48 protein-coding genes and 1 tRNA gene (1 of these 49 running past the window's edge) are annotated in these 57,671 nt (G+C 47.5%); 10 read left to right on the forward strand and 39 right to left on the reverse strand.

Translation table 11 applies throughout. The features are described from left to right. Window positions 1-524: 524 nt before the first annotated feature. The 8 genes from EKM71_RS05385 to EKM71_RS05420 all read right to left on the reverse strand — a co-directional run bounded on the left by EKM71_RS05385 (window position 525) and on the right by EKM71_RS05420 (window position 8,854). A complete protein-coding gene (locus EKM71_RS05385; RefSeq protein ID WP_125573637.1) occupies window positions 525-2,588 on the reverse strand; it encodes an LTA synthase family protein in 2,064 nt (687 codons plus the stop codon). A 141-nt stretch (window positions 2,589-2,729) separates the two neighbouring features. Then, window positions 2,730-2,966, reverse strand: coding sequence for a YkuJ family protein (locus EKM71_RS05390; RefSeq protein WP_020089680.1), 237 nt, complete (start codon window positions 2,964-2,966; stop codon window positions 2,730-2,732). 87 nt (window positions 2,967-3,053) lie between these two features. Beyond that, window positions 3,054-4,079 (reverse strand): lysylphosphatidylglycerol synthase transmembrane domain-containing protein, encoded by a 1,026-nt coding sequence (locus EKM71_RS05395; protein ID WP_125573638.1) that lies wholly within the window; start codon window positions 4,077-4,079, stop codon window positions 3,054-3,056. A 1-nt stretch (window position 4,080) separates the two neighbouring features. Next, window positions 4,081-5,106 carry a glycosyltransferase family 4 protein gene (locus EKM71_RS05400; protein WP_125573639.1) on the reverse strand — a complete coding sequence of 342 codons (1,026 nt, stop codon included), beginning with the start codon at window positions 5,104-5,106 and terminating at the stop codon, window positions 4,081-4,083. A gap of 16 nt (window positions 5,107-5,122) precedes the next feature. Then, window positions 5,123-6,301, reverse strand: a complete 1,179-nt coding sequence (locus EKM71_RS05405) for a glycosyltransferase family 4 protein (RefSeq protein ID WP_125573640.1) — start codon at window positions 6,299-6,301, stop codon at window positions 5,123-5,125. A gap of 187 nt (window positions 6,302-6,488) precedes the next feature. After that, window positions 6,489-8,219: a phosphoenolpyruvate--protein phosphotransferase gene (gene ptsP / locus EKM71_RS05410; protein ID WP_125573641.1), complete on the reverse strand. Its 1,731-nt coding sequence runs from the start codon at window positions 8,217-8,219 to the stop codon at window positions 6,489-6,491. Then, a complete protein-coding gene (locus tag EKM71_RS05415) occupies window positions 8,219-8,485 on the reverse strand; it encodes a phosphocarrier protein HPr (RefSeq protein WP_057879076.1) in 267 nt (88 codons plus the stop codon). The genes ptsP and EKM71_RS05415 overlap by 1 nt, the downstream gene beginning before the upstream one ends. Before the next feature lie 168 nt (window positions 8,486-8,653). Continuing rightward, window positions 8,654-8,854: a hypothetical protein gene (locus EKM71_RS05420; RefSeq protein ID WP_125573642.1), complete on the reverse strand. Its 201-nt coding sequence runs from the start codon at window positions 8,852-8,854 to the stop codon at window positions 8,654-8,656. A gap of 292 nt (window positions 8,855-9,146) precedes the next feature. Here EKM71_RS05420 and EKM71_RS05425 point away from each other — a divergent pair, with 292 nt between their 5' ends. Next, window positions 9,147-11,390 carry an ATP-dependent Clp protease ATP-binding subunit gene (locus tag EKM71_RS05425; protein ID WP_125573643.1) on the forward strand — a complete coding sequence of 748 codons (2,244 nt, stop codon included), beginning with the start codon at window positions 9,147-9,149 and terminating at the stop codon, window positions 11,388-11,390. A gap of 144 nt (window positions 11,391-11,534) precedes the next feature. Further along, window positions 11,535-12,620, forward strand: a complete 1,086-nt coding sequence (locus EKM71_RS05430; protein WP_125573644.1) for a MucBP domain-containing protein — start codon at window positions 11,535-11,537, stop codon at window positions 12,618-12,620. Between the two features lie 131 nt (window positions 12,621-12,751). On the opposite strand, the gene EKM71_RS05435 is transcribed toward EKM71_RS05430, so the two are convergent. Then, window positions 12,752-14,185 (reverse strand): C69 family dipeptidase, encoded by a 1,434-nt coding sequence (locus tag EKM71_RS05435; protein WP_125573645.1) that lies wholly within the window; start codon window positions 14,183-14,185, stop codon window positions 12,752-12,754. 270 nt (window positions 14,186-14,455) lie between these two features. Here EKM71_RS05435 and EKM71_RS05440 point away from each other — a divergent pair, with 270 nt between their 5' ends. Beyond that, window positions 14,456-15,811 carry an FAD-dependent oxidoreductase gene (locus tag EKM71_RS05440; RefSeq protein WP_125573646.1) on the forward strand — a complete coding sequence of 452 codons (1,356 nt, stop codon included), beginning with the start codon at window positions 14,456-14,458 and terminating at the stop codon, window positions 15,809-15,811. 124 nt (window positions 15,812-15,935) lie between these two features. Here the strand turns inward: EKM71_RS05440 and EKM71_RS05445 are convergent, their stop codons facing one another. Beyond that, window positions 15,936-18,053 carry an L-type lectin family protein gene (locus tag EKM71_RS05445; protein WP_125573647.1) on the reverse strand — a complete coding sequence of 706 codons (2,118 nt, stop codon included), beginning with the start codon at window positions 18,051-18,053 and terminating at the stop codon, window positions 15,936-15,938. A 322-nt stretch (window positions 18,054-18,375) separates the two neighbouring features. Then, window positions 18,376-19,950, reverse strand: a complete 1,575-nt coding sequence (locus EKM71_RS05450) for a peptide chain release factor 3 (protein WP_125573648.1) — start codon at window positions 19,948-19,950, stop codon at window positions 18,376-18,378. 174 nt (window positions 19,951-20,124) lie between these two features. Between EKM71_RS05450 and EKM71_RS05455 the strand changes: the two genes are divergently transcribed. Then, window positions 20,125-20,679 carry a hypothetical protein gene (locus EKM71_RS05455; protein ID WP_125573649.1) on the forward strand — a complete coding sequence of 185 codons (555 nt, stop codon included), beginning with the start codon at window positions 20,125-20,127 and terminating at the stop codon, window positions 20,677-20,679. Between the two features lie 308 nt (window positions 20,680-20,987). On the opposite strand, the gene tagD is transcribed toward EKM71_RS05455, so the two are convergent. From tagD to recX, 5 genes are all read right to left on the reverse strand, one after another. Beyond that, a complete protein-coding gene (gene tagD / locus EKM71_RS05460; protein ID WP_125573650.1) occupies window positions 20,988-21,404 on the reverse strand; it encodes a glycerol-3-phosphate cytidylyltransferase in 417 nt (138 codons plus the stop codon). A gap of 149 nt (window positions 21,405-21,553) precedes the next feature. Beyond that, window positions 21,554-22,666 (reverse strand): AI-2E family transporter, encoded by a 1,113-nt coding sequence (locus EKM71_RS05465; RefSeq protein ID WP_125573651.1) that lies wholly within the window; start codon window positions 22,664-22,666, stop codon window positions 21,554-21,556. A 95-nt stretch (window positions 22,667-22,761) separates the two neighbouring features. Continuing rightward, on the reverse strand, window positions 22,762-23,313 hold the full coding sequence (gene ntdP / locus EKM71_RS05470; RefSeq protein ID WP_125547732.1) for a nucleoside tri-diphosphate phosphatase: 552 nt from the start codon (window positions 23,311-23,313) through the stop codon (window positions 22,762-22,764). A 345-nt stretch (window positions 23,314-23,658) separates the two neighbouring features. Next, the gene (locus EKM71_RS05475; RefSeq protein ID WP_125573652.1) at window positions 23,659-24,831 is read right to left on the reverse strand and encodes a serine hydrolase domain-containing protein; all 1,173 of its coding nucleotides are present in this window, start codon (window positions 24,829-24,831) and stop codon (window positions 23,659-23,661) included. Window positions 24,832-24,865: 34 nt separating this feature from the next. Beyond that, window positions 24,866-25,651 carry a recombination regulator RecX gene (gene recX, locus EKM71_RS05480; RefSeq protein WP_164504735.1) on the reverse strand — a complete coding sequence of 262 codons (786 nt, stop codon included), beginning with the start codon at window positions 25,649-25,651 and terminating at the stop codon, window positions 24,866-24,868. Window positions 25,652-25,860: 209 nt separating this feature from the next. Here recX and EKM71_RS05485 point away from each other — a divergent pair, with 209 nt between their 5' ends. After that, window positions 25,861-26,316 carry a flavodoxin gene (locus EKM71_RS05485; RefSeq protein WP_125573654.1) on the forward strand — a complete coding sequence of 152 codons (456 nt, stop codon included), beginning with the start codon at window positions 25,861-25,863 and terminating at the stop codon, window positions 26,314-26,316. A gap of 60 nt (window positions 26,317-26,376) precedes the next feature. Here the strand turns inward: EKM71_RS05485 and EKM71_RS05490 are convergent, their stop codons facing one another. The 3 genes from EKM71_RS05490 to wecB are packed head-to-tail and all read right to left on the reverse strand — an operon-like array spanning window position 26,377 to window position 29,260. Further along, entirely contained in the window at window positions 26,377-27,276 is a 900-nt protein-coding gene (locus EKM71_RS05490) for a YihY/virulence factor BrkB family protein (protein ID WP_125573655.1), read from the reverse strand. 27 nt (window positions 27,277-27,303) lie between these two features. After that, entirely contained in the window at window positions 27,304-28,155 is an 852-nt protein-coding gene (locus EKM71_RS05495) for a nuclease-related domain-containing protein (protein ID WP_125573656.1), read from the reverse strand. Next, a complete protein-coding gene (gene wecB, locus EKM71_RS05500; RefSeq protein WP_164504736.1) occupies window positions 28,148-29,260 on the reverse strand; it encodes a non-hydrolyzing UDP-N-acetylglucosamine 2-epimerase in 1,113 nt (370 codons plus the stop codon). The genes EKM71_RS05495 and wecB overlap by 8 nt, the downstream gene beginning before the upstream one ends. A gap of 264 nt (window positions 29,261-29,524) precedes the next feature. Here wecB and EKM71_RS05505 point away from each other — a divergent pair, with 264 nt between their 5' ends. After that, window positions 29,525-30,466 (forward strand): glycosyltransferase family 2 protein, encoded by a 942-nt coding sequence (locus tag EKM71_RS05505; protein ID WP_125573658.1) that lies wholly within the window; start codon window positions 29,525-29,527, stop codon window positions 30,464-30,466. 172 nt (window positions 30,467-30,638) lie between these two features. Here EKM71_RS05505 and EKM71_RS05510 read toward each other — a convergent pair whose 3' ends face one another. The 5 genes from EKM71_RS05510 to EKM71_RS05530 all read right to left on the reverse strand — a co-directional run bounded on the left by EKM71_RS05510 (window position 30,639) and on the right by EKM71_RS05530 (window position 35,230). Further along, on the reverse strand, window positions 30,639-31,994 hold the full coding sequence (locus EKM71_RS05510; RefSeq protein ID WP_125573659.1) for a gluconate:H+ symporter: 1,356 nt from the start codon (window positions 31,992-31,994) through the stop codon (window positions 30,639-30,641). Window positions 31,995-32,150: 156 nt separating this feature from the next. Further along, a complete protein-coding gene (locus EKM71_RS05515) occupies window positions 32,151-32,603 on the reverse strand; it encodes a universal stress protein (protein WP_125573660.1) in 453 nt (150 codons plus the stop codon). A 139-nt stretch (window positions 32,604-32,742) separates the two neighbouring features. Next, a tRNA-Arg gene (locus EKM71_RS05520) sits at window positions 32,743-32,815 on the reverse strand. Between the two features lie 55 nt (window positions 32,816-32,870). After that, on the reverse strand, window positions 32,871-34,211 hold the full coding sequence (locus EKM71_RS05525) for a DEAD/DEAH box helicase (RefSeq protein ID WP_125573661.1): 1,341 nt from the start codon (window positions 34,209-34,211) through the stop codon (window positions 32,871-32,873). Between the two features lie 17 nt (window positions 34,212-34,228). Then, a complete protein-coding gene (locus EKM71_RS05530; protein WP_125573662.1) occupies window positions 34,229-35,230 on the reverse strand; it encodes a Gfo/Idh/MocA family oxidoreductase in 1,002 nt (333 codons plus the stop codon). Window positions 35,231-35,396: 166 nt separating this feature from the next. Between EKM71_RS05530 and EKM71_RS05535 the strand changes: the two genes are divergently transcribed. Next, entirely contained in the window at window positions 35,397-35,768 is a 372-nt protein-coding gene (locus EKM71_RS05535; protein WP_125573663.1) for a DUF4828 domain-containing protein, read from the forward strand. 71 nt (window positions 35,769-35,839) lie between these two features. Here EKM71_RS05535 and EKM71_RS05540 read toward each other — a convergent pair whose 3' ends face one another. Together EKM71_RS05540 and EKM71_RS05545 are read right to left on the reverse strand one after the other, a co-directional pair. Continuing rightward, window positions 35,840-36,604, reverse strand: a complete 765-nt coding sequence (locus EKM71_RS05540) for a GH25 family lysozyme (protein WP_125573752.1) — start codon at window positions 36,602-36,604, stop codon at window positions 35,840-35,842. Between the two features lie 57 nt (window positions 36,605-36,661). Then, window positions 36,662-37,567 (reverse strand): MurR/RpiR family transcriptional regulator, encoded by a 906-nt coding sequence (locus EKM71_RS05545; protein WP_191986188.1) that lies wholly within the window; start codon window positions 37,565-37,567, stop codon window positions 36,662-36,664. Window positions 37,568-37,773: 206 nt separating this feature from the next. On the opposite strand from EKM71_RS05545, the gene gntK reads away from it, so the two are divergent. From gntK to EKM71_RS05560, 3 genes are all read left to right on the forward strand, one after another. Continuing rightward, entirely contained in the window at window positions 37,774-39,324 is a 1,551-nt protein-coding gene (gntK, locus tag EKM71_RS05550; protein WP_125573664.1) for a gluconokinase, read from the forward strand. A gap of 177 nt (window positions 39,325-39,501) precedes the next feature. After that, window positions 39,502-40,860 (forward strand): gluconate:H+ symporter, encoded by a 1,359-nt coding sequence (locus EKM71_RS05555; RefSeq protein WP_125573665.1) that lies wholly within the window; start codon window positions 39,502-39,504, stop codon window positions 40,858-40,860. A gap of 153 nt (window positions 40,861-41,013) precedes the next feature. Next, the gene (locus tag EKM71_RS05560) at window positions 41,014-42,336 is read left to right on the forward strand and encodes an APC family permease (protein ID WP_125573666.1); all 1,323 of its coding nucleotides are present in this window, start codon (window positions 41,014-41,016) and stop codon (window positions 42,334-42,336) included. 51 nt (window positions 42,337-42,387) lie between these two features. On the opposite strand, the gene EKM71_RS05565 is transcribed toward EKM71_RS05560, so the two are convergent. From EKM71_RS05565 to pcrA, 13 genes are all read right to left on the reverse strand, one after another. Continuing rightward, the gene (locus EKM71_RS05565) at window positions 42,388-43,344 is read right to left on the reverse strand and encodes a substrate-binding domain-containing protein (protein ID WP_125573667.1); all 957 of its coding nucleotides are present in this window, start codon (window positions 43,342-43,344) and stop codon (window positions 42,388-42,390) included. A 14-nt stretch (window positions 43,345-43,358) separates the two neighbouring features. Beyond that, a complete protein-coding gene (locus EKM71_RS05570; protein WP_125573668.1) occupies window positions 43,359-44,336 on the reverse strand; it encodes an ABC transporter permease subunit in 978 nt (325 codons plus the stop codon). Beyond that, on the reverse strand, window positions 44,333-45,817 hold the full coding sequence (locus EKM71_RS05575) for a sugar ABC transporter ATP-binding protein (protein WP_125573669.1): 1,485 nt from the start codon (window positions 45,815-45,817) through the stop codon (window positions 44,333-44,335). The genes EKM71_RS05570 and EKM71_RS05575 overlap by 4 nt, the downstream gene beginning before the upstream one ends. A 31-nt stretch (window positions 45,818-45,848) precedes the next feature. Further along, window positions 45,849-46,244: a D-ribose pyranase gene (rbsD, locus tag EKM71_RS05580; RefSeq protein ID WP_125573670.1), complete on the reverse strand. Its 396-nt coding sequence runs from the start codon at window positions 46,242-46,244 to the stop codon at window positions 45,849-45,851. A 232-nt stretch (window positions 46,245-46,476) separates the two neighbouring features. After that, on the reverse strand, window positions 46,477-47,997 hold the full coding sequence (locus tag EKM71_RS05585) for a gamma-glutamylcysteine synthetase (RefSeq protein WP_125573671.1): 1,521 nt from the start codon (window positions 47,995-47,997) through the stop codon (window positions 46,477-46,479). A gap of 179 nt (window positions 47,998-48,176) precedes the next feature. Further along, window positions 48,177-49,544, reverse strand: a complete 1,368-nt coding sequence (gene rlmD / locus EKM71_RS05590) for a 23S rRNA (uracil(1939)-C(5))-methyltransferase RlmD (RefSeq protein ID WP_125573672.1) — start codon at window positions 49,542-49,544, stop codon at window positions 48,177-48,179. Between the two features lie 63 nt (window positions 49,545-49,607). Then, on the reverse strand, window positions 49,608-50,624 hold the full coding sequence (locus EKM71_RS05595) for a diacylglycerol kinase (RefSeq protein ID WP_125573673.1): 1,017 nt from the start codon (window positions 50,622-50,624) through the stop codon (window positions 49,608-49,610). A gap of 18 nt (window positions 50,625-50,642) precedes the next feature. Further along, window positions 50,643-52,064: an Asp-tRNA(Asn)/Glu-tRNA(Gln) amidotransferase subunit GatB gene (gatB, locus tag EKM71_RS05600; RefSeq protein ID WP_125573674.1), complete on the reverse strand. Its 1,422-nt coding sequence runs from the start codon at window positions 52,062-52,064 to the stop codon at window positions 50,643-50,645. Then, window positions 52,064-53,533 carry an Asp-tRNA(Asn)/Glu-tRNA(Gln) amidotransferase subunit GatA gene (gatA, locus tag EKM71_RS05605; RefSeq protein ID WP_125573675.1) on the reverse strand — a complete coding sequence of 490 codons (1,470 nt, stop codon included), beginning with the start codon at window positions 53,531-53,533 and terminating at the stop codon, window positions 52,064-52,066. Before gatA ends, gatB begins: the two co-directional genes overlap by 1 nt. Next, on the reverse strand, window positions 53,534-53,845 hold the full coding sequence (gatC, locus tag EKM71_RS05610; protein WP_057879216.1) for an Asp-tRNA(Asn)/Glu-tRNA(Gln) amidotransferase subunit GatC: 312 nt from the start codon (window positions 53,843-53,845) through the stop codon (window positions 53,534-53,536). It abuts the gene before it with no gap. Between the two features lie 158 nt (window positions 53,846-54,003). Beyond that, window positions 54,004-55,176 (reverse strand): CamS family sex pheromone protein, encoded by a 1,173-nt coding sequence (locus EKM71_RS05615; RefSeq protein ID WP_164504731.1) that lies wholly within the window; start codon window positions 55,174-55,176, stop codon window positions 54,004-54,006. Next, window positions 55,173-57,206 carry an NAD-dependent DNA ligase LigA gene (gene ligA, locus EKM71_RS05620; protein WP_125573677.1) on the reverse strand — a complete coding sequence of 678 codons (2,034 nt, stop codon included), beginning with the start codon at window positions 57,204-57,206 and terminating at the stop codon, window positions 55,173-55,175. The genes EKM71_RS05615 and ligA overlap by 4 nt, the downstream gene beginning before the upstream one ends. Window positions 57,207-57,229: 23 nt before the next feature. Further along, a protein-coding gene (pcrA, locus tag EKM71_RS05625; protein WP_125573678.1) for a DNA helicase PcrA crosses the window boundary here: on the reverse strand, window positions 57,230-57,671 show its 3' end. It continues 1,814 nt past the right edge of the window; only the last 442 of its 2,256 coding nucleotides appear in the window; its start codon lies beyond the right edge, outside the window — the gene reads right to left on this strand; its stop codon occupies window positions 57,230-57,232.

The following is a 57,671-nucleotide window of genomic DNA, read 5'->3' on the forward strand; positions in this document are numbered from 1 at the left end:
TCGATTGTTGTTACTTTTATTATAAAAGCGAATTGACTTCGCAAATATTGTTTGGGTTTGATACCAAGTATCAAACCGCCCTACACATATTTGGTTTGTCGAAACAATGTTCAGTTTTCAAAGGTCTACCATGTCGCGAATAACTAACTCCGTGACAACTTTTAAAGTATATCATGCTGTCAAAACACTGTCAACAACTTATTTAAACATTTTATTGAATAAATATCGGGATATCCATCCCCGGTTGAATAAATATTCTTAACAACGATTACTACTATATCAATAATTAAACTGACCGTCAAGCCTTTTTAACAATTAATCTAGCTGGTGTTTCTCACCGCTGCAACGGAATATTCATAATTTGACAACAGAAAATAGTTTACCAATAACAGCCACACTGGTCAACCCCTAAATGCATATTTAACAAAAAACGTTTCGTCGACTCCTCTTGAACCCCGCCACAATGGTTAAAACCACAAAAAAAGTTGCATTCAACCAGTAAGGGTTAAATGCAACTCATCATTCTATTTCAGTTCTGGTGCATCGGTCTTATAGTCCGAGACGGTGCTCTTACCATCATTCTTAGCTAGAACGCTGGTCTTCTCTTCCTTCTGTGCCTCCGCTAACTTTGCCATCGCTGGCGTGTACTTATAGGTAAAGGACGCCTTGTCCACCTTCTTAAAGTTCTTTGGTGAATAGAACCGTAACAGGTCCCCATAGATGACACGATCAGACAGAGAGAGTTCCGTCGTTACATGATTCTGCAGCTGATCTACTTCCTTCTTTTGTGCCGCCGTCAGTGTGAGGACCTCCCCCGTCTTCGTATCATAGACGGTTCCCCCCACCTTCATATACTTCGGCGAGACAAAGTTACCATTACGAAAGGCCACTGTCTGGTTTCGATTCTTAGCTAATAGATCCTGCCCAAATTGAACCGTATCCTGGTTCTTAACTCCTAAGAGGTCCAACAGTGTAGGCAAGACATCAATTTCACCCCCATAGGTATGATTGATGCCCCCCTTCAGACCAGTCGCATGAACCATGAATGGCACCTTCTGAAACTGTGTCAGATCATAACTGGTAATCTTGTCCTTACCCAGAAGTTGTGCGATAGCTGGTCGATGGTTATTGGAAATCCCATAGTGATCCCCATAGGCCACAATCACACTATTCTTATAAAGACCAACCTTCTTCAGATAGGTCAAGAACTCCGCAAACGATTGGTCGAGGTAATGTGCCGTCTGAACATATGGGTCCACCGTCTTATCCCCAGTTTTCGTCGCTGGAAAGTCCGTATTCTTCTTATCTAACTCGTATGGATAATGATTGGTCAATGTTATCATCTTGGCATAGAACGGTTGTGGTAACTGTTCAATGTACTTGGCTGATTGCTTAAAGAATATTTTGTCCTTTAGACCATAACCGACACTGTAGCCAGCCTTTTCTGTATAGGCACTGGAACTAAAGAAATACTGGTAGCCCCATGACTTATAGGTATTATCCCGGTTCCAGAAACTTGGCACATCCCCATGAAAGGCCGCGCTACTATAACCAGCTTCCTGGCTCAGGATCGCTGGTGCCGCCTGAAACGTGTTCTGTGTACCATAGGTCGTCATAGCCGACCCCTGTGGCAATCCAAACAGTGAGTTTTCAAGCATCATTTCAGCATCAGACGTCTTTCCTTGTGCAACCTGATTATAGAAGTTGTCAAAAGACAGTGTATTCTCGTTATGATAGAACTTGTTTAGAGTTGGGGTCACTTCTTTACCATCCACTTTGTAATCAATTAAGAATTGTTGGAAACTCTCCAAGTGAATAATAAAAACGTTCTTCCCCTTCTCCTTACCATAATAGGAGACATTGGGACTAACTCGGTTCTGTTTCAAGTACTTCAGAACACTCTTCATGTCCGACGCATTAGCACTAGCCCGTGTTGCACTTTCCTTCTGCGTCTGATAAGCATTAAATGCCGCATACTCGTTCAGACCTAGATACTTAACGATATAATTGTTATCAAAGGTCCGCGTCAATAGCCCGGATCGGTCTGCATTCGCCATTCCAAACTCTGCAAACATCAACCCAAATGACAATACCGTAATCGACAATGCATACCGCCGTTTGAATGGCCGTGGGTCGATTCGAATCACATGGGTGACCAATAAGATGATTAACACGATAATATCAACGTAAACGAAGAAATCATACAGGTGAGTGATCTGAGCTAGACTCTTACCCAGATTATTTCCAACATCACTTGAGCCTTTCATAATCCCAAACGACAGAAAATCAGAGAACTCTCTGTAATACACAACGTTGGCAAAAATCCAGGTAGATTCTAGCACGTCGATAATCAGCATTAGCCAGTAGGCTAATCTGCCCCGAAAATACAGGGCAATCCCGAATACCAACAGAGCGGCCGGTAGTGGGTTAATTAGTAGTAAAAACTGCTGCACACTGCCCTTAGCACCTAAGGTAAACTCAGTCTGATAGGCAATGTATGTTTTTACCCAAAATAAAACGACGATTAACAGGAAAAAGCCCATACGGGTGTTTAACCAATTCGTCTTCCGCTTAAAAAAATTCGCCATGAGACTGCCTCCACATAATAATTAACATCATTCAAGTATAGCTGATATCATCGGGTAATCAATCCGATTGCAGAACCTTTGGAAAAATTCAATCTTTTCCCGATATAATAAAAAAACAAAACTATGGCACCCATAGTTTTGTTAGTTATCCGTCAGTAAATCAAATAGTTCGATAGCCACCAAGTCGATGTTATCAAATTCAAAAGTCGTTTCCGGATTATGTTCGGTTAACGTGTAGGTGTGAGTAGCTTGGTTAAAGACAACCGTTGCCTGCTCAACGCCTTCCTTTTCAAAACGACGGGGCTGTGGCTCGTCGGTAGCATCCTCTTGCATCGCCTTTAAGCGATTGATGATGCCAATCAGTTGAGATTCTTCCATGATTGGTCCCCTTTCTAGCTTTCCACTAATGATTTTACCAAACTTGGGGCCATATGACACGCCCAAATCAAGAAAAACTCATTGATTTCATGAATCTGAGTCCTCAGTCACCCGATCTGGTCGAATGACCATCGCCACTAATCCAGCCAACATCCCAAAGTAGTACGTCAATAACCGCCAGAGAATCATGGCTAGCACCAGTTTACTGCTCGAAGAAATATAACTCCGGAAGATCATTTCAAAGCTATACTCCGCCCCACCGGCACCGCCGGGAATTGGAAAAAGTGAAATGACCATCACGATCAGAATGTGGAAACTCGTGACCATGACGATATTTGCCGATGTGTAACCAAGGGCTAACATAATGAAGTACGGAATCAAGTAATAAAAAGCCAGCTGGAAGAACGTGATTACAAAGACCCGTAGCATCAGCTTCCCTTTCCCACTAATTCGAACACTCTCGGCATAGAAGGAATCGATCTTACTATTGATATTATGTGACATCCGTTCGTAACGTTCTGGCTTCACAAACCACTTCACCGGGTAAAGGACGATGGTCACCATTTTCTTGGTAAAGTTATACCAGAACATGACCATCAATAACCCCACAATAACCGCCAGATGAATGCAGAACCCAAAGACTACCAGCCAGACCAAAGCATGGAGCTTATCCTGAATTTGGTTAAACCCAATCATCAAAGCAATTAAAAAATTAATGACAATCATAGATTGATAGACCACAAATTTCATTAATAGAACCGAACTCGCCTTCCCTGCATCGATCCCCGTTTGCATCAGGGCAATGAGTTGGGCGGGCTGACCGCCTGAAGAGAACGGCGTAATCCCATTAAAGAGTTGTTCCACCATGGGGATCCGTAAAGCATCCTTAAAGGTGAAACCGGTAATTCGATCGGAGATAAAGACTTTCACAATCCAGGCTTCTAGCCCCAGGTAGATGACCATACAGGCCACGGCTACCCCAAACCACCAAAAATTAATGTGAACAAAATCGTTCACGAGGACGGAAAATTTAATGTCCCGGAGTGAATAGGTGAAAATCGCAATTCCCACCAAAAACATAATCGTTAGAACCCACTTATTTCGACGGGACATGTCACGACCTCACTTTTGCTTGTTGCTGATAGAATTGCCGCCAGATCTCCGCCAAGTGGGCCTCAGAATAGCGCTCCGCGGCTGCCAAGCTTTGCTGGTGCCAGTGTTCCATGGCCGTTGGATTCTGAGATAAATCATGGAGCTGCTGATTCATCTCATCATAATTCTTGGCCGGTTGATAGTCACCAGCGATAATGGCCTGATACAGATCCAGATCACGCAATAATACTGGTGTCCCAGTACTAAAGGCTTCTAACACGGACATTGGAAAAAGTTCGTTAAACGACGGCAGTAAGAAAAGATCTGCCATATTGTAATAGTCCACCAGCTTGGCACGATCGACAATCCCTGGAAAGCTCAGATTGGCTGGTGGATCATCGACAACCTTCTTCAACGCAGCATAACCATCCGTCATCCGACCAAATGAAAAACCACCGGCCCAGATAAATTGAATATCTGGATTGTTTTTGGCCAATTTAATAAAGTCAAAGAGTCCCTTACGTTCCTGAATCTGGCCGATACCCAACACCGTAAAGCGCTTAGCATCATACTCGTACTTTTGGCGTAAAGCCACCTGCCGGGCATGATCCACTGGATAAAACTCCTTGCGGCTCACAAAGTTGGGAATGTAAGTCACCCGCTCAGCAGGAATTCCGTATGCCACTAACTTGGGAATAAAAGTCGGGTTGACCACAACAATGTGGTCCATCCGCTTATAGAACGCAATGACATATTTATAGAAAATTGACCGAAATGGCTGCGGAATCTTTAGACTCCCTTCAAGTGTCTCCGGCAAGAAATGAACGTAGCCAATTTTACGGCCGCGTCCAGGCAGAAATGTCGATAAATAGTAGGTCGGGTTAATCGTGTGGTAATGCGTGACGTCGACCCGACTGTATTTGTTAACCGTAACCTGAAACTCATCGTGCAGTCGCGTCTTTAACAAATTCATTAATTCATTGTAAGCACTCCCTACACCCTGACCCTTCACAGAATCAGCTGTGGAGAACATATTAATTTTAAGCATCAAATAACTCCCTTAATCAATCACTAAAATCCGGCGTATCCTCATGCGCCTCTTCGTAACTGGCCTGGGCGTCCTGATAAAAGGAAATAACCCGTTGACCAAAAGTATCGGCGGAGATTTCTGCCAACTTGCGTGCAAGCAGTTCTGGATTCTGTTCTTCATCCCCGTGACGCAAGTAATCCACCACGTTCGCCACCAACTGATCTTCCGTCGAGAAGGTCACACCAAGCGCCCTGTCCGACAACAAGTCATCCGTATAGGGACTGGTCATGACCACGATCTTGGTTCCGGCAGCCATGGCTTCAATATAGGTCAGCCCTTGCGACTCTGAATCGGAAGACGAAAGGAAGACATTAGCCATGTGGTAATAGTGGAATACTTCGTCGTTATCAATCTCACCGGTAAAGGTAATGTGGTCCATCAACCCAGCATCCTGAGCTTGTTGTTCCAAATCCGCCTTAGCCGGGCCATCCCCAACAATCAGCAGCTGTGCCTCGGGCACTTGTGCTAAAATCCGAGGCATAGCCGCAATGCTAGCCTTGATATTCTTTTCGTAGGCCAAACGACTCAACGACAAAATCACTGGCGTATCGGGTTCATAACCCCATTGGCGTCGCAGGTTTTCCGTGTCTGGTTGCTCATATTGATGAAGGTTTACCCCAGTTGGAATAATTCGAATTGGGGTTTTAACCCCATAATCGGTTAAGGTACTCAACACTCGGTCACTAGGAGCAACCACACCAGTCAAATGGTAGCAAAAGGCCAGTGTCGCCTGCTTCACATGCACCGGTTTTAAAATCTTACCATTAGCGACGTAGTGCAGATAATCCTCATACATGGTGTGATAGGTATGTAAACAGGGAATTTCCAGGTTCCGCGCCACGAACTTTCCGATCCACCCCATCGAGAATTCCGTCTGTGTATGCACAATGTCCAAGTTCAGTTCCTTGGCAATTTGATAGGCTTGGAACAGCCCGCGCACCGCGATCCGTCTGTCCGTAAACGAAACAAACGGAATGCTTGAAAACCGAAAGACATTTCGTTCATAAACATTCCGTTCAACGTGTGGGTCGGTCGTGGTAAAGATGTACACTTGATGGCCCTGTTTTTCTAGTTGATCACGCAGCGTCTTGATCGACGTTGCCACCCCACTCACTTGAGGGAAATAGGTATCTGTAAATAAGCCAATATTCATCGCCAATCCCCCTTGCGTCTGTGTTTGGCTAAACCTTTTCTAACAGCACTAAATACAATCATCACAATTATATGGGTTTGGCTAAGGGATTGCAAACCTCAGCCCCAATCGCAAACAAAATTAAAGAGACGGCAACCAAAGCCTTTATGGCTGGTCCCGTCTCCTTGTGGTTTTTCAACTTAAAGCCTTATCCCAGAATGTCCGGCACGGCGGCCTGAACCATCGTGACGACCTCCTGGCTGGTACTTGCTGAATTAACCGCGGTCTCAGCCAATGAGGTAAGTTCGTGGGCATCCAACTGACTAATGAGCTCCCGCGTTTTCAAGATGGCATTAGGTGCCATTGAGAACTCATCTAAGCCCATCCCCAGCAGTAGCGGTACTGCAATAGGGTCGCCAGCCATCTCGCCACACATTGCAATCGGGATTCCCGCAGCGTGAGCCGCCGAAATAACCCGATCGACTAACCGCAAAACAGCCGGATGGTAAGGCTGATACAAGTACGCCACATCCTGATTGGTGCGGTCGGCAGCCAAGGTGTACCCGATGAGGTCATTGGTGCCAATACTCATGAAGTCTACCTCGGCGGCAAAGCGGTCGGCCAACAGGGCTGCGGCAGGTACTTCCACCATCATGCCTACTTCGATCTTGTCCATGGCGACCCGTGCCGTAGTGAGTTTAGCCCGTTCATCGGCATAAATAGCCTTGGCCTGGCGTAGCTCATCCAACGTTGTAATCATTGGAAACATGATCCGCAACTTACCGTAAGCCGAGGCCCGAATCAATGCTCGTAATTGGCTACGAAACACCTGCTGGTGAGCCAGACTCTGACGAATGGCGCGAGACCCCATAAAGGGATTGGCCTCATCCTGAGCAGGACGATAAGGTAATGGCTTATCCCCACCAACATCTAGAGTCCGAATGACTACTGGTCGCGGTGCCATGGTCGTTAAAATTCGCCGATAAATCGTAAACTGCTCATCTTCAGAAGGTAAGTGGTGGGCATCGAGGTACATAAATTCAGTCCGTAATAGGCCGACCGCCTCCGCCCCACCAGCTTCAACACGTGGCAGATCGGCAACCGTTCCCATATTAGCTGCAAGGGTGACCCCAACACCATCCCTGGAGACCGTGCCGCGATGACGAATACTAGCCAAACGTTCTTGATTCTGTTGGCGTTCAGCCATCTCTTGTTGCGCCGTTGCAACCGCTTCGTCGTCTGGTGCCACCACAACGTTGCCCTGTGACCCGTTAACGATGACCATGTCACCATTGACAAGTTGCTGCGTGGCAACCTGAGTACCCACAACCGCTGGCAGATTCAATGAACGGGCCAATATCGACGAATGTGAGGTTCGGCCACCGGTATCGGTGATGAACCCCAAGACCTGTTGCGGATTGACCGCAATCGTTTCACTGGCTACTAAATCATGCGCCACAACCACCACTGGATCAGTCACAAGCGCGAGATCGGGTAAGTCCACGCCAAGCAACTTGGCAGTCACCCGCTTGGTCACCGCCCGGTACGTAGCCAGTCGTTGTTGCAGGTACGGATTATTCTGGAGACTCGTCAGCCGTTGTTCAGCATCGTGGGTCACCGAAAGCAACGCAGCCTCGGCATTGATCCGTTTTTCCTGGATAAGTGCCGTGACTGGATCGACCAGTTCGGCATCCCTAACCATGGCCATTTGCGCAATAAAAACCTGGGCACGATCCGCACCCAGGTTTTTATTTACACGAGTTTTTATCGTCTCAATATCCGAGGCAGCTGCTACAAGGGCCTGATGGAATCGCTCTATCTCTTTATCAAGATTTTGAATCGACCGCTGATGAATCTCGAGTTGCGGGTCAACCAGCCGAAAGACTCGGCCACAGGTCAGCCCATCACTCGCAGCAATCCCCTTGAGCATCGTCTTCATTATTTAGATAAACCCTCTTTTACCATGGTATCTGCAACAGCCTTCATTGCGTCGGCTTCGTCATCACCATCGGTAGTGATCGTAATGTCAGCGTTTTGGCCGACACCCAATGACATAACACCCATGATAGACTTCAAGTTAACGGACTTGTCTTGGTACTGCAAGCTAACCTCTGAGGTGTACTTGCTAGCTGCCTGAACTAATAAGGTTGCAGGACGGGCATGGATACCAGTTTCAGATGTGACATGAAATTCGCGTTTTTCCATAATTGATCGATCTCCTTTAAGCTTAGGTTGACTTCTTATTGACGATGGCTCGTCTTGACCTTGCGCAGTGGTCAAACAACCATTGAACGAGTCATGCCTACCTACTAAGAATATCAATCTAGCCACTAAATTACAAGTTGTTAGTGAACCGCTTACATAAAAAATTCGTCATTCGCCGCTATTTCCGGCGTCGTGGTCATAATGATAGACGAGTTTTCCGTCTTTATGGGCCTGGCCCACCACCCGTTTCCGAGTATCAAAAGCCATGAAAGCTTTCTGAAAGGCTGGGAAGCTTGCCGGCGTTACGTCAAACTGGTCAATCTTACCATCTTTGAGTTGATTCAATAAATCCGTAAAATCTTCTGCCATATTGCCACCCCCACTTCGTTGTTTCCTATATATTCTACGGTGCAATATCGTCCACGTCAAAAGAAATTTTCAATTTTCGAGACTGATTTTAGCATTCTATGAGAGAGAGTGCTAAAATAAAAGGCGTTCGTGAGGTAATCCCTCGTGCTACGCGGTTATTGGGCGAAGCAAAATACTTGCACCCCCTAATTAACGCGGTATAATGTGTTCAATGGTCAGTAAAGGTCAAAGAACTTTAACTGACCCCGTGGGACCTCCCACGAGAACTCCAGGCAAGAAAGGAGACGACAAGATGCTATGTCAAAATTGCCACCGCAATGAAGCAACAATTCACCTTTACATGAGTGTAAATGGGCAGCGGCAACAAGTTGATCTATGCCAAAATTGTTACCAGCTGCTGAAACAGCAACAATCAAACGATTCTGGAAATGGAGGTGGCCGTATGGCACAAGATCCATTCGGCTTTGGTAACCTGGATGATATTTTCCGGGCCATGCAAGGCGGTAACGGCAACGGTAACTCTTCAGATTACCGTCAAGCTTCCGGTCAAGGTAACCGGCCAACCCAGCCATCAGGCAACCAGGGCTCTGGCAATGGCCTACTCAATCAGTATGGTCTGAACCTCACGCAACTGGCAAAAGATGGTAAGGTTGACCCCGTCATTGGTCGGGACAAGGAAACGGCTCAAGTCATCGAAATTCTGAACCGGCGGACCAAGAATAACCCCGTACTCATCGGGGAAGCCGGTGTTGGGAAGACGGCCGTCGTTGAAGGCCTTGCGGAACGAATTGTCGAAGGCAACGTTCCTCAAAAGCTCGCCAACAAACAAATTATCCGTTTAGACGTCGTGTCTCTGGTTCAAGGAACCGGGATTCGAGGTCAATTCGAACAACGGATGCAGCAATTAATGAAAGAGGTTCAGTCCAATCCGGACATTATCCTTTTCATCGATGAAATTCACGAAATCATGGGTGCTGGAAATGCCGAAGGTGGTATGGATGCTGGGAATGTTTTGAAGCCCGCCCTCGCCCGTGGCGACTTCCAATTGATCGGGGCAACCACGTTAAGTGAGTACCGTGATATTGAAAAAGACCAAGCGTTAGCTCGGCGGTTCCAACCCGTTACGGTGGACGAACCTAGTGCCGATGAGGCTGTGAAAATTCTTAAAGGTATTCAAAAGAAGTATGAAGACTACCACCATGTTCATTACACGGACGACGCGATTGAAGCCGCCGTTCGATTGTCAGATCGGTACATCCAAGACCGTTTCTTACCTGACAAGGCCATTGACCTGCTAGATGAGGCTGGTTCTCGGAAGAATCTGACCATTAACGTGGCGGACCCTAAGGCGATTGATGAAAAGATCAAGTCCGCTGAAGGACAGAAACAAGATGCCTTGAAACAAGAAGACTACGAAAAGGCAGCCTACTACCGCGACCAAGTGACCAAGTTAGAGAAGTCCAAAGAATCGGCAACAACTGCCGATTCAAATACTTCGGTTGAAGTCACGGTCAAGGACATGCAAGACATCGTGGAAGAAAAGACCAACATCCCAGTCGGTGAACTCCAAGCTAAGGAACAGCATCAACTCAAGAGCTTGGGAACTGACCTTGAGAAGCACGTCATCGGTCAAGATGAAGCAGTCGACAAGGTAGCTCGAGCAATCCGGCGTAACCGGATTGGATTAAACGGAACTGGACGACCAATTGGTTCGTTTCTCTTTGTGGGTCCTACCGGTGTTGGGAAGACTGAATTAGCCAAACAATTGGCCAATGAACTCTTCGGATCGACGGATGCGATGGTTCGATTCGACATGTCTGAGTACATGGAACCACATTCCATTTCTAAGTTAATCGGGTCCCCACCTGGCTATGTTGGGTACGAGGAAGCTGGTCAATTAACGGAACAGGTTCGTCGTCACCCTTACACGTTGATTCTGCTGGATGAAATTGAAAAGGCACACCCCGACGTTATGAATATGTTCTTACAAATTCTTGATGACGGCCGCCTGACCGATTCTCAAGGCCGAACCGTCTCCTTCAAGGACACACTAATCATCATGACCAGTAATGCTGGAACCGGGGATGCTGAAGCCAATGTCGGTTTTGGTGCCGCAGCTAATGGGACAACCCACTCTGTCTTGGGAAATCTGACCAATTACTTCAAGCCAGAATTTCTCAACCGTTTCGACGATATTATTGAATTCAACTCTCTGAGCAAGGATAACTTGATGCAGATTGTTGATCTCATGATTGGTGACGTCAATAAGATGTTGGCTGGTCAAGGCCTCCACATCCATGTGACGAAGCCCGTCGAAGAACAATTGGTTAAGAAGGGCTACAATCCTGCTATGGGTGCTCGGCCATTGCGTCGAGTCATTCAAGAAGAGATTGAAGACCGGATCGCCGACTTCTATCTGGACCACGCGGATGTTAAGAATCTCGTGGCGCGGATCGAAGACGACAAGATTACGTTGGCTGCTGACAATGATGCAGAATCAGCGTCTTCAACCGACTCATCGACCAATAAAGCTTAACGGTTAAATTCGAGAGACTCACGACGAGATCGTGAGTCTCTCTTTTTGTTGTCACAGTTTGTAACCTGTTACAATTTCAGTTAATAGGGAGTCAGTAAAAATGGTATACTAGGTTTTAAAGGAAACTTCTGGAGGTGACTTGGCATGGCATTTTTTGACTGGATTAAACGACTCATCGAACCCAAACCCCGACGGCGACAACCGCAACCGGTATCGCCCACTCGACGTCTGCCTTCGGTGCCAACGACGCACGTTGAACCAGCCATCACACCAAACCAGCCTCCCGTTGCCCCTCGTCCACCAAAACCACAAGTGCAGGCGCACCCTGCACCATTGGGTCCTTCAGCAACACTGGTGGTTCGCTTAGTCGACGAACACGATCGCCCTTTACAGCCGGCACTTGTGTTGACAGGTCACCAGGGTGAGCACATTCATTACCATTTTCCTGAAATCTCGGGTTATGCCCTTTTACGTATCACCGGCTTCACTCAGGACTTTATCAGTGACTATGGTCTCACGACCGCCATCTATCGCCGCCGACTTGGTCAACCTATTATTGCCTACTTAGTCGACTTTGACTCTGGTCGCTTACTGGAATTGCCACAGATCCATCGTGGTGGCTTAGCAACGACCTACACTTTAACACCGCCGAACATCTCCGGTTACCATATTTTTCAAGCCCAAGGACCGCAACGCGGTCAATTCACTGACACTCCTGTCATGGTCGTTTATTATTACCGCCGAAATGCCTGGCAAATGGTTCAACGTGTCCACCAGTATGTCTTTCTGCAGGCCGACCATCAGATATATGATGAACCAGCTGGCCTGACCTATAACTACCAGTTCCCTGCTGACTCACTGTGGCGACTTTTCATGGTCGTCACGCTGACCAACGGTGATGTCTGGTATAATCTGGGGGGAAATCAGTGGTTGTCAGCTCTGCAGACCGTTCGACGCGACCATCAATACGCCCAACCGGCCTTGCCGCCGGTCTCTCGCTGGCAACCAGAACCATTTGACCGGATGGGAACGGTTGATTATGTTCCCGGATCGGCCGTGTCCATCTATCGTGAACCCTATGGTGAAACGGCTGGCCAAGTGGACCATGGCGATTCCCTCGATGTCCGAGGACGCATCGTCGATGACCAACAATTGGTCTGGTATCAGATTGGGCCGGAAGCCTACATCAATGCTCGTTACGTCCGACTGACACCGATTGCCACGCTTTAATTAACAGCACTTAAGTTAACTCCGTAAAATCTCGACGATTCTACGGAGTTTTTTCATAAAAAGATATCTTCAGTCAAAAACAGGCGGCCGACAAATGTCAGGCCGCCTGTTTCGTCATGTATGTTGTGAGTTTATAAGTTCTTATCCATGTTAAATGTCAAACGAGAGAGCGTCAGGCCCTTCTCGATGAGGTCATTGGTAAATCTCGTGGTCGTTGCGCGCATAATCTCGGTCACACGATGGTTTTGTGTTGTCAGGTAGGCCGTTAAGTCGTCCCCTTGGAAGTTTTGTGCGCCCTTCAAAGCTTTAGCTACGTGTGTCCGCAAGGTTTCCTTAGCGGCCGTCACATAGTCTGTATCCTGTTCAATGAAGTCGACGTAGTGGGATTCCACAATCATCGATAGCTTCCGATACATCCAGTAGGCACTCACATCATCCAAATGGACCGGTGTTAAGCTGTAAGAAGGATCGGTATCGGTTGCATTCGCAAAGAAAGGCACATAAGGACTGAAGGCTGGAACACCGAAACAAACCCACATGATAGCCGAGCTTTCCTTGGGCACATCGTTACGTAATTGTAGGACGTGAGAGTTCTGTGTTCTGTTCATCGAGATCGGTCGGAACTTCAACCGATCAGCTTCATCTCCAGGGCCCAGTGGGTCATACTTGGTCTCATTGTAGTGAGAACTCAGAATGTATTCGACATCTTCCACACTGATCTTGTGACTCGTCCGGCAAATGAATGGCAATTCACTAGATTGGGGATCCTGAATAATCTCAGGATTCAGGCAACGCTGACCATACCATACTCGTGGCGTGTTATAATGCCGGTCTTTTTCAGTGCTCGTGCCAAAGATGTGACGGAAATTCCAACCATTCTGATCGGGATTCAAGTGATTTGCTGTAACAAATTCCTGAATACCTTCGGAGAACATAAAGTTATCGGGATCATTGAAAGCCACCTGTTGAATGGCAACTTGGTTAGCGGCAATGGCATAAGCATCATCCGGAATCCGTTGGGCCACCCAGTGATGTCCCGTCACAATTTCCATGTACCATACCTCATCGTTATCGGAGAACAGCACACCGTTACCTTCTGGAGATCCATACTGCTTGATCAGCTTACCCAAATAGCGAACGCCATCACGAGCTGAGTTAATGTAAGGCAGAACCAAGGTCTGCAAAGAATCTTCTGCTAATCCATTTGCAACCAAAGGATCAAAAGCCAAGGCCTGTGGGTTCCCATAAACACTCTCGGTCGCACTCATGGCCACATTTTGATCGTTAATCCCACTCTCGGCATATTCCCCTGTCTTATCAGTTTCCACATTAGGTGTCGCTAGATAACGGTACCCGTCATGAGGAATTGGGGCCGTAAACCCATTTTGGTTTGAGACCCAAGTCCGATCCGGCTGATCATGCTCCGCCGGGTGAACATAGAAGCGTTGTGGGGTCAACGCTAAGAAGGTGTCATCATTTCTAGCAATCATCGTTGATCCATCAACCGTTGCTTTTTTTCCAACCAGCACCGTCGTGCAGGCCGTCAAATGCTTTGCTGCTTTCATTCAAACTCCACTCCTTATGTTTAAAATCGTCCGACCATGACGGCTCTTAAAAATGAACACGTCAAAGTCTATAGCCCATAGTTTAACGCTTTTAGGTGGTCAACACTAGATATCACTGGATTTCATCAAAAATGAAGCTGTTACACAATTCAAAAAGTGTTGACATTTCAAAAACATTGTCTAGAATATAGTTGTAACCAATATTTTTTTGAAACTGTTTGTGAAATGTTTTTCAAACTAATTTACCACACTTTTTGGGAGGCCCTATTCATGAAAGTTACCGTCGTTGGATGTACCCATGCCGGAACATTTGCCATTAAACAAATCTTAGCTGAGAACCCCGAAGCGGACGTCACCGTCTACGAGAGAAATGATGTCATTTCTTTTCTTTCCTGTGGTATCGCCCTGTATTTAGGTGGAAAGGTTGCCGATCCTCAAGGCCTCTTTTACTCAAGCCCAGAGGAATTAACCAGACTCGGCGCTAACGTACAAATGAGCCACAACGTCCTAAACATCGACCCAGATATGAAAACGGTTACGGTTGAAAATATGACCACTCATGAACAAACAACGAATACCTATGACAAACTTGTCATGACCTCTGGATCATGGCCCATTGTTCCAAACATTCCTGGGATTAACAGTCCACAGGTTAAGCTGTGCAAAAACTGGGCCCACGCTCAAGCTCTAATTGAAGACGCTAAAACAGCCAAGCATATCACAGTTATCGGCGCTGGTTACATTGGCGCAGAACTCGCCGAGGCCTATTCCACAACTGGGCATGAAGTGACCTTAATTGATGCTATGGATCGGGTGATGCCTAAATACTTTGATTCGGAATTTACAGACGTCATCGAACAGGACTATCGCGATAACCACGTTCAGCTTGCCCTAGGTGAAACCGTCCAGAGCTTCACGACACAAAATGGCCACCTAACTATTCAAACCGACAAAAAGACCTACCAGACTGACCTGGCAATCATGTGTATTGGCTTTCGGCCAAATACCGACCTCCTCAAGGGTAAGGTCGATATGGCTGCCAATGGCGCCATCATTACCGATGACTACATGCGCTCATCCAATCCCGACATCTTTGCCGCTGGTGACAGTGCTGCCGTTCACTACAACCCCACTCACCAGAACGCCTATATTCCATTAGCAACTAATGCCGTTCGTCAAGGAATCCTAGTGGGCAAGAATCTTATCAAACCAACGGTTAAATATATGGGAACTCAGTCCTCATCTGGCTTAGTTCTCTATGGCCGGACTATTGTCTCGACCGGGTTAACGCTCGCTTCCGCTAAACAACAGGGTGTCGCTGCTGAACAGGTTATCGTCAAAGATAACTACCGGCCAGAGTTCATGCCAACGACTGAACCCGTACTGATGTCTTTGGTCTACGATCCGGAAAGTCGGCGGATCTTAGGTGGTACGCTGATGAGTAAGTATGACGTCTCACAATCCGCCAATACTCTCTCGGTCTGTATCCAAAATGAAAATACAATTGATGACCTGGCCATGGTTGATATGCTTTTCCAGCCAAACTTTGACCGACCATTCAACTACTTAAATATCCTAGCGCAAGCCGCACAGGCACAAGCTGAAAAATTTACACCTGCAGAATAGACGCATCACGTCATGCAAAAGGTCCTACCAACACGGGTTAACCCGTGTTGGTAGGACCTTTTTGTCATCAGCTTAAGTTTGCTGATGACAGCCGTTTTTATCGTTCATTTTTGTTCGCCCTAGTCTAGGGAGCATTATTCAATGTCCAAGTAATTGTTGCTTCATAGTTGCCTCGAACGGCCCCACCATCAACATCCAGAAGTAAGCCCGATTCATCCTGCCAGTTACCGACAACATCCGTCACATCATCTTTATCCGTGGAAACCCCGTCGCTTACAGTGATTGGGTCGCCACCAATGGCCGTTTGACCATCCTCATCGTAATACCGCAGTTCACCGGAAAGGGTCCGTCCATCTGAGGAGACAAATGGGGTTGCGGTTACTTGCAGGGCCCAGGAGGCCCCTGCTTCACGCGTATCCAAGATCTTAACCTGCCAATCCGAAGTCCGCTTGATTTGCTGTGATGATCCAGTTAGCGAGGTTGTCTCAAAGGAACTGGCTTCGGCCACTGATTGGAATGCCAATTGTCCTGGGACAATAATGGTGTAGGTTACGACGTTTGAAACATTCTTATACGGGTCGGTGACCCAGAGTTTTAGAACATTACTGCCGGCTTTCAATTGGTCTGGTGTCAGTGTCAAATCAAACCGACCATCGTCTCCTGCTGGCATTTTAAAATCTGGCAAAGCCGTCCCATTTAGGGTCCCGGAAACCGTCATATCGGCGTTACTCAAATCGATCCCCTCCGGAATAATAACTAGCCCTTTAAAGACCGCGCTAGCGCCCGCTTCAATCTGGGTACTAGACCCTGACAGAGAGAAGAGATTCAATTCAAGAGTTGGCTGCAAGGTAAATGCTGCTGTGTCAGTCGTCACCACACCATTTACCGCAGTAAACGTCGATGCACTTGCTGCCACATTAACTGCAGCTTTTACGTCCTCCGCTGTTCCCGTCAATGAGATCGTTGCCCGTGAATTCGCAGAATCTAACTCAGTTGGAAGTGACCACTCAACCTGATTATCCATTAAGTCATTCAAACTCAACTCATTCGTGGTGCCATCAGCATAAGTAATTTTTGCCGCATCGTAGTTCAAGTTGGTCGGCAAATTCATCTTGGCAATTAAATCCTTCCAGGACTGCTTGCCATCTAGATAATCCAACTGATAATCCAGCTGAAACTTGTGTCCGCCCTTAAGAATGCCCCCATCGCCAATCACCTGATTGGTCTCTTTATCCATCAGGGTCGTCGTTGCCTTAGCATCCACTAAGCCCGGAATTCTTTCCATCACAACCAGATTATTTTCATAACTGCTTCCAGTGGCCCCAGTGAACCCCCACTGAGCCTGACCCGTATTTTTCGGATCAATCTTGTCAAGGTCCAACGTTGCCTTTTCACTAACCCCTGGTTGGTCGGTTCCATCCACGGGATCCTTGTCATTAAACGTGTAGGTGAGGACCTTCGTATCGGCTCGCCAATCCACAGTTAGATGATGCCAGGAGCCATTTGATAAGAACGTGTAATCACCATTCAACACCCCTTCATGTTGCTGTTGCGCATAATAGCCAGATGCCGGAATGGGAATCAATTGCGTCGTTTTTACCATATCATAAGTGGCAACATCCCCTGGATAGCCATTAGCCAAGTGAGGACCGTTAAATCCCACGTCAAAGGAATCCGCATCCCCAGCATTTGAATAGCTAGTTGACTTATTCGGATGCGTATCGAATTCTAACGCCCAACTATTCTGAATAGCCGAAGCAGCAACTTTATCCGCTGTGGCTTGTTTTCGATCCGTGGCAATTCCCCACACACCCAAAGTCTCGCCATAGATGGTCTTGCCAAACGTTGGCGTCGCGTTCAGACCACGGTCATCATTGTGAAATACCAAGGCCATGCCATCTGCAGCCTTTTTCCCATTATTTCCAAAATAGATCCACATCGAAGCGGTTTCATTCTTTTTTAAATTAAACACATTATCAGCTGTCGACCACAGCGCTCCGAATTGATTCTTCCCATTGTTAACTTTGGCAGCCTGAGTTCCTGTGATTGCGGGATTGGTCGTTGCAACAACCGCTGCTGTGTTATTACTGGTTGTTCCTGGCGTGAAGATATTTTCTAAGGAGATTCCTTGTGGGGCGGTTTTTAAAGCATTATCGTAATCTGAATCCGCATATCCCACCTGCTGACTCAATCCCAATCCGATGGCAACTATCAAACCTAGCCAAACTTTTATTCTTTTCATAACCGCTCCCCTCTGCCCCGAAACGATGTTGGGACGTAATTACACGTCAGTGAGTCACTTTCTCTTCCAAAAGAATAACATGCGCACATCGCTTATAGGGTGATCTATCAGTTTTAAAAGCGACGGCTTCGAAAATTGATAGAATTATCACGATCTACAAATTCATTCATAAAAAAGAGACCTCATCTCAGTTTGTGAGATGAAGTCCCTTAACGTTTCGTCCAATTGCTTTAAGTGGCCAATGGCCAGTCTTCTCTTAAGTAAAGTTCCAAGGCCAGACCGGAAAGATTCCACTACCAATCTGCTCCTGTTCACATTTAGATTAGAGCTTAGCCGTCAACTCAACGTCAGGATACTTGTCCTTAAACCACCGTTCAGCGAAACGATTTTCAAAGAGGAACAATGGCTCTCCCTGGCTATCCTTAACCAACAAATTCCGTGATGAAGACATCCGTTCGTCCAGTTGATCAGGATTGATCCACCGAGCTGTTTTCTTCCCCATTGGTTCCATAATAACTTCCGAATTGTATTCGTTTTGCATCCGGAATTGGAACACTTCGAATTGAAGTTGACCCACAGCACCCAGAATATAATCACCGGTTGAATACGAGGTGTAAAGCTGTACAGCCCCTTCTTGAACCAATTGATTAATTCCCTTGTGGAATGATTTTTGCTTCATAACATTCTTAGCTGCAACTCGTACGAACAGTTCTGGCGTAAATTGTGGCAATTTTTCAAACTTTATCGTTTGTTTTCCAGTGTAGATACTGTCCCCAATCTGAAAGTTACCGGTATCGTATAGCCCAATGATGTCACCAGCCACCGCCTTTTCGACGTTCTCACGCGTGTCAGCCATGAACTCAGTCACATTGGACAACCGAAGCTTCTTACCCGTCCGCTCCTGAATAACATCCATTCCCCGGTCAAATTCACCGGAGCAGACCCGAACAAATGCAATCCGGTCCCGATGTTTGGGGTTCATGTTGGCTTGAATCTTAAAGACAAATCCAGAGAATTCATCATCAGTGGGTTCAATGTCCTGGTCCTCTTGCGTATGATGACTTGCCGGCTTAGGTGCGTATTCCAGATACGTTTCCAGAAAGGTCTTGACCCCGAAGTTGGCCAGGGCGGACCCAAAGAAGACGGGTGTTTGGTCCCCACTGGCAATCTTGTCAGCGTCGAACTGGTTACCGGCTTCCTCAATCAACAACATGTTATCGCGGGCCTCTTGGTACAAGCCATCGTCCTCCAAGTCATTGTCATTTGCCAATTCTCCGTCCTCATTGAGTGGCAGGTATTGTGTGTCACCGGATGACCGGTACAAAGCCACGCGTTGGTGGTAGCGGTCATACAGCCCCTTCAACTCCTTACCCATCCCAATTGGCCAGTTCATCGGATAGCCTTCGATACCGAGGACGTCTTCCAATTCGGCAATCAAATCCATTGGCTCACGGCCATCCCGGTCAAGCTTGTTCATAAATGTGAAGATTGGAATTCCCCGCATCTTACAGATCTGGAACAGCTTCTTGGTTTGGGGTTCAATCCCCTTAGCGGAGTCAATAACCATGACCGCGGAATCCACGGCCATTAACGTTCGATACGTATCTTCTGAGAAGTCTTCGTGCCCAGGGGTATCCAAAATGTTGATCCGTTTGCCCTGATAATCGAACTGCATCACAGAACTCGTCACAGAGATCCCACGCTTTTGTTCGATCTCCATCCAGTCAGACTTGGCGAAGTTACCACTCTTCCGTGCCTTGACAGTCCCAGCTTCACGCACCACGCCCCCGAACAACAGCAGCTGTTCAGTAATCGTCGTCTTCCCGGCATCGGGGTGGGAGATAATGGCAAAAGTCCGTCGTTTATCGACAGCTGATGCTAATGTTTTTTCGCTCATAGTTTTTCCTCGCAAATTTTTTTGAATTTAGATTATTTGAATTTTTAGATTTACACAACGTTATAATTTTAACACATCTAGAGCCACAATACATGATGCCCGGCATTTCTGGATCACACCACCCTATTTCGTGGTATCATTAAAGAATGAACTTATTTAGAATCGGGTGAAATTATGTCGGCGAGTACGGAAGCCCTCATCATCGAAATTATCTTCTGCCTAGGCGCGGTCATCGCGTTAGGAGGAATTATCGGTCTCGTTGTGACTAAGCAGCGCCACCGACCTCTGCGCCCCGCCATGGCAGTCATTATCAGCGGTGTGGGAATTGTAATCATTGCCAGTCTGCTCAACGTTCTGTTGTTCAAGACCTACGACCAAACACGTGTTAAAAAGGATGACTATTATGAAATTACCAGTCTTACCAGTAATATGCAGGTTTCACTGGCCAGTAGCCAAGCGGCTAACCAACCAGTGAGCCCATCCGCCAAGAAAGCTAGTAAAAATGTAACTTATCTGGTTAAACACATGGCCCAACCAGCAGCTTCTCGGCAGGATGCCCAGACGGCTCAAACCGAATTAATACAGCATCGGCATCCCCGAATCACTCGGGTAAAGGCCGCCTATCAGCGGATCCTCACACGCTATTTCAAACAGGTGGTGCACCAGCCACAACAGGCACAACGCTTGAGTCGCTATGCCTACCAGCAGGCTACCAAAGTTAATCATTAAATCAAAACAAGGGGTCAGGATGAGATAACGTCCTGACCCCTTGTTTTGATTTACGCCATTTTTCAATCCATTGTGGCGGACCTTTCAATGCCACAAAAATGCCGGTAGCACTTCAGCTGGCGCAAATGTAGCTTTCTATTGATCCCCGGTAGATAAGTCTCATCCACCACAACCCTTATCGGCAGACACTCCCCATTGTAAATAGGGCGCATTTTACCGCCAAGACACCACTCTACTGCATACGCAACTCTTTTGAGTTTAACCTCATGATACAAAAATCCTTAGTCTACGACTAAGGATTGGTGAACCTATTCTTCAGCCTTCCATTCTTCTTCATCGGTAAGGCCAAGATCATGTTTGATTTTAGTCGTGGAGATTCCTTCCGTTCGTGGCAAGTAAACGACTTCACAGTAGTCTTTCAAGAAGTCAAACTTCCCCTTCCAGTCATCACCCATGACAAAAATATCAATATTGTTTTCTTGAACGTCTTTAATCTTTTGGTCCCAAGTGGTTTCAGGAATGACGTGGTCGACGTACTTGATGGATTCCAAAATGTACTTCCGATCTTCATAAGAAGTATACGCCCGCTTGCCTTTTTCCGCGTTGAATTCATCGGAAGAAACACAAACCGTCAAGTCGTCACCCAGTGCCTTAGCGCGCTTCAATAAACGAACGTGCCCTTTATGCAATAAATCAAACGTCCCATACGTAATTACTTTTTTCATGTCGGTTCTCCTACTTATCTGGTTAATTTCCCCTGGCGGTTCCAGGAGGCGTCTTAAAAATCCAATAACAATCTAAATACTAGCATATTGAGCGGTCACGTCAACTTGAAAACCGCTCTACGAGGACTTTGTTGCGAAGTTTTAATATTTCACAACGATTTTTGCTCGGCGTGTTCCAACTGCCAAATGCTGTAGACATAGGTCACCACCGTCTTGACGACCGCGTAGAACGGAATCGCTAGAATCATCCCGAATAGCCCGGCAATATTGCCTGCGGCTAATAAGATAATAATAATCGTCAACGGATGAATCTGCAAACTTTTCCCGATAATATTCGGATAAACAAAGTTACCATCGATCTGTTGCACCACAACCACCACGATTATCACATAGATAATCAAATTGGTACTCGTCGCAAACGCCACAATCAGTGCTGGCAAAATCCCGATATATGGCCCAACATAAGGGATTAGGTTACAAATTCCGGCAAAAAGTCCGAGGAGTAACGCATATTTCTCCCCCACCAACATATAACCAATTGCGGTGAAGATGCCCACGAAGAGACATTCAATAATCTGACCACCCACGTATTTGGCAATGGTCGTATTCATCCGACTCAGTAACTCCGTGGTCTGTTCACCGTGCTTGGCTGGCAGCCACTTCTGAATCGCCGGCAGAAATTTCTCGCCATCCTTTAGCATATAAAACAGCATGACAGGCACGGTAACCGCCGTTACGGTCACCGTGGTAACTGTGCCAATTACCTGACCAATTCCGCTGGTAACCCCACTCACAAGGCTCTGAGCGTATTTGGACAAGGCCGCCTGTAATTGCGTCAGATATTTCGAGAAATCAATATTTTTTAACCAGGGCTGTTGCGTCCATTTTCTTAAAACGGCCTCGCTTGACTGAGCGAAGTCTGGAATACTCCCGATGAGCGTCGTAATCTGGGTCGCCAACCGTGGAATCAGCCACATGCCTCCGGTCACTAAGACGGCAACCAGTAGCAAAAAAACGACGCTGACGGCTCCTGTACGATTCAGATGGAATCGCCGCCACTGAATCTTCTCTAGAACACGGACGAGTGGATTCAAAAGATAGAATAACACTCCGGACAACAAAAGCGGCACAAAGATCGTTGATAGGAAGATCCCAATGGGCGAAAAGAGAAAACTAATCTGAGTACAGACCCAGATTAGTGCCGCCACAATCAGGAGCTCTAACGACCAAAACATGAGTCGGGAATTCGCAAGCCATTTCATGGACAAGTTCCTTTCTTTTAAAAAAAGGAGCGAGCCACGAATGGACTTGCTCCAGATGGTACGGAAGACAACTCTTACAGGTCGAACATCGCCCTCTACTTGGGACGACGTGACAGTTCTTGATACCGTTGATACCACAGATCGACATAGGCTTTAGAGAAGGGCCCCTTATGATTGTTAATCCAGTCAACTAACGTCAAGACATTGGCCTTCAGAATACGGTCCGTCTCGGCACCATAATGCCAACGCTGACTGAAATCCTGATACTCATCCACGTCTAATAGCCGCTTTTCACCGTCTGGAAAAACCTTCACGTCAAGATCATAATCAATATATTTGAGAGCTTCCTTATCTAAGACATAGGGAGAGGCCAAATTACAATAATAAGACACCCCATTATCCCGAATCATGGCAACAATGTTAAACCAGTAATGCTTGTGAAAATAAACGATAGCGGGCTCACGAGTCACCCACCGCCGCCCGTCGTCTTCAGTGACCAACGTGTGGTCATTGACGCCGATGAGCGCATTCTCGCTTGTTTTGAGTACCATAGTGTCGCGCCAAGTTCGATGCAAACTTCCGTCGTGCTTGTAGCTTTTGATCGTAATGAAGTCGCCTTCCTTAGGCCCTCTAGCTTCGCGCGTCATGTCTAAACCCTACTTTCTAAGTAACGGGTAACTATAAAAATTCATTCAATATTATACCAGATTAACCGGTATTATTGAATAGCTCGTGCCGGATTCATTGGACAAAATACCTTGGCCCGATAATCTTGGCCCCCTTATCAGAAAGACATGCTAAGGTAAAAATGAGACCACCTAAGGACCTTTAACCCAATACTCACACTTCCATCGGTTCCGGTCATTATTTCCACTGTCCATAATTTTTTAATATTTTAACCAATTTGCCGATGTGAATGACGCCAGACAACCGTCATCTGCATTAAAAAGGAGACAACCGTGGTCATCCCCTTTTCAGAAGCTATATTCTCATCATTTACCCAAGTTGCCGCCTTCTAAAAGGTTCCAGAGTTGAATAGCAGCCGTCTGGGACAACTGGTTGGCCCGGTAGTAGTTACTGAGTAAAACCACACCATCTTGTCCATCCTTACTCAACAGGAAGGTTGCCTCATATCCATAGGCTAACCCGTGACCTCTGACGTAAGTCGGGTACACATAGAGTCCCCCACCATACATCGACGCCGATCCAGGAACCAAAAGCACGTTAACATCCTTTTGTGGATAGACCTTTCCCAATAACATGTTACGCTCTGCTTGGAAGAGATCGTTAACGGACATGTAGACCTGCCCTGTCCCAAATTGATAGAGCATTGAAAGTTTCGACTCCCCATATTCGGTATCATAAGTCGGCAGCACGCTCCCAGTCTTGGAATTCGTGTACCCCTGCGAGTAATCCGATCGGTTCGCCATGTCGAAGACAAATCCAGAATGTTGTAGGTTCCCAGCATCAATAATATTCTGCGTGAAGTAATCCTGATAACTCTCACCAGAAACCTTTTGAATAATCCCGGCTAGCAGCATGAAGTTCACGGGTGAATAGTGCCACCGTCCGATCTTAGTGGGCTGACTGATGACGTTGTTTAGAATAAACTTGATCATCTGTTGTTCAGTCCTAATCGAATTGGGAAAGGCCGTCAGAACGAGCCCACTCTTCATATCCAGCATCTCACGAAGTGTAATCTGATTACTGCCGGCAATTTGTGGATAATACTTGGACAACGGATCACTGAGTGCCACCTTATTTTCCCCGACCAACTTCATTAACAATCCTGCCGTAAAAGACTTCTGAATCGATGCTAATTGATAGACACTGTTCACATGATTCTTTTGCCGGTTCGCTGCATCAGCGTAACCCCAGCCTTGCTGATAAATGGTTTGGCCGTGATGCACAACTAAGGCCGTTCCCACAAAACGATTGGCTTGTAAGACGGCATCAATTTGTCGTGTCGTTGCCGCAGGTGCCAGCTTGCGCTTTTTGGCCGGCGCCTTCTTCTTTGGTTTAACCTGTCGAACGATCGAACTACTTGAAACCTTTGGTTCGGCCTTGGTCTGTTGCGTCTGACCATTAAACCACCAAGCCAGACCACCACCGAGACCTAAGACAGTCCCTAAGGCTAAAACTGCCCCTACTACCTTTGAATTCATAGTTACTCCCCCTTACACTTTTAAAGCGTTATGACTAGTCTGTCGATTCCCCTAAATCTGCCAGCCAAGCACTGATCTCATCGAGCTTAAATCCCTTACGATACAAAGCTTGTTTCGTCTTATACTGTCGCTCCGAGTGACTCAGCGCCCGATAACGGTGCCACAGCTTCTCACCCTGCTTCGCCAGGAGTGCGCGCTGTTCATCCTCATCTGGGGTGAGATCCAGGCCATCCAGCATCCCATTAATCTCATCCCCACCAAATCCACGACTCATGAGTCCTTGACGCACCTTCTGTAGCTGGTTACGCGTCGACTGATGTTGATATCGCTTGGCAAGTTTCTTCGCAACGGCCGTCCCCACGGTCATCTGTTCTGCCACTGGATACTGTTTCAAAGCCTCATCAATAGGCTGCTCATCGACACCCTTCTGACGTAAATGTTGTCGAATCACCCGAGGGCCCTTATCACTGGTATTCATGATGGTTCGCACGTAACTGGCCGCATAATGGGCATCGTCAACTAACGTAAACTCTTGTAATTTTTGGACCGTCTGATCGATCGTTTCTGGTGGAATCTCAAGGTCCACTAACTTGTCGCGCACTTCCTTCTCCGTCCGTAACTGATGTGACAGATAATCCAAAGCTTTGTTATAAGCCTTGGCAACATCGTCGGCCGACGTCAGTTGTTCCTCGAGCTCCTTATCGATCACCATGCCTTTGTATAGACGAAAATCCACCAGGACGCTTTCACTAATCGGGAAGGCGTAATGGCCATCAACATAAATATTATAGCGTCCTGAACGTTTTTGAGCTTCAATCATGGTAATTTCGGCCACTTCGATCACTTCCTCATCTTTGACTTATGATTATTTTACCAGTTCTAAATTCAACGAGGCACGCACAGTAGTGGATTAGTTAGTCAATCAGCTTTTCCGCCCATACATGGTTCCCTGGTGAAATGAGTGTGGCCGCTTCGCCACTAGCCTGCTATAATTAACGACAATTAAGCTTTACTGAAAGGAGTGCCATTATGTTAACCGCTCACGTTGTTTTCGCCACCATCACCGGCAACAATCAAGACGTTGCCGATATCATCACCGAGGGCCTAGAGGCTCAGGGCTGTCAAGTTCAAGAGACCGAAATCTCCCAGACGGATGCTACCGAATTCAAGGAAGCCAATATTTGTGTGGTCTGCGCCTACACCTACGACGGCGGAGCTCTCCCCGAAGAAGGTCTCGACTTCTTCGAAGATCTCCCTCAGATCGACCTTAGCCATCAAGTGTTCGGGGTCGCGGGTTCTGGTGACACCTTCTACGGCGACGATTTCAATGTCGCCGTGGACCGGTTTGCAGCCGCCTTCAAGCAGAGTGGCGCACGTCAGGGTGCCCCCAATGTTAAAATCGACCTGGAACCTGATCAGGATGACATCAACCGGCTTGACGCCTTCGCCGCACAACTTGTGACAACTGCACAACACTCAGATTAATCTGAGTCAGCCATCAGACATCAAAGGTCCGGGACGATTTCCCCAGACCCCTGGTGTCTTTTATTTTTTCTTAATCCGATACTTCAAGATATTGGGCAAAACCGTCTGCTCCTCAAAATCCCCCACCAGGAGCTCCTGAATCGAAGCATTTAACACCGCCCCAAACATCAAGATCATCCCAGTAAAATCGAGCCAAAACATCAAGACAATAAAGGTTCCAATCGTTTTATAGCTGTCGATGTTATGCACAAAGTACTTCACATACAGTGAAAAGGCCTGTGATAAAAGTAACCATCCCACTGTTGCAATGAGTGCCCCTGGCCACACATAACGCCACTTCAACTTAACACTCGGGACAAAATAGAAGAGGATCATCAATACGAAAAACGTGACCCCGAAGGTTAACGGCCACTTCGCCGCATTCACATAGGTGAGTACTTGAGTTGGCAAATGTAGCAATGGTGTAAGTTGTTCAACAGCCACTTGTCCAAAACTAAAGAAGAGCATCAGAATGAACAGTAATGCGATCAAAGCGACCATCCAAAAGAAAGCCCCAACCCGGTTAACGATCGCATTTTGTTTTTTGGCCACGCCATAGGCACCATTGACCGTCCGTTGAAAAGCAGCGACGGCCCGCGAAGAAGACCAGATCGAGACGATAACCCCGATCGACAGCACACTCCCACTCCGATTATTCAAAAAGGAGTGGATGATGGGTTCCAACATGGTATAGATGTTCTCCGGAACGATTGGTTCAATGCTCTCCATCACGGCAGTGGTCTCAATGTGTAGATATGGCAAAATACTAGCAACGACTAGCAAGGCTGGAAAGAGGGACAACAAGGTATAATAAGCCAACACCACCGCAGAATCGGAGACGTTTGCCATCTGGTATCGTTTACCAATGGTTTGAATGAATCGGCCGACCGGTGCCAGCCGCGCGCGCCACTGTTTAGTCACAGGTGTCACGTCTCCTTTCGTAGTCGATTAGAATGACCCGTAATCCTCCGCAAACTTCAATGTCCCAATCATCTTTTCTAGCGTCTTGCGGCTAAAGCGCACGCGCTTGGCCTGACGAAAGGCCTCAATAAAGGTAGCGAGATCATCATAGTTAGCCACGGCAGTACAATTATAAGCGTCATTCGGGTTTAATTTGGTCTTGTTACCGACAACCATCGAGTTAATCCGATCATAACGGTCATAGTAATTGTAGTACACCATCGGTTTAACAAAGTCGATAATTCGGTCATTCTTATTCTCTAATTGCCGGTGCATGGTAATTTCACTATTGATATAACGTACCAGCAATTTGGACGAAAGTTCAGCCTGAGTCGCTGGATTACTGATCCCGGTATGCAACGTAATTGACCGTTGCCCACGACCTTCCTGTTCGAGACTCATCGTATATCCTTGAGTCAGAGATTCATTTTCCTCCGACAAATTCGGCAGAAAGAAGCGATCAAGGCGGTTCATTAACGCCTTAGGGGTCTTCTTTTCCTTGCCGGTCAGATTCACCGCGGAAAAGTCATCGAGACTCGTGGAAAAGATCTCTTCGGATAGATCATGGAAAATCATCCCCCGCCAATACTTACTCTCCACGTTAATCACGCCAAAGGAAGTCACTAGCAGGTTATCAATTTGCATGACTCGCCAAGAATCTCCTTCGTTCATCTCCTGAGTCACAGGATTCTTGACCTTGTTGGCAAAGTGGACATTGCGTAGAATCTTATAATCAAATCGTTCATTATGCTTCAAGGCCTTTTGATGCAGGTCACGCATAATTTCTGACAACTGTTCAGTCGTTTTAATCTCGGCTCGGTCATATGCCGTCTCAGCCATTTAGATTGCCCCCATTAATTTTGGTTTCAATTGCGTTCAAAATTCGTTCGGAGGCGTGCCCATCCCCATAGGGATTCTCGGCAGTCGCCATCCGCTGGTAGGCCTGTTTGTCTGTCAATAATTGTTCCATCGCTGCAGTCACACGCTTGGGATCAGTTCCCACCAATTCAAGGGTACCGTTCTCAACCCCTTCTGGTCGTTCCGTGGTATCGCGAAGTACCAGAACGGGCTTATTTAACGATGGCGCCTCTTCTTGTACCCCGCCAGAATCTGTCATGATAAAGAAACTCCTGGCTGCCAGATTGTGGAAATCCACGACATCTAGGGGATCAATCAGGTGAATGCGATCCATCCCGTCTAGTTCCTCATGAGCCGCCTGCTGGACGACAGGACTCAAGTGAACCGGATAGACGACTTCCACGTCAGGATGGGCTTCAACCTCACGACGCACGGCTTTAAAGACGGCATGCATCGGGGCTCCTTGGTTTTCACGACGATGCATGGTCAAGAGAATCATCCGATGCCCCGCTGTCACTTGGTCTAAAACCGCATGGTGGTAGTCCGGATCAACCGTTTGTTTTAAGGCATCGATTGCCGTGTTTCCAGTAATGTAAATCTGATCTGCTGGATGCGCCTGCTTTAACAGGTTAGCCTTGGAAAGTGTCGTCGGCGCAAAGTACAGATCGCTGAGAATATCGGTCAATTGACGGTTCATTTCTTCAGGATAAGGCGAATACTTATCCCAGGTCCGTAATCCCGCCTCCACGTGACCTAACAACGTCTGGTGATAAAAAGCACTCACACTGGCAGCGAAGGTTGTGGTCGTGTCTCCGTGGACCAACACAACGTCTGGCTTTGCCTCCGTAAGGACATCATCGAGTTGATTCAAGACACGGGTCGTGATCCCACTTAAAGTTTGCTGTGGGCGCATAATATTCAAATCATAGTCCGGGGTAATCTTGAAGATCGCTAACACTTGATCAAGCATCTCTCGGTGTTGGGCGGTTACCACCGTGATTGGGGTGAACGCGTCTGGCCGTTGCTGCATGGCCAAGATAATCGGGGCCATCTTGATGGCTTCCGGTCGAGTTCCAAAAATTGTCATTACTTTAATTGGTTTCGTCACTGCAATACCTCCAAAGTCACGTGTATTATCGTCAATTATAGCAGAACCCACGCCCCCATGTTATAAACTCCGTTTTTATTCTGAAATTATTCGTTGCAAGTGGAATCTTTTATGACGAAACCGCATTCATCTGCGATAAGTTGGGCTAGTCATTAAAAAATGACCCACTCGTAAACAAATTTTAATGGCAAGCCTCCTATATTTGAGGTAAGATGATAGCGTTGTGTGAAAGGAATGTCTGTGATGAAGAAATTAAGTCTGGTCGTTCCTTGCTATAACGAGGAGGAGTCTATACCATTATTTTACCGAACCGTTAGCAAGGTGATCACGTCTATGAATACCCCTACTCCAACGGTAACGCCGGAGTATATTTTTGTGGACGATGGGTCAAGCGACCACACCTTAGATGAAATGAAAGCCTTACACGAAGAACATCCAGAGACTGTCCACTTTCGGTCATTCTCCAGAAACTTTGGTAAGGAATCAGCGTTGGCCGCGGGCCTCCAAGCCACGACAGGCGACATGGTTGCCGTCATGGACGTTGATTTACAAGATCCACCGGAGCTGTTGCCGAAAATGGTCGACCTCATTGAAAATCGGGGATATGATTGTGTGGGAACGATTCAAAAGGAACGTCGTGGTCAAAGTAAGCTACGTGCGTTTCTTTCCAGCAGCTTCTACCGTGTCATTAACTGGTTATCTGACGTGCGGATCGAGCCAAACGCTCGTGATTACCGATTGATGACCCGCCAATTTGTAGATACTGTGTTATCATTGCCCGAATTCAACCGGTTCTCCAAGGGGATCTTCAGTTGGGTCGGCTATAAGACCACGTATCTGACTTATGAAAGCCAGCCCCGAGCGGTCGGCACAACCCATTGGAACTTACGCCAATTGTTTGCCTACTCTATTGAAGGCATCATTGATTTCTCCAATGCACCGTTGCGTCTCGCTACTTGGGTCGGCAGTCTCTCCTTTCTGCTCTCAATTCTCGGTTTAATCTTCGTGATTATTCGAGCCCTGACCGTCGGAGGATCGGTCGCCGGCTGGCCATCCCTTGTGGTGATTCTACTCGCCATTGGGGGGATTCAATTGTTCTGTCTGGGAATTCTTGGACAGTACATCAGTAAGATTTACCTCGAAACAAAGCACCGCCCGATGTACATTATTCGGGAAGAAAAGTAAGAAAAAGTGAGAAAGCAGTTGATAGCCCTTAACGTCACGAACTGGATTCCACTGATTGGAAATGAGTTGACTAGTGAGGTTAATCGGAATTGACTGCTTTTTTGTGCGCTTTGGTAAAACACGCTCAAAACTAAAAGGCGATCAGGACAAGTGTCCTGATCGCCTTTTCTGACTAATTCATAATTGTATTCATTAAAAGAACCATTAACAAGCCGACAACCGAAATAACTGTTTCGAGGGTCGTCCAAACTTGGAAGGTTTGCTTAACACTCAAGTCAAAGTATTCTGAAAACATCCAGAAGCCCGCATCATTCACGTGAGAGGCAGCTAATGACCCGGCACCAATAGCCAAGGCAATCATGACTGGATCTGCGTTAAGCGTATGCATCAACGGCGTGACCAATCCAGCCGCTGTCATTCCGGAGACCGTCGCAGAACCCAACGATACCCGCAGGATAACCGTAATCAACCAGGCCAACAGGATTGGCGAGAACTTGGAATGCATCATTAATTCTTGCACAGCCTTCCCGACCCCACCATCAATCAGGACCTGCTTAAACGCAGAGCCCCCAGCAATCACCATCAATAACATCGCAATTGACTTGATCGCGTCTTCTAACGTGGCGCTGATTTCTTTCATGTTCCGGCCACGATGAAAACCCATTGACCAGATCGCAAAGAGTAAAGCAATCACCATCGCGATGACGGGGTTCCCTAACATGGAGACCACCGCATCCAACCCTTGTGGATGTTTCGGTGCGGCGCCCCCATCGACCGTCATTTGATAAATAGTCGCCAGAGCCATGAAGACGACTGGGAACAGTGATGTAAGTACAGCTAAGCCAAAGCTAGGCGTCTCGTCAAGATCAAATTCCTTCACCTCACCAAAAGCAGGTAAAGACTTCTTGATCACAAATAAGTCCGGATTGAACCGACGAATAACGCGCGTCCAGATAGGCCCAGCGACAATCACACAAGGTATGGCCACGATAATCCCAACTAAGAGCATTTCACCCACGTTGGCGCCTAAAGCCGTAGCCACCGCCGTTGGTGAGGGCTGTGGCGGTAAGAAGCCTTGCGTAGCGGACAAAGCCGCTGCCATCGAAATTCCTAAGTATAGGAAAGGGACTTCAGCCTCTAAGGCTACGGCGAACACGATTGGCGTAACCAGAACTAATCCGACTTCAAACAGTAAGGAAATCCCAATCAGGAAGGATGCCACCACAATGGCGACCTGCAATCGTTTCTTCCCAAAAACATTGATCAGGGTTCGCGCAATCCGGTAAGATCCCCCGGAATCCGAAACCAACCGACCAATCATAGCCCCAAAACCAAAAACGATGATCAGCTCGCCCATGGAGCTCCCAATACCGTTCTTGATGGAGTCAGCGATGTTAGCTGGGTTCATTCCCAGCCCCAATGCAACAAGGATTGACGTTGCGATCAGCGAAACAAAAGTATTCAACTTTACTCGAATAATCAGGAAGAGTAATAGGAGAATCCCCAAAAACAAAATGACGAACTGCATTATTCTCTCTCTTTTCTATGCCAAATTCTGAGAATCAAACCTGCCGTAGTCTGATCCTATTATGCATAGAGTACATTGTATGAAAAAAAGTTACGGTTTGCAAGGGCTTGCCTGTATCTTATTTTCATTTGAGAGCTAAGAAACGGTGTTAATCCGCTAACGAACGATCATCACTGAGATGGGAGAATATTTTGCCATGTAGGCAGCCTGGCTCCCGAAATACTTGCGGACGCCCTTCTGAGAAAGTGAGCCTACGACCAGTAGGTCCGGCTTAACATCCGGAATAATATTTTTCACAATGGTCTCACCTGGATCGCCCTCGCCAATAACGTAGCGTACCTTGCTGATTCCAAACCGTTCGGCCAGATCCTGATATTTTTGCAAATGTGCCTGAAGTTCGGTCCGCTGTCCGTGAACATAATCCTTACTCAAGGCTTGATAGATATTCATATTATCGGATTCCAACACGGAACAAATGATTAGTTCCGCACCATCAAATTTAGCCCGGTTCATGGCGTATCGAAAGGCCAACTGTGCATCCGGGGAGTCATCCACCCCGACTAGAATGCGTGTGAACTTTTTGGGGTTCATTGACTCTGTATTTTCCATCGAAACTGCCTCCTCTTGGCTTAACATACTTTCATTATAGTAGAAAACGGTTCCAGACGCGAAATTTTCGCGTGAAACCGTCACTTTTTTCGTAACAAAAGACCGATGCACCTGGGCATCGGTCTTTTGAGTCGCTGATTGACCCCACCCGGGCTCGAACCGGGATCATTCGCTTAGGAGGCGAGTGCCCTATCCAGTTGTGCTATGGGGCCATAAAACAGATCCATGATTTATTCTTACACGGATCTTTTCAATTGTAAAGGCTAACTATTGTTGTTCAGCGTCGCGGTCACGCCACTTTTTCCGCATGCCCTTGTTCTTGGTATGCCGATTCTTATGCTTTTTTTTCTTTTGACCTGGAGCAGCTGGCGCCTTAGTCGACGCCTTGGGTGTCGTAGTCGTGGCGACCGCTGCCTTAGCAGCGACATGACCAGGAGCCTTAGCTTGTGGCGTCGCAGCTTGTTTCGCGGTCGGTGCAGCACTTGCTGGCACCTTAGGGGCAACCGGACGCTCAGTAGTCAAACGACGATTCCCGAAATAAACGGGAACAAGATCATAATCAGTCTCTTTGAGGAGCTTCTTTAAGTCGCGCAAGTCGTGGTCATCACCCAGACTGATCACTTGACCAGGTTCACCCATCCGACCCGTTCGGCCGGCTCGGTGCACATACTCATTAATTGATTGTGGCAAGTCATAGTTAATGACAGCTGGTAGCTTGGGGATGTCTAACCCCCGTGCCGCAACATCGGTCGTCAACAGCAATCGCGTTCTGCCCAGACGGAAGTCCTGTAAGGCCTTTTCCCGTTGAACCTGACGCAAATCACTGGTCAGACTAGTCGCCGAGATGTGATCATGATAGAACCGTGAAGCTGTGTGTTGCAAAGCATTAGTCTGCTTAAAAAACACCAACGCCCGGAAATTAGGCATCGACAAGAGGCGCTTTAACATCTGATCACGCTTGCCCATTCCGACCTGCAAGAGCCCATGGCGCACGGTCCCTTGGGTCTGGTCTTCGGCCCGGACGTCAATTCGCTCAACATCCTGACCGAACCACTTGTCCAATTCGTGAAGAATTGGCGTATCGGTCGCGGAGAAGAAACCGAGTTGCACGTCAGCCGGTGCGGCCTGAGCAATCGCTCTAACCGTGTCTAAAGTGTCCCCTGTTAGAAGATCATCAGCTTCATCAACAATCATCAGGCTTACTAAGTGAAGCTTAAGCTTGCGGTCACTGACCAGGTTGAGTACCCGACCTGGCGTTCCAACGATCACTTCGGGACGCTTCTTCAGACGCTCCGTCTGGCGCTTCACGTTGGCCCCCCCGGTTAAGGCAACAACTTTCAAATCCAGGAGCTTGGCCCAGTCACGCATGACCCGACTCGTCTGAATAGCAAGTTCTTGAGAAGGTTCCAGCACAATAAGCTGAATACCATCCCCAGGAAGCAAGTTGGCTAAGGCCGGTAAGGTGAAGGCCACGGTCTTCCCGGACCCTGTTGGTGCCAGGCCTAGGACGTTATGGTCGCCAACCATGGTGTCATAGACCGCCGTTTGGATCGCAGTTGGTTCGGTGTAACCTAGGTCCTTAAAATGGGCCTCAAATTGTTTTAACATATCGTATCCTCTTTTTCTTAGTTTTGGTCAGCTGGAAAACGGAGATTCCCCGCTACTCGGAGATCAAATAGTACTTGGTTCACGGTCAGACTCCATTTGAGCCAACGACGATAATCGGCCACATTCTGTGGGGCATCGGGGTCCTGTAAGACTCGCGCAAAGTCCTCCATTTCTGGAATCATTGGGTTTGACAGCGCCGGTTCACTAAGATTTTGTTCCTGACCAGTGGCATCACGGAATACGACATGCGTCAATTCACCCGCGCTGTCCATAGCAATTGTGTCCTTCAACCCATAGATCTCGGACTCAGCTGTTGAATTACTGGTCTTCCCAAAGTTCACAGCAACGTCGAAGTCCGCATAGCGCAATACTGCAAGCCCTTTGCCATCCGCACCGGTGGCAATCATCGTTGGAAAGTACGAGACCGTCTCCGGTTGGCCGAACAAAGCCACCGCCAGGTAAACCGGATAGACACCAAGATCCTGAAGGGCCCCACCAGAAAATTCTGGGGTGAAGACATTAGGCCGGCCACCAGCCAACACTTGGTCGTATCGTGACGAATACTTCATGTAGGTCAGGTTAGCCCCTTGAATTGTAGGTAATCCCGCCATGGCCCGTTCGATCTGGTGGAAGTTAGGCGTGTGAACATGCCGTGCAGCTTCGAAAAACTTCACCTTGGGATGTTGTGCCAAGGCCGCCTGAATCGCTATCATCTCACGCCGATTACTGAAGGCAGGCTTCTCGACGATAAGTGAGATATCATGTTTAATGGCTTCAAGGGCTTGGGCAAAATGCAAACTGTTCGGTGAGGCAATGTACACCACGTCTAAGCCAGCTTGCGCCAACATCTGAGTGTAATCCGTGTAATTAACCTGCGCATGGTTCCGTTCTCCGAAGGCTTTGGCTGTTGCGACCTCCCGCGAATAAATCCCGGCTAGCTCATATTGTTGGCTCGCTTCAGCCGCCTCAACTAACTGTTGCGTAATCCAATTCGTTCCAACCGTTCCTAATCGAATCATATCGTTACCTCCCAAGATAAGTTCTAATTAGCTTCATTTTAACAGTCACAGCAAGGCAAGCATAGCGTCATCATTAATTTTCTTAAAATCCAAGGGAATTATGACGAGTTTTCCCGATAAAAATGTTATATTGAAGTTAATTACTTAATCAAGGGAGGGATTACTGGTGAAAGGTCGGGATATCGCACTTTTCGGCGTTTCACTTGTGGCTGGTTTGACTGGTGGCTTTTCATTACACCGCAAGAAAAAGAACCAGCCGAGTGAATCACCACTATTTTATGTCGGAACGTGGCAGTTTGTTGATCCCCACAATCATCGCCACCACCGGTTGGAAATCAGTCCTAATCTTGACGTGCAGATCGATAATCATCCCCTTAAGGTTCGTGTCAAAGACCTTGATGAACATCAGCTCACCTTCCAGGATAAATTCGGTTATCATCTAACCATCCACGCCAACGAACGCCAACCCATTTCATTTTTTGATGAGGCCGACGATTGTACTTATACGATGCAGCCACTGCAAAAACCAAATGAATAGATCTAATGCAAAAAAACAAAATGTCGTTGATTCGCCAGGCACATATGCCCGTCGAACTAACGACATTTTTTCTATTTAATAAAAGTTTTCCAGTCCTGCTTACTGCCATTAAACACAGAACGTGAGACTGGCTGGCTCTGATTACTCTGAGATAGAGACCCGTCAGCGTTATACTCGATGAATTTAACCTCGCGACCGTGGCTTTTCAGCTTTCCGCCCGCAGACCACTTGGCCTGGCTAGACAGTACAGGGTCCACGAACTGCGTCATTACCGTCTGATTAGCAAAGATAATCACACCCTGCTGATACCCACTACTGAATAAATTAACTAGTTTTTTTAGCTTCTGACCCTGACTTGCCATACTGGCGTTGTTATTGTTGTATTGGTCGTAATAATTAACGGATACTCGAATCGGTAAAGTCCCCGTATCTTGACCAACAGTATCCTTAAAATGAGCGTATTGCTGGGACGCAGAAGAAGTAAAACTAAACGTGTGTGCCACCCCAACCTGAATATTGGCTCCCTGACACCGCGAATAGTTATCACTAAAATCGTCATCAGTATACGTCGCACCAGAAGTCGCCTGCAAGTAAACAAACGCCGACTTCTGTGATAGCTGTTGGAAATCGACATAGCCGCTATCTTGGTTCAGGGTCACGCCTCGAATTGGGTAAGTGGCCAATTGCTCACGCTGATACTGCTGCCACTGATTCCAGCCAAACACCCCGGATCCGAGAATCACTAAAACTAATAAAACGATTAACCAGCGTCGCCGACGTCGATGAGGGTGACGAAAAGTGTCGTCATAAATAGGTTGATAGTCTCTTCGTTTCACCGTCAATCACCGCACTTCCTCACCAACAAGAATTTATCCTCTATTATACCATGTTGGTTAGGATTCATCTCGCGTGTGTTCAATCACATCGCGCACCCGTGTTAAGACAGGTTGGGTCCGTGAAGAAATACGCAAGACTGTCATCATAAAAAGGCTGTCGAGAATCGTTAATTGTGAAATCAACGAATACATCCCCTCAGATCGATACTTCACTTCGTCCGTTAAGGAAAGGAAGGTCACAGCGGCGGCCTGCGCCAATTCGGACCCACTGTAACTGGTAATCACAATGATGGCCACACCATTACGTGTGAGTTCCCGCACAATTTGTAATGTTTCGTGATTTCTACCAGAGTGAGAAATCACGATGGCACAATCATCAGCGGTCATCTTAGCGGCCTGCATTAACTGAATGTCGTAATCTGGATGGTAAACCACGTTCAGTGATGTTCTAAGAAATTTGTGATAACCATCCAATGCCGCGATGGAAGAACCCCCTAACCCGAAGAAGGCTAGGGTCTTAGCATTGATAATTTTCAATACCGCGCGCGCTAAATCATCTTCATTTAGAGCATCATTCGTCGCCCGCAACGAGTTCACCGAAAATCGAAATGTTTTGTTGGCAATTGTTGCCAGTGAATCTCCTTCGGCTAACTCTGGAAAAGAACTTTGTTGTGGGGTCATAGCGGCCGCAGTGTGGGCCAGTGCCATCGTAAATTCACGATAGTTGGCATAATCCATTCGTTTGACGAAACGAGAGATCGTCGCTGTGGAAACATTGGACGCCGCTGCTAACTCCTTAATGGTCATTTCACTAACTACTGCAGGATTATCTAAAGCTAATTGTGCCACCTTTTTTTCAGTCCGGGACAATTGATCATAAGTCCCGCGAATCTTGCCAATCGTTGAGCGTGCGATAATCGCAGCCCCCTTTCTGGAAAAAACAAATTTTACTTTTGTAAACATTTTACAGCATTTCACTTGAAATGTGAAACTTCTTTTCATATAATGTGGTTGGTAGAGAAAATTAGAGTTCATCTGATAGTGGCCGTTCGTGTAACCGCTACCTTACCCACAGCGCATTCATTGCGTTGTTAGACCAGATACGTTAAGGTTCAAGGGTGATGACCTTCTTTTTTTCACGATAATCGCACCACGAAAGGACGAGCACTATGGACTACATGATTGGGGTCGATATTGGGACGACCAGTGTCAAGACCGTATTGTATGATACAACGGGTAAGATGCAGGGCTATTCTAACAACCTCTATCCCCTCTATCAGGATGTGCCTGACATGGCCGAAGAAGACCCAGAAGAAATTTTCTCCGCGATCATTGATGGCTTAACGACGGTTCTGCGAAAGGCAGACCTTAAGAATGGTCAACTTCACGGCGTTTCTTTCTCCGCCGCAATGCACAGTCTAATTCTGTTAGACAGCGATCACAAACCTTTGACCCGTGCCATCACTTGGGCAGATAATCGGGCAGTCAAGTACGCTGATGAGCTCCGTGAAAACGGTGTGGGAAAACAATTGTACGAAAAGACTGGGACGCCTATTCACCCCATGACACCACTGAGCAAGCTGATCTGGCTTCGTCATGAACAACCAGATCTCTTTAAGCAAGCACGTTGGTTCGTCGGTATCAAAGAATACGTGCTCTACAAGCTCTTTGGCGTTATGCAAGAAGACTATTCAATTGCTAACGCAACGGGTCTTTTCAATATCTTCAAGATGGATTGGGACGACCAAGCCTTAGAAGTTGCTGGGATTACACGTGATCAATTACCGAAGTTAGTTGATACCACGGACCAAGTCACAGGAATGAAGGCTGACTATGCCGGTGTCATCGGTATCGATCCTCAAACGCCCTTTATCATGGGGGCTTCCGATGGTCCCTTAGCTAACCTCGGCGTCAATGCCATTAACCCTGGTGTCGTTGCCGTTACTATCGGAACTTCTGGCGCCGTACGGGTTGTGACTGACAAACCGAAGATTGACCCTAAGGGCCGTGTCTTCTGTTACTACCTTTCCAAAGACCATTGGGTCGTTGGTGGTCCCGTCAATAACGGGGGAATCGTCTTCCGTTGGGTTCGTGATCAACTCTTCGCACCAGAAAAGCTGACGGCTGAACAGATGCACGTCGACTCATATGACCTGTTGACGGAAATCGCTTCAAAGATTCCAGCCGGTTCCGACGGACTAATCTTCCACCCATTCTTAGGTGGCGAACGGGCACCAATCTGGGATGCCAATGCACGTGGTTCCTTCTTCGGCTTAACGCGGACCCACTCCAGAGCACACATGGTTCGTGCTGCTCTGGAAGGGATTGTCTACAACCTCTACACGGTCATGTTGGCCTTAGAAGAAGTTGTTGGCAAGCCATCTAGCATCCAAGCTACCGGTGGTTTCGCCCGCTCTGCTCTCTGGCGTCAAATGTTAGCCGACATCTTTGAACAAGACGTCACGATTCCAGAAAGTCCTGAAGGAACGGCCTTAGGTGCCGCAACGTTAGGCATGTACGCTTTAGGAATGATTGACGACCTTTCAGCCGTTAAGAACTTCGTGGGTGTCACGAATGTTCACCACCCTAACCCAGAAACCTATGATGCTTACCGGGCCTTGGTCCCAATTTACATTCGCCTGAGTCGTCAGTTGCAATCCGAATACAAGAATATTGCGGAATATCAACGGACTCACGTTCATGATCTAGAGAAGAAATAAGTGCCCCCACTTATATTTTCTGAAACACCGATAGAATTGGGGCGAAAATTTATCGATTGTTAAATTTTGACCTATACAAAAAAGATTCTGTCGGGTAAAATGTGTTTACTATATTGATTGGTCGGTGTTTACACAGCGGCCTTTCAAAATTTATTAGATGAAAGGGCTTACTTCCAAATGGAACTTTTAGCTTTAGTCATCGGGGTTATCTTTCTATTGGTCCTCATTATTCGTTTCAAGATCAATACGTTCGTTTCCCTGATTCTGACCTCTGTCCTTACTGCTATGCTACTGGGGATGGACTTAACCAAAATCGCCGCAACCATCGAAACAGGGATTGGGAGCCAACTTGGTGAACTTTCCTTAGTCTTCGGTTTCGGAGCTATGCTGGGTCGGTTAGTCGCCGACGCCGGTGGTGCTTACATGATTGCCACGACCTTAATTGATCGTTTCGGTAAGAAACGTCTGCAACTTGCTATCATGCTTGCTTCATTTATTTTAGGAATTGCCCTCTTCTTCGAAGTTGGGATGGTCCTCTTAATTCCTATCGTCTTCGCCATCGCGGTTGAAGCCGATGTTCCAATTCTCTACTTAGGGATTTCCATGGCCGCTGCTCTGTCAGTGACCCACGGATTCCTGCCACCTCACCCAGCACCAGTTGCTATTTCTGCTGTGTTAGGCGCTAATGATGGGAAAGTCCTACTCTTCGGTTTGGTTGTCGCAATTCCTGCCGCAATCATCGCCGGTCCTCTGTTCACCAAGCTCGCACAGCGTTACGCGCCTACAGCCTTCGAACAGAAGGGTAACCTTTCTTCCTTAGGTGAAGTTAAGACCTTCAAGCCTTCAGAAGCCCCTAGCTTCGGCCTATCTGTCTTGACTTCCCTCTTCCCTGTTATCTTGATGGCCATCACGACTATCTACAAGATGACGGTGGATGGCGGTGCAACACCAGCCAAGAACGCCAGCATGTTAGACCAAATCGTGGCCTTGATTGGTGATCCTGCGATTGCAATGTTAATCTCGCTGATCGTGGCTATGTTCACGATGGGCTGGGGTCGGAAGCGTAAGACTGCCGACATCATGGCAACGTTGGAAAATGCCGTGAAGTCAATTGCTATGCTGCTGTTAGTTATCGGTGGTGGTGGGGCCTTCAAACAAGTCCTCATCGACGGTGGTGTTGGTAAAGAAGTTGCCAAGATCTTTATCGACTCCAATATGTCCCCACTGGTCTTAGGTTGGTTGGTCGCTGTGGTTCTGCGTGTTGCTTTAGGATCCGCTACCGTGGCTTCCTTGACTGCCGCCGGAATTGTGGCCCCATTGATGGCTCAAGCCGGTGTTGACCCTGCCCTGATGGTGCTTGCCATTGGTGCTGGTTCCTTAGCCGCCTCTCACGTGAACGATGCCGGGTTCTGGATGTTCCGCGAATACTTCGATTTGACTGTTAAGCAAACCTTGAGTATTTGGACCGTCTTGGAAACCGTAATCGCCGTGGTAGGGTTGGTCATTGTTCTGCTTTTGAATATGGCCTTCCACTAAACTTAATTTTAATGAAAACACCGCCGAGAGTGATCTCAGCGGTGTTTTTTTATGGTGATTGACGTCTCTCTCAGCCATTTTTAACCATTACGAAAAGGTCAACGTGCTATAATGTAAAAATCAGTCATTCGTGAGTATAAAGGAGTTTTGACATTGGCAAAGGAATTACGCCGAGAGATCGGCACGTTTACCGCCCTAGCCACCGTGATGGGAATCGTCATTGGTGGTGGGGTATTTTTTAAGACGGCGAGTGTCGTGGCCGCCAACCATTCCGCTAACATGACCCTGGTCGCCTGGATTTTGGGCGGCTTGTTGACCATCTGTGCCGGTCTGACCAGTGCAGAGCTAGCTGCCGCCATTCCACGGACCGGAGGCGCCATGCGCTATCTCGAGTACGCCTATGGCAAACCTGTGGGCTTTCTCATGGGATGGGCCCAGATGCTGGTCTATTACCCCGCAAATATCGCGGCCTTGTCGATTATCTTCGGCGTTCAGTTTGCCGCTCTCTTCCGCCTCGACAGCAGTTGGAAACTGCCGGTAGCCATCTTATGTGGTCTCAGTATCACCCTACTGAATTTTCTCGGGGCTCGAGTGGGTGGATCCGTTCAATCAGTCGCATTGATCTTTAAGCTCATTCCCATCGCTGTTATTGTCATCTTTGGTCTAATGGCCCCAGCTCATACAGTCCTGCAATTCTGGCCCATTGCCACTGGTGATCATTTGAATTGGGGTAAGGCGTTTGCCTCTAGTCTATTAGCCACCATGTTTGCTTATGATGGTTGGATCAGCATCGGCAACATCGCCGGCGAGATGAAACACCCCGAACGAGATCTCCCTCGTGCAATTGTCTTGGGATTGGCCCTGATTACCATCATCTATACCCTAGTCAACCTGGTTTTCCTCAAGACCTTGCCCATCGACCTGATTGCAGGTAATCAAAATGCTGCGGCCGATGCTTCCATGCGGCTATTTGGCCAATTCGGTGGCAAACTGGTCACCATCGGTATTCTCATCTCAGTCTACGGTGCCATTAACGGGTATACCTTAACTGGCATGCGCGTTCCCTTCGCCATGGCTGAAGAAGACAGCCTACCGTTTTCAGAACGTTTCCGTCAATTGTCGCGTAAGACCTACGTTCCTTACTTCGCTGGGACCGTTCAATTTCTAATTGCCCTGCTCATGATGTTCATGGGCAGCTTCGACATTCTAACTGACATGTTGGTCTTCGTTATGTGGGGGTTCAACTGTCTGATCTTTCTAGCCGTATTTCAACTGCGTCGAACTGAGCCTGAACTCGATCGCCCTTATCGTGTTCCGTGGTTCCCGATCATTCCAATCATCGCGTTAATAGGGGGACTCTTCATCCTTGTCACCACCCTCATTACAGAACCTGGACTTGCAGCGACCGGACTAGGTCTGACCCTCATTGGCCTTCCCGTCTACTTCTGGCACCAAAAACATCGTAAACAAGTCTAAAAAAAGCTCCCAGGATATCTTATCCTAGGAGCTTTTTCATTTTATCGAAGCCTATTCGAACTTGTCGACATTCTTCTTCGTAACTAAGTGAATTGGTGAAGGCGTGGCCTTTTCAACCTTTTCGCCCTTAAAGTGCTTGTAAGCAGCCTTAACAGCTAATTCCCCTTCAACCTTTGGAGATTGGGCAATGATACCCGTAATCTTACCAGACTTAACGGCCTTGAGTCCTTGTTCCCCACCATCGATGGAGACCACAACCATATCTGGGTCGTTGATAGCCTTGATAGCACCTAAAGCCATTTCATCGTTTTGAGCGAAGACACCCTTAATCTTAGGGTGAGCTTGTAAGATGTTTTCAGTCGTAGACATCCCTTGGGCACGGTCGAAGTTGGCAGTTTGCTTAGTGACGATGTTCAAAGTACCCTTAACCGTGTTATTGAAACCTTTCCCACGTTGGATAGCAGCATCGGCACCTGGTGTACCTTCAAGTTCAGCGATTTGGTCGTTCTTGTTTAACTGGCTCATCATGAACTTACCAGCCATCTTCCCGGCCAAGACGTTATCAGAAGCAACAGTCGTTAACAACTTACCACCGTTAGACCCACGGTCACAGGCGATAACTGGAATACCAGCGTTGTTAGCATCCTTAACAGCAGTAGCAATGGCGTCAGAGTCAACAGGGTTGATGATAATAACGTCAACCTTCTTTTGAATTAAATCTTCAACGTCGTTAGATTGCTTGGCACTGTCATTTTGAGCATCGAAGATTTGTGTTGAGCTTCCGTTTTCCTTAGCAACCTTCGTAATCCCGTCACGGACGGAAACGAAGAATGGGTTACTCAAGGTTGATAATGAAACCCCAATCTTCAGATTCTTTTCGCTCTTTTTGACGGTTTTGTTAGTTCCAAAGGATGGTGGCGTCAAGGAGACGGCTTTACATCCGGCAAGGAACAACGAGAAGCCAGCAAATACGGTCAATAATACGACTAAATATTTTTTCCCTTTCATAAGGAACCTTCCCCCTAAGCTTTAGCTTGTTTTCTATCGAGTAAGACGGCAACTAAGATCACGATACCTTTAACGATCTGTTGGTAGAAACTGGAGATACCCAGTAAGTTCATCCCATTGTTCAGGACACCAATAATCAAAGCACCAATTAAGGTCCCAAACATACGACCTTTCCCACCGGCAAGACTAGTCCCACCTAAAACAACGGCGGCGATGGCATCCATTTCGTAGGCGTTCCCGGCATCAGGTTGTGCGGAAGCTAAACGTGACGTCAAGATAGCACCAGCAACGGCTGATAAGAAACCAGCAATCGTGTAAATTAAGATAATCATCTTGTTGTTCTTAACACCAGCAACGAAGGCAGCCTTAGGGTTACCACCTAAAGCATAAGTCTTACGACCGAACGTAGTCCGGTGTAACAGGATGTAAGCACAGATGTAGAAGATAGCCATAATGTAAACTGGGAATGGAATTCCGAATAAGTAACCTTGGCCAAAGAATTGGAAACCAAAGTTGTTACTCATCTTAGTCCCAGTGATTGGGTTACCTTTGGTGAAGACGTAAGTAGCACCCCGCAAAATGGTTTGCGTTGCCAAAGTGGCGATGAATGGTGCGGCTTTCCCATAAGCGATGATAACACCGTTAATGGCACCGAAGATGGCACCGGTTAACATCCCGATTAAGAGAGACAAGAGCGTTGGTACACCGGATAGTACCAATTGAGCGGTAAAGGCACCACTCAAGGCAACGATAGCCCCAACGGATAAATCAATCCCACCGGTCAAGATAACAAATTCCATCCCGAAGGCGATTAAAGCATTAACTGAAACTTGACGTAATAAGTTCAGTAAGTTTAACGGATCCAAGAAAGAGAAGTTAAGTACTGAAACTAAAACAATCAATACGATTAAGGCGACCATTGGTCCTAGTTTTTTGTAAAAGTCGCCAAAACTAAATTTTTTCTTTGCCTCTGCTTCTGTTTGATTACTCATTCGTTTTTCCCTCCTGTTGCTAACGTCATAATACTTTCTTGCGTAGCATCCTTAGTATCGACGACATCCATCAGGTGACCTTCGTAGACCACCGCGATCTTATCAGAGAAACCAAGCACTTCATCCAAATCACTCGAAACCATAATAATAGCTGTTCCACGATCGGTTAATTCGTTCATGAGGTCATAGATTTCACGCTTGGCACCAACGTCGACACCACGAGTTGGTTCATCCAAAATCAGAACTTGCGAACCAGATCCAACCCACTTAGCCAAGACAACCTTCTGTTGGTTACCACCAGAGAGGCTACCTGCTTCATCGTCACGACCGTTAGCCTTAACGTTCAGGCGCTTCAGTAACATGTCAACAAAGTCTTTGTCGGCCTTTTCGTCGATTAAACCGTGCTTGGAGAACCCGTCGATACTTGGTAAGTCGATGTTGTCAGCTAACGTTGCATCGAGGATTAACCCTTCCGTCTTCCGGTCTTCAGTTAAGAATCCAACGTTATGACTGATAGCGTCGTTAGGGTTCTTAATCGTCAGCTCCTTACCATCAACCTTGATGGTCCCGGCATCCAACTTGTCAATCCCGAAGATAGCCCGCATAATTTCGGTACGACCGGCACCCATCAACCCTGAGAAGGCGAGGACTTCACCGGAGCGAACTGAGAAACTAATATCTTTGAACTTGTCGTTCGTTAAACCAGAAACTTCCAACATGGTCTTGCCGTACTTAGGATGACGTTCTGGATAGAAGTCCCCCATGTCTCGACCAACCATGTCGTGGACAATTTGCTTAACATTCGTATCCGCCGTGTTATACGTATTAATGGTTAACCCATCACGCATTACCGTCACACGGTCGGCAATTTCAAACAATTCTTCCATACGGTGAGAGATGTAAATCAACCCAACACCTTGGTCACGAAGCTTGCGAATAACAACGAATAACTTTTGAATTTCGTCTTGCGTTAAAGCCGCCGTTGGTTCATCCATGATGATGATTTTGGCATCCGTCATTAATGACTTCGCAATTTCAATCATTTGTTGTTGTCCAACTGATAATTCACCAATTGGTTGAGAGAAGTCAACCTTCATGTCCAACTGATCCAAAGCTTTTTGTGCAATCGTTTTCATTTTGGCGTTATCAATTAAGCCAAAGCCCTTTTTGATTTCTTTATTCAAAAACATGTTGTCCAGAACAGGCATCTCACCAAAGTTATTCATTTCTTGGTGAATGAATGCGATCCCATGTTGTTCGGCTTCCAGCGCACTGGCGAAGTTGGTTTCCTTACCATCAACCAAGATAGTCCCGCTATTTGGTTCCAGTAACCCGGTAAGAATATTCATCATCGTAGACTTACCAGCACCGTTTTCACCCATGAGCGCGTGAACCTCGCCGCCCTTTACGGAGAAATTAACATCCTTTAAAACTTCGTTAGAACCGAATGATTTTGAGATGTGCTGCATATCAATTTGCATTTACGCCAAACCTCCTTTTGCAAGTCGCAGCTTAAAACGTTACGCCGCTTTCCAATATAATGTTTGAGAACGGTGTCATTTCGCCGGTACGGACGAACGCGTGGCACTTACTCAAGTCTTGCTTCATTTGATCGTGTGGGATGAACTTTACATCGACATCCGGTAATAATTGCAGAACCGCTGATAATTGGTCCGGATTCTCGGTCTTCATCTCTTCCGCCAAATAAATGCGTTGTACTTGTAACTCAGCTAAGACATTCTTTAGGACGTCTAAGAAACTTGGAAGTTGCTTAGTCACGGCTAAATCAATCTTTTCCGTTCCCTTCGGAACTGGCATTCCGGCATCACCGATAGCCAACGTGTCGAAGTGTCCCATTTGGGAGATGACCCGTGACAAATCAGAATTAATAACTGTTGTCTTTTTCATTCCTGCCTTATCCACCTTTCAGAACACTTGCAGATTCTTCATAAGGTAAATGGTTTTACCTAAGCCATCAAAACGCGAGGCTTGAACCGAGACAACGTTCATAAAACCGTTTACATTATTTCTACAAGACCTAAGATAACACAAAAGAAAAGCGCTTTCAATAAAAATTCATAAGTTTTTCAAAAAAAATACGCATCCTTTGGATGCGTATTCTAATCATTCTAATAGTATTCTAATAGTGTAAAGGCTCTGGCAACGCCGGTAAATCGGGGAATAGGTGCCTTAACTTGGCTTCCGGATGAGCATCCTGAGTGTCTCGTTCCTGGAGAACCTGGGTGACGCCGTTAAATGTAAACATAAGTAAATCGTCCCCCTCCTCATCACGAACTTGAAAGAACTTTACACCAAGTTGCAAGGCAGTCATGACAAATCGTTGTGTCTGGTCACTGACCTGCTTCAAACGGGGCAATAACGGCTTGGCCTCAACCCGTTGCCGGTACCAATTGGCGGCGATCTCACGACCATAACCCATGAGGCTACCTTCTTGCAGGTGGGCCACCATTTTAGCAGATGGCGTTAGTTCGGGATGTGTGAGCACCTCTTCAAGATCGTCAATAACAGAAGATTGCTCCGCATGAATTTGGAGTTGGTCAGTCATTTCTCTTAATTCTTGGAAGATACGTTCCCCATCACTCTGATACTGCGTGGCTTCTAATGGATTCTCCAAAGCCACCCGCTGATTTCGAGTCTGAGCCTCAGCAAGCTGTTGCTCCAGCTCTTGGGCTGGTAATGGCTGCGTTAGCAGATAAATCATGAAGACCTTCAAGAAGTACAGCGCATGGCGACTAACCCCATTCGGTGTAAACGGCGTGTTATCGAAGTCCCGCAATTCCAAGTAGCGAATACCACCCGTTAAGTAGTCTCGTTGATTAGCCTGTCCTTTGAGCCGCACAGGCCCATAGAACTCGTGGGCGGAGAAGTAGGTGCCATTGTCAATCAAACGCTGAAGCTGGTTTAAATGCGCCTCTAGGGACGTATAGGTTACCTGCTCGTCTGGCCGGTTCACAAAACCAAACCGACTGTTGCGAATGCTTCGCACCGGTTTAGCCAGCTCTGACGGCATTGGGTTAAAGAACCCCTCCTCAGCAACCGGACTGGCCCCAAAAAGATAAGTCAGTAACCACTGGTAGCGCACGAAGTTCTGCGCCAAGCGGAAATACAGCGCGTTCTTGAAGGCTACGATAGATGTGAATTCCTGCGTATAGTGGCTGAATAGTCGATGTAAGACCGGATCTGGCAAGCTGTAGTTCACATGGACGCCAGTCAGACTCCCATGTTGCAGACCATACTTTTTTACCAGATAAGACCGGTACGGTTGAATGGCCGGTCGGTCGAAATGATCGGCTAAAAACTGCCAGTCAGTTTCGTCCATCTTTGGCGGCGTACTAAATGGCCAGATACGGTCGTCCCCTTCTAAGGAACGATAAGCCACCGTTTGCAGGGTATCCAATTGATCTAGCGTCCCCCCAATATTCGGATTGGGGTCCGTAATGACCTCAAGTTGGCTTTCAGTAAAGTCTGTCTGAAAATAGGGGTGGAAGGTCCGGGAACCTAAGGTACTGGGATGGGGACGACGACTCAGCCGACCATGCGGATCGATTCGTTGTTCTTCGACTTCCACACCGATTAAACTGTGATACATCTGTTCTGCTAAATTTTCTTCACGAATAACCGCTAATAGATTTTCTAACATGGCGGTAACATCCCCTTGACCTTAGACTTGGTTTACTAAAGTGTAAACAAAAATACCGACTCTGTCACTGATATTGTTTCTTTTTGTGCAATAAACTTTTATGAGCCCCCCTAACCAGTCATCAAGGGATTAAAAAAAGTGCCTAGACAGACGTCCAGGCACCTCATGATTGTTAAAAATTACTTCTTCACTAAAACCGTGACGCTTTCCACATGTGGTGTCTGTGGGAATTGGTCGACAGGCTGAATGGCACCGTCAATGTCGTAGCCGAGTTCTTGGAAACGGACCACATCACGAACCAACGTTGCTGGGTTACAGCTGACGTAGACGACCTTCTTAGGCCCCATCTTAGCAGTGGAATCAATCAGACTTTCGGCCAGGCCCTTACGTGGGGGATCAACCACGACAACATCGGGCTTGATGCCGTCTTCTTGCCACTTAGCCATTTGTGATTCAGCCTTAGCAACTTCGAAGGTGACGTTGCTCAAATGGTTCTTCTGGGCGTTAACCTTGGCGTCTTCGATGGCTTCGGGAACCACATCAACCCCGTAAACCTGCTTAGCATGCTTAGCCAAAGCCAATGAAATCGTGCCGATCCCACAGTAGGCATCGATCACGGTCTCGGCACCGGTCAGGCCAGCTTTGTCGATAGCCATTTGGTACAGCTTTTCAGTCTGTTGTGGGTTCACTTGATAGAATGACCGTGCTGAAATGGCAAAAGTCAATCCTAACAGGCTATCCTCAATCGTTGGCTTACCATAGAGTGTCCGCGTCACGTTACCCATGATGACATTCGTCTTCTTAGCGTTGACGTTCAGGACGATGCTGGTAACTTCTGGCAACGCCTTGTGAATCTGGTCGACCAGTTGTGCCTGGCTAGGAATTTTTTGTGTCCGGCTAACCAAGACGATCATCATTTCATGGCTGTAGTACCCACGGCGAACCATGATCGTCCGTAAGACACCCTTGTCACTAATTTCATCGTAAGCTGGAATCTCAAACTGACGGAGCAAGTCACGAACCTTGACAATAGCCGCATCGATTGCCGGGTCTTGAATGTAGAAATCCGTTAATGGAATTAAGTCATGGCTGTGTTGCCGATAGAAACCGGTCTCCAATTGGCCCTTAACCTTGCGCACAGGCACTTGGGCCTTGTTCCGGTATTGAGTTGGGTTAGCCATCCCCAGCGTTGGGGCAACTTCAACATCGACGTGCGCCTTGCTGAAAAGTTCGGCGATCTGATGTTGCTTGAAAGTCAGTTGGGCTGGGTACGCCAAGTGTTGTAGCGGTGCAATCCCAGTCTGACGGTACGTCTTGTCGACATCCTTGACCCGGTCAGCAGATTCAGTCTTCCAAGCCACGGCACGGGCAAACCCATAGTGACTCTGGACTTTTGTGACTTGAATCGTAAGTTCTTCGCCTGGTAAGGCGTTTTCGATAAACAGAGGGAAATCATCAACCTTAGCGACACCCATTCCCTGATAAGTTAAATCGGCAATGGTGACGTCGAGGCGTTCGTTCTTCGTTACGGGTGCTTTAGTTTTCATTCGTTCTCCTTAATGAGAAAGGGATCTTGCCCTGAAAATGCCGTGCAAAATCCCCTCAGTATCTTAATCTTCCGTTGATGTCGTTGATCCATCGGGCAAGCTTTCCACTTGTTTGACGAATTTTTCTTCGGCCTCAAGGACCTCCGGTGATTCATTGGTAACCGCCGCATCTGGAATGTCGTCGAGGTTGGCGTACATTTCGATATGTTGGGCCAAATTGGTGAATTTCATTGGCGCATCGCCACCATATTCACCATCCAGGTTAATCATCATGCGGTCTTCTACTGGCCGCGCGATAACCTTACTGGTTTTCTTGTAAATAATGTGCGGATCGTTGATGTGCTTCCCGCCGTTTAAGACGAGACCCATCAACCGCAGAATTTCCGGCATGCTGGCCGTCTTCACGATAATCATCGTGAATTTGCCATCATCCAAGGCAGCATCGGGCACAATCTGCTCGAAACCGCCAATAGAGTTCGTCAGTGCCAAGAGAAACATCGACGCCTTCCCTCGGAAATGGCCATCGTCATAGGTCAAGTCCATATCAATTGGCTTGATCCGTGGCAACAACTCGGCTCCCTTCAACAAGTAAGCCAAGTAGCCGAAAATCGACTTTAAGTTGGAAGGCACATCGTAGGTTAGCTCGGTCAGTAGGCCCCCACCTGCAATGTTAATAAAGTAGGTTTCGCCCGCCTGCCCAATGTCCATCTTGATGGTTTGATTCTTCAGAACCACCTTGGCTGCCGCTAACGGATCCTCACGTGGAATGTGTAAAGCCCGCGCATAGTCATTGGTCGTTCCAGCCGGAATGATCGCCATCTTCGGACGATGGGGTAACCCAGCAATCCCGTTCACAACCTGGTTGATGGTCCCATCCCCACCGGCAGCCACAATGAGTTCAAACCCAGCCTTAGCGGCGCGTGTTGCCTCATTTTGTGCTGAATCCGGGGCGGCAGTTGTTGCATATGCACTGGTTTCATAACCGGCCTGTTCAAACACCGCCAGAATATCAATCAGATCTTTTTTTAATGCCTCACGTCCTGAGGTTGGATTGTAGATCACCCTTGCCCGTTTACGCATGCTGTGCCTCCATTGTTCTTATTGCTTTAAGGCTGCCATCAGTAACTGATTGACAACCTGCGGGTTAGCTTGTCCGTGGGTTTGCTTCATAATTTGACCGACCAAGTACCCAACGGCACGTTTCTTCCCGTTGTTAAAGTCTTCAATCGATTGCGGGTTGGCATCTAAGACGTCATCGATAATCGGTTGAAGCTTAGCTGGATCGGATAATTGAACCAGACCATGTGCTTCGACGAAAGCCTTAGGTTCTTCGCCAGCCGTGATGGCCTTGAAGACCTTCTTAGCCATCTTGCTGGAAATGGTCCCATCGGAAATCAGGTTGATCATGCCAGCCAAGTTAGCTGGTGTCAGCTTCGTCGCCTGTAAATCAACGTGATTGTCGTTCAGGTAGGCATTAACGTCACCTTGTAGGTAGTTAGCAGCCATCTTAGGATCGGCCTTCAAAGCCACCGTAGCATCGAAGAAGTCGGACATTTCCTTGGTTTGCGTGATAACCATGGCGTCATAATCCGTCAAGCCAAGCTCGTTAACATAACGTTCCCGCCGCTTAGCTGGCATTTCTGGCATGGCATCCCCAAGTTCCTTAATCCACTCGTCACTGATGTTCAGTGCCGGCAGATCAGGTTCTGGGAAGTACCGGTAGTCGTCGGCACCGGCCTTGACCCGCATCAGGATCGTTTCACCGGTCTTTTCGTCGAACCGCCGCGTTTCTTGTTGCACAGCACCGCCTGCCATTAAGACCTGTTGTTGCCGTTTTTCTTCGTACTCAAGTCCCCGTTGCACGTAGTTAAAGGAGTTCAAGTTCTTCAATTCAGTCTTGGTCCCAAACTTTTCTTGGCCTACGGGACGAACGGAAATGTTAACGTCGACCCGCATGGATCCTTCTTCCATCTTCACATCGGAAATCCCGGTAAATTGGATCCGTTGCCGTAAGGCTTCCAGGTAGGCATATGCTTCAGCTGGTGAAGCAATGTCCGGCTTAGAAACAATTTCAATCAATGGGGTCCCTTGCCGGTTCAAATCGACGTAAGAGTAATCGCGCTCATGGGTGTTTTTTCCGGCATCTTCTTCAATATGCATCTCAGAGATTCCGATCTTCTTCTTCACACCGTCTACGTCAACTTCAACCCAGCCATCGTGACCGATAGGCTTGTCGGATTGCGTGATTTGGTAAGCCTTCGGGTTATCCGGATAAAAGTAGTTCTTCCGGTCGAAATGCGTGTGCTGCTCAACAGTGGCGTGCAACGCTAAAGCGGCAATGATCCCATCGGCGACAACCCCCTTGTTGGTCGTTGGCAATACCCCAGGGTATCCCCAATCAATTACGTTGGTATTGGCGTTCGCTTCGGCCCCGTAGGCAACGGGTGATGGGCTAAAGATCTTTGAATGGGTCTTTAACTCGATGTGGACTTCAAGTCCAATAGTTGTTTCAAAGTTCATTAGTTTTGACCTCCTAACGTTGGGAGTTGGGTGTGGAAGTCCGTGTTCTGTTCGAACGCGTACCCGGCCCGGTAAAGCATGCTTTCATCAAATGGACGACCAATCAATTGCATCCCAACAGGTAACCCTTTACTGAAACCAGCTGGTAGGGAAAGCCCTGGCAGTCCAGCCAGGTTAACAGGAATCGTCAAAACATCATTCATGTACATCGTGATTGGATCCTTGATTTCGTCACCCAAACCAAAGGCTGGTGTTGGGGCAACGGGCCCCATGATGAAGTCATGATCCTTCAAGATAGTCTTGAAGTCATTCATAATCACCGTACGTACTTTGGCGGCCTTTAAGAAGTAAGCGTCATAGAACCCAGCGGACAGTGAGAACGTCCCAAGCATGATCCGCCGCTTAACTTCATCACCGAACCCTTCGGAACGAGACTTCACGTAAACATCTTCCAAGTTCTGAACATCCTTGGCCCGATACCCGTAACGAATTCCATCGAACCGTTGCAGGTTAGAAGAAGCTTCGGAAGACGCAATGATGTAGTAGGCAGCAACCCCATATTTATTGTGTGGTAAGGAAACTTCGTCAACTGTTGCCCCTAACTTACGGTAGGTATCAGCAGCGGCCAAAATAGCGGTCTTAACGTCATCGCTGACCCCTTCAGCCAAGTACTCCTTAGGCAACCCAATGCGCAATCCCTTAACACTCGTAGCGTCGTTCAAGCCAGCAGCAAAGTCAGGAACGGCCTGCGTCGAACTGGTTAAATCATGTTCGTCATGGCCGGCAATGGCACTCAATACCGTGGCATTGTCCTTAACACCGTGGGTCAAAGGTCCGATCTGGTCCAAACTTGACCCAAAGGCAATCAGGCCCCAGCGGGACACCCGACCATACGTGGGCTTGATACCCACGATTCCGTTAAATGAAGCCGGTTGCCGGATCGAACCACCGGTATCTGAGCCCAGTGCAACTGGCACTTGGCCAGAAGCAACTGCGGCTGCAGAACCACCTGATGACCCACCGGGAACTTTGGTTTGGTCCCAAGCATTCTTCGTTGGTTTGAAGGCAGAGTTTTCGGTCGATCCACCCATGGCAAATTCATCCAGGTTAGTCTTCCCCACCGTAATCATTTGAGCGGCAGCTAATTTTTCAGTAACCGTAGCATCGTAGACGGGCTTGAAGTCGCCTAACATCTTGGACGCAGCAGTTGTCGTCAGGCCCTTGGTGACGATATTATCCTTTAAGGCGACGGGAATCCCGGCCAATGGCTGGTCATCACTGATACCGGCCTCATCAATCTTAGCGGCTTGGGCCAAAGCGGCGTCTTCATTGAGGTTTAAGAAGGCGTCAATCTTGGTATCCGTATCCTTGATGTTGTCGAGCGTCGCTTGAGTTAACTCCTTAGCACTGACCTTCTTGGCAACGAGGTCGGCGTGGAGGCTAGCGAGATCTTGATTAAAGTAGTTCATCTATTCATTATCCTCGCTTTCATCGATGATGGCTGGTACCTTGATGAAGCCGCGGGCAGCGTCCGGCGCGTTCTTTAACAGCGCCTCACTTTGTCCCCAGTTGTCGGCGACATCTTCGCGCATCACATTTAATTGGTCAGAAACACTACTGGTTGCTTCGACACCGGTCGTATCGACTTCACTCAGCGTCTCAAACAGGCCAATAATGTCATCAAGTTGGGGCGTAAACGCGTCCAACTGGGCATCCGTAAATTCAAGTTTTGCCAATCCGGCAACGTGTTGAACTTGTTCTCGAGTAATTCGATTAGCCATCAATTATCCCTCTTTCTAATTTATCCGCATTCACCATTTATCTTCTAAAATCCCAAGATAAACATACATTGCCATTTTACCATATATCCACGTCAGACAAAGGATAATGACAAAAAATCGGCGACCGTTCAACTGACGGCCACCGACTCGCAATCTGTTTAATAACTATTAAAGACGTGACTCGTGAATTTCTTTTCACCACTAGCCCGTGACAAGTAACTCTGAATGCCATCAGTTGAAGAAACCTTGACGTCGATCGGTACCCCAGTTGGTAGATATTTCTGTGCTGCCGTCTGGAGATACTGCGTGAAACTGATGATTTCCGTCTGACTGTAGAACTGGGTATTGATGTTCACGTGCATGCCCTGCAGTGTATTACCGTCATATTGAGCCTGAGCGGTCACCCCACTTAAGTTCGGGAAGAAGTTCTCGACTTGCGTTTTAAAGTTGGTGAAGGAGCTGGCATCATTACTGTTAGGGGCACTCTCCCCACTCTCAACTGGGAAGACCACATTCTTCTGGCCCAACGCTGTCCAACTGTTGACCGTCGTTGCGCCGGCCTTGTTCTGCGAGTAAGCCATGAAGGTTCCACCGACCAAGCTGTCGTTTGAAGCCTGACGATAGATTGCAATCACAATCGGCACGTTCTTCAAAGCCGACTTCTGACGCATCCGCTTCAAAACAGTATTGGCTGTCTTCTTGGCGTAAGCCAGACCCGCGGCCTTGCTGATCTTGGTCTCGAAGGTTGCCCCATACTGTTGCTTCTTGTAGTAATCCACAGAGTTCACAGCAATCCCCACGGTGACACCACCAAGTGAGAGCTTGTTATTCTTCTGTATCATATAATCCTGTTCTTCTAGAGCTTGAATATAAACCGGATTCCGCTTATTGGGCGACGTTGAGCCATTGCTTTGCGGGTTCAAGCCGGTGTCGTTTGACTTTGACTTGCGGTCTAACCAATTTTGCACCGTGGATGAACTCAGGTATTGGCCTTCCTGGAAGACATACTTCTTGGTTGAGAAGACTTTCTTTGAGACGCTCAACATACCCGTTTCAAAACTCTTCAGATTGTAGGTATTACCAGAGTCCTGAGTGTTCGTGACTCCCCGTGACTTACTGGTCTGGTAGTGGCCACTCTTAATAACCCCTTCGTAGTCACCATCCGTTGACTGTCCAGTCAGTTGTGTACTCCCCGTTTTACTAGAACCTGAACCGGAAGACATATTGGAACTACTTAAATTACCACACGCGGCCAAAAATAACGGTACTGTGGCTAACGCAATCAAGATTCGTAACCGTTTCACGACTTGTTTCCTCCTAAAGGTCTTCATTTGTTTTCATTCATCGCTGCTAGCAGTTGCGCCTCATCCCAAATAGGAATGTTGAGGCTCTGAGCTTTCGTAAGTTTGCTACCGGCTGCTTCTCCAGCAATTAACAGGTCGGTCTTCTTCGAGACACTTCCGGTAACGGTTGCGCCGTGTTGTTCTAACCAGGTCGTCGCTTCTGGCCGGGTTAGTTCGTTGAGCTTCCCCGTCAGGACCACGCGTTGATTAGCGAAGGTGCCCAGCGGATCAACTGGCTCGCTCGGGCCACTGGTATAGGTGAGGTTAACCCCCACCGTAGCCAACTCCTTCATCAATGCTTGAACTGGCTCACTGTCGAAGTAGGTCACCACACTATCGGCAATGATGCCACCGATAGTATCAATAGCCGCAATCGTCTCACTGTCAGCAGCCATCAAGCTGTTAAGATCGCCAAAGTTTGCCGCTAAAGAACGAGCAGCCTTAGCCCCGACGTGACGAATGCCTAACCCAAATAGCAAACGTTCTAATGAATTATTGCGACTATTGTCAATGGCTGTCAAGAGGTTTTGCGCCGACTTCTCCCCAAATTTATCTAAAGTTAATAATTGGTCCGTCGTTAACCGGTAAAGACTCGCCACATTAGTGACCAGCTTACGTGCAAATAACTGAGCCACGATCTGTGGACCTAGACCCGCAATGTTCATGGCATTTCGAGAGGCAAAATGATTCATGCCTTCAGCCAATTGTGCCGGACAGTTGGGGTTAATACAACGTAGCGCGACTTCTTCGTCCAAGTGAACCAACTCGGCTCCACAGGAAGGACAACGTGTTGGAATCGGATAGACTTCAGCATCTGCTGGTCGTTTGTCACCCACGACCTGTGAGATTTCAGGGATGATATCCCCGGCCTTATGCAACAACACAGTATCTCCAAGCCGAATATCCTTGGCCTGCAAGTAATCTGGATTGTGTAATGAGGCTCTAGCAACCGTACTTCCGGCCAAGACAACGGGATCCATAACAGCGGTTGGTGTCACAATTCCTGTTCGCCCAACCGTCCATTCGATATTCTCGACGACTGTTTGGACCTCTTCAGGTGGGAATTTGTAGGCAATTGCCCAGCGAGGGACCTTGACCGTCGCGCCGATTGCTCGCTGGAGTGGCAACGAATTCGCCTTGATGACGATACCATCGATCCCGTACGGCAAATTGGAACGTTGCGCCTGGTAGGTATCGATGTAGGCCCACACCTCATCCATGGTGTGGGCGACTCGATAGGCTGGATTGGTCGTAAATCCCAGCTCTGCTAATTCGTCGAGTAACCCGCTCTGCGTCCGCGTATTCAGTGGTTCGTAATCCGCAATGTTATACATGAAGGTCGCTAATTGACGGTCCGCCGTCACCTGAGTGTCCAGTTGACGAAGCGATCCCGCCGCGGCATTCCGGGGGTTGGCAAACGGCGCCTGTCCTGCAGCCTCACGACGCTCGTTCAGCGCAAGAAAGGCCGCCTTAGGCATGTAACACTCCCCCCGTACATCGATGGTCAGCGGCCGACTCAATGTCTGAGGAATGGAAGGAATCATCTTGAGATTAGCCGTAATGTCTTCCCCAATTTGTCCGTTTCCTCGGGTTGATCCCTGAACAAATTTTCCGTTCTCATAGCGTAACGAAATTGCAAGGCCGTCAATCTTTAACTCACAATTATAGTCAAAGTCCTCGTCCACGTTTGCGCGCAGGCGATCATTAAACTCACTTAGTTCTGCCAAGGAGAAGACGTCCCCTAGAGAGAGCATGGGAATCGTATGCGCCACCTTAGGCAAATCGCCTCGAACGCTCCCCCCCACGCGTTGGGTTGGGGATTCTGGTGTCACAATGGCGGGAAAGGCTTCCTCCAGAGCAACCAATCGGGCATATACTCGATCGTAAACGTCATCTTCCACAGAGGGCGCATCGGCATCATAGTACTGTTTCCCCCAAGCCAGGAGCTGAGGACGAAGTTTGGCCGCCTCAGCTGCAGCCTGTTCTTCCGTTAAAGTATTAGTAGGTTTGTCAGTCATTGTTTTCCTCCCACGTTAACTTCTTAATCTTCCACACGTTTGATCGGGGCAAACGCTGCTAAAAGTCGCTTGACACCCTGTTCTGGAAAGGCAATATCCAGTTCGGCATCTTCGCCAGTGCCATTAACCTTAACCACTGTTCCGATACCCCACTTTTTGTGGCTGGCCTTGTCACCTACGCCCCAAGAAACTTTACCAGCGCCAGTTCCACCAGATTCACTGACCCGACCCGTTTTACCATGATAAGGTGTCGCAACGGCACTGGCCGTCCGGCGTTCGAATGGTAAATCACGGCGACTTGGTGTCAGGCCGGACTTCGTTTCACTGTAATCCAGATGAAGGAGTTCTGGCGCAATTTCCGTGATAAAGCGTGACTGTGGATTGGTTTGCCGCCGACCGTAAAGCATTCTAGAGTAAGCATTGGTCAGATACAGCTTTGTCTGGGCCCGCGTGATTCCCACGTAA

The organism is Levilactobacillus huananensis (assembly GCF_003946145.1).
GTDB lineage: Bacteria > Bacillota > Bacilli > Lactobacillales > Lactobacillaceae > Levilactobacillus > Levilactobacillus huananensis.

Excerpts from the sequence above, each read along its gene's own strand:
- EKM71_RS05555 (WP_125573665.1), top strand. The coding sequence starts at position 39,502 with ATGGAACTTTTAGCTTTAGTCATCGGGGTTATCTTTCTATTGGTCCTC.
- EKM71_RS05545 (WP_191986188.1), bottom strand. The coding sequence starts at position 37,567 with ATGTTTACAAAAGTAAAATTTGTTTTTTCCAGAAAGGGGGCTGCGATT.
- rlmD (WP_125573672.1), bottom strand. The coding sequence starts at position 49,544 with ATGAAAACTAAAGCACCCGTAACGAAGAACGAACGCCTCGACGTCACC.
- EKM71_RS05445 (WP_125573647.1), bottom strand. The coding sequence starts at position 18,053 with ATGAAAAGAATAAAAGTTTGGCTAGGTTTGATAGTTGCCATCGGATTG.
- EKM71_RS05525 (WP_125573661.1), bottom strand. The coding sequence starts at position 34,211 with ATGTTAAAACAATTTGAGGCCCATTTTAAGGACCTAGGTTACACCGAA.
- EKM71_RS05405 (WP_125573640.1), bottom strand. The coding sequence starts at position 6,301 with ATGAATATTGGCTTATTTACAGATACCTATTTCCCTCAAGTGAGTGGG.
- EKM71_RS05440 (WP_125573646.1), top strand. The coding sequence starts at position 14,456 with ATGAAAGTTACCGTCGTTGGATGTACCCATGCCGGAACATTTGCCATT.
- EKM71_RS05465 (WP_125573651.1), bottom strand. The coding sequence starts at position 22,666 with ATGAAATGGCTTGCGAATTCCCGACTCATGTTTTGGTCGTTAGAGCTC.
- EKM71_RS05475 (WP_125573652.1), bottom strand. The coding sequence starts at position 24,831 with ATGAATTCAAAGGTAGTAGGGGCAGTTTTAGCCTTAGGGACTGTCTTA.
- EKM71_RS05485 (WP_125573654.1), top strand. The coding sequence starts at position 25,861 with ATGTTAACCGCTCACGTTGTTTTCGCCACCATCACCGGCAACAATCAA.
- EKM71_RS05420 (WP_125573642.1), bottom strand. The coding sequence starts at position 8,854 with ATGGCAGAAGATTTTACGGATTTATTGAATCAACTCAAAGATGGTAAG.
- tagD (WP_125573650.1), bottom strand. The coding sequence starts at position 21,404 with ATGAAAAAAGTAATTACGTATGGGACGTTTGATTTATTGCATAAAGGG.
- EKM71_RS05395 (WP_125573638.1), bottom strand. The coding sequence starts at position 4,079 with ATGTCCCGTCGAAATAAGTGGGTTCTAACGATTATGTTTTTGGTGGGA.
- EKM71_RS05425 (WP_125573643.1), top strand. The coding sequence starts at position 9,147 with ATGCTATGTCAAAATTGCCACCGCAATGAAGCAACAATTCACCTTTAC.
- EKM71_RS05575 (WP_125573669.1), bottom strand. The coding sequence starts at position 45,817 with ATGCAAATTGATATGCAGCACATCTCAAAATCATTCGGTTCTAACGAA.
- gatB (WP_125573674.1), bottom strand. The coding sequence starts at position 52,064 with ATGAACTTTGAAACAACTATTGGACTTGAAGTCCACATCGAGTTAAAG.
- gatC (WP_057879216.1), bottom strand. The coding sequence starts at position 53,845 with ATGGCTAATCGAATTACTCGAGAACAAGTTCAACACGTTGCCGGATTG.
- EKM71_RS05565 (WP_125573667.1), bottom strand. The coding sequence starts at position 43,344 with ATGAAAGGGAAAAAATATTTAGTCGTATTATTGACCGTATTTGCTGGC.
- EKM71_RS05510 (WP_125573659.1), bottom strand. The coding sequence starts at position 31,994 with ATGCAGTTCGTCATTTTGTTTTTGGGGATTCTCCTATTACTCTTCCTG.
- EKM71_RS05390 (WP_020089680.1), bottom strand. The coding sequence starts at position 2,966 with ATGGAAGAATCTCAACTGATTGGCATCATCAATCGCTTAAAGGCGATG.
- EKM71_RS05570 (WP_125573668.1), bottom strand. The coding sequence starts at position 44,336 with ATGAGTAATCAAACAGAAGCAGAGGCAAAGAAAAAATTTAGTTTTGGC.
- EKM71_RS05385 (WP_125573637.1), bottom strand. The coding sequence starts at position 2,588 with ATGGCGAATTTTTTTAAGCGGAAGACGAATTGGTTAAACACCCGTATG.
- ptsP (WP_125573641.1), bottom strand. The coding sequence starts at position 8,219 with ATGAAGACGATGCTCAAGGGGATTGCTGCGAGTGATGGGCTGACCTGT.
- EKM71_RS05595 (WP_125573673.1), bottom strand. The coding sequence starts at position 50,624 with ATGCGTAAACGGGCAAGGGTGATCTACAATCCAACCTCAGGACGTGAG.
- ntdP (WP_125547732.1), bottom strand. The coding sequence starts at position 23,313 with ATGACGCGCGAAGCTAGAGGGCCTAAGGAAGGCGACTTCATTACGATC.
- EKM71_RS05455 (WP_125573649.1), top strand. The coding sequence starts at position 20,125 with ATGTCGGCGAGTACGGAAGCCCTCATCATCGAAATTATCTTCTGCCTA.
- gntK (WP_125573664.1), top strand. The coding sequence starts at position 37,774 with ATGGACTACATGATTGGGGTCGATATTGGGACGACCAGTGTCAAGACC.
- EKM71_RS05415 (WP_057879076.1), bottom strand. The coding sequence starts at position 8,485 with ATGGAAAAACGCGAATTTCATGTCACATCTGAAACTGGTATCCATGCC.
- EKM71_RS05435 (WP_125573645.1), bottom strand. The coding sequence starts at position 14,185 with ATGAAAGCAGCAAAGCATTTGACGGCCTGCACGACGGTGCTGGTTGGA.
- EKM71_RS05430 (WP_125573644.1), top strand. The coding sequence starts at position 11,535 with ATGGCATTTTTTGACTGGATTAAACGACTCATCGAACCCAAACCCCGA.
- gatA (WP_125573675.1), bottom strand. The coding sequence starts at position 53,533 with ATGAACTACTTTAATCAAGATCTCGCTAGCCTCCACGCCGACCTCGTT.
- EKM71_RS05495 (WP_125573656.1), bottom strand. The coding sequence starts at position 28,155 with ATGGCTGAGACGGCATATGACCGAGCCGAGATTAAAACGACTGAACAG.
- EKM71_RS05515 (WP_125573660.1), bottom strand. The coding sequence starts at position 32,603 with ATGGAAAATACAGAGTCAATGAACCCCAAAAAGTTCACACGCATTCTA.
- EKM71_RS05450 (WP_125573648.1), bottom strand. The coding sequence starts at position 19,950 with ATGAGCGAAAAAACATTAGCATCAGCTGTCGATAAACGACGGACTTTT.
- rbsD (WP_125573670.1), bottom strand. The coding sequence starts at position 46,244 with ATGAAAAAGACAACAGTTATTAATTCTGATTTGTCACGGGTCATCTCC.
- EKM71_RS05505 (WP_125573658.1), top strand. The coding sequence starts at position 29,525 with ATGAAGAAATTAAGTCTGGTCGTTCCTTGCTATAACGAGGAGGAGTCT.
- EKM71_RS05400 (WP_125573639.1), bottom strand. The coding sequence starts at position 5,106 with ATGCTTAAAATTAATATGTTCTCCACAGCTGATTCTGTGAAGGGTCAG.
- ligA (WP_125573677.1), bottom strand. The coding sequence starts at position 57,206 with ATGACTGACAAACCTACTAATACTTTAACGGAAGAACAGGCTGCAGCT.
- EKM71_RS05585 (WP_125573671.1), bottom strand. The coding sequence starts at position 47,997 with ATGTTAGAAAATCTATTAGCGGTTATTCGTGAAGAAAATTTAGCAGAA.
- recX (WP_164504735.1), bottom strand. The coding sequence starts at position 25,651 with ATGATTGAAGCTCAAAAACGTTCAGGACGCTATAATATTTATGTTGAT.
- EKM71_RS05615 (WP_164504731.1), bottom strand. The coding sequence starts at position 55,176 with ATGAAGACCTTTAGGAGGAAACAAGTCGTGAAACGGTTACGAATCTTG.
- wecB (WP_164504736.1), bottom strand. The coding sequence starts at position 29,260 with ATGACAATTTTTGGAACTCGACCGGAAGCCATCAAGATGGCCCCGATT.
- EKM71_RS05530 (WP_125573662.1), bottom strand. The coding sequence starts at position 35,230 with ATGATTCGATTAGGAACGGTTGGAACGAATTGGATTACGCAACAGTTA.